This is a genomic window from Bradyrhizobium sp. SRS-191, assembly GCF_024586915.1.
Taxonomy (GTDB): domain Bacteria; phylum Pseudomonadota; class Alphaproteobacteria; order Rhizobiales; family Xanthobacteraceae; genus Bradyrhizobium.
In genome coordinates this window covers 172867-229265 of the sequence record NZ_JANBVS010000009.1, presented here as the reverse complement: position 1 = coordinate 229265, position 56399 = coordinate 172867, and the positions used below count along the sequence as shown (strand labels likewise).

Sequence of the window (56399 nt, the reverse complement as noted above, 5' to 3'; positions counted from 1 at the left end):
GCCGCAGGTATGTTGATCCCGTCTCCCGAGCAGGGGCGCGCCCATGTGTTCGACCGGCTTGCCATCCGTTGCCGCGCCCGCCGCCTTGACGGCGACGATGCGTGAGGCGGGCGTGCTCGCGTCCGGCGTGGTCTCCGACGTCGCCGTGATCAGCGATCGGCCGATGCTCGTGTCGCGCATCATCCGCCTTGCTGTGTCCTATAGGGGCGCCGCCGCGGATGCGCCGGAGACGCTGATCCTGAAAACGCCGATGCCGGCCTTCGCCAAGACGTTGTGGCGGGGCGGGCGCCACGAGGTCGACTTCTATCGCGGGCTGGCGCGGCTGATGCCGGCGGGCCTGGTGCCCGGATCTTACGGCGGCGCATGGGACGAGGCCGCGCTCACCTGGCATTTGCTGCTCGAGGATCTCACCGACACGCACCAGACGGCGACGCCATGGCCGATGCCGCCGGCTCTCCTGCATGCCGAAGGCATCGTGCGGGCGCTGGCGCGGCTGCATGCAGCGTGGTGGGACGATCCGCGCCTTGGCGTATCGATCGGCAGCTTCACGACGGCGGACGAGAGGGCTGAGCGCGCCAGGACCTTTGCCGGCCACTACCAACGCTTCGCCGATGACATGGGAGACCGCCTGAGCGCCGACCGGCGCGCCGTCTACGAGCGCCTGATGGCGGCAACGCCACGGCTCGCCGAGCGCCATGTGTCGCGGCGAAACCTCAGCATCCTGCACGGCGACGCGCATGTCTGGAATTTCCTGGTGCCCAAGGCCTCAGGCCGCGACGACGTGCGCGCGTTTGACTTCGACCAGTGGCGGGTCGGCGTGCCCGCCAACGATCTCGCCTATATGCTCGCGCTGCAGCTCTATCCCGAACGGCGGGCCCGGATCGAGCGCCCGCTGCTCGACATCTATCATCGGACATTGGCCGCAGAAGGCGTGACCGGCTACGATCGGACAGCGCTGGATCACGACTATCGGCTCGCCGTGCTCTGGCACGTCGCCAAGCCGGTCTGGCAATGGGCGATCCAGATTCCGCCGGTGATCTGGTGGAACAATCTGGAGCGCATCTTCCTCGCCTTCGATGATCTCGGTTGCCGCGAGTTGCTGGACTGACCGCGCGCCGCACCCGAAGCCGGTGAACTGGCTCGGCGGTTATCGCAACATCATCACGCGCGAGTGCTTCTCATCTGCCGTTGCGCGGATGAGCCGTCTTAACGATCACCAGAGATTGTTCGCGCCGCTCAGAACGCCGGATCGGGTCGGCGCGACAAACCCACATGGGCATCGCGTTCGGCGTGGTCATGGAAGGGTGCGGCATCTCTCGATCGAGGGGTGACTTGCTAAAGCACATAAGTTGTGCTTTGATGTTCTCCATGGCCGGAAACGTTCACGATCAGGCTGTTCGCTACCGCCTCCTGCTCTCCCCGGAGGCGCGGGATGCGATCGAGGCGACCTTTGCCGACTATGCCCGGATGATGGACATGCTCGACGAGATCGCCGCCGCCAATGGCATCGGCGCCAACCTCGTCGCGCTGCACGGCCATGCCTATGAACCCATTCGCAAGGCCACCCGGCTGCCGTCACGGCTGGTCACGCTCGGCCTGCGCGATCGCGCCGCCTATCGCGCCGCATCGAATCCGCGGCTGCCGCTCGACGACCGATTGGTGAATGTCAGGGACGCGGCCACGCTGTCGCTCGGCACCGTGCTCGGCCGCTTCACGATTCCCTTCGAGGTGACCGGCTATGCCGCCGGCTGGCCCCACGCGACACAAGCGCAGCTTGTCCGCACCACCGACGGTGACTTCGAAATCGCTTTCGGCGTCACCGCCTCACAAGCCCATCTCAGCCCACGAAAGGACACCGTCATGCTCGCCGAACACGCGCCGGCCCCCGACACGCTCCTGTCACGCGCCGGGCGCCTCATCGCCGGGATCGCCTATGGCGCGATCGAGAAGGCCGAGGACAAGAACCGGGTTGCGCTGGTCAGGCAGGCGATCCGCGAAATCGAGCAGGCGGAACGCGAGCAGCGCGACAGCCTGGCCGGCGCGCGCGCCGAGGAGTATCGGCTCAACGCGCGCCGTGCCGAGATCGAGCGCGAGACCGGCGTCCTGGCCGAGCAGATACGCCTCGCCATTACCGAGAATCGCGACGATCTGGCCCGTGCCGGCATCGCCCGGCAGATGGATCTCGAGGCGCAGTTCGAGGTGCTGTCGAAGGCGATCGACGAGAATGCCGAGCGGGTCGATGCGGTGCTGACGAGCCTGCGAGCGATCCTCTCCAGCCTGCAGGACGCGCAGGCGCGCCTCGCCGAGCTCGAACGCAGCGAGGCCTTGGCCGCTCAGCCCAAGACCGCTCAGCCCAAGACCGCGTCGCGCAAAGCACATGATGCCGGCCTTGCAAAGGCCACGCGCGCATCGCGCGCGATTGCCCGCGCCACCGGCGTGCCGGAGGGTATTCCCCCGTCACCCGACATCGACGAATTGTCGAAGCTGAAGCGCGACAAGGACATTGCCGAGCGGCTGGCGCGCTTGAAGTCGCAGAATTGAGCGGGCAGGGGCGCGTCGTCCCATGACCATCATCGACCATTTCATGCAACCCGAGGTGCGACCGTTCGCGGTTGCCGCCATGATGATCGTGCTGGTCGGCGGCGTCGAGATCGGCTCGATGCTGCTCGGCCTGTCGATCAGCGAGCTGCTCGGACAGACCGTCGATCTCGGGCACGACGGCAGCGGCACGGGGATCAGTCACGTGCTGTCCTGGATCAATGTCGGCGGCGTACCGCTGATGATCTGCATCCTGCTCGGGCTCGGCATCTTCTCGATCACTGGCTTTCTCATCCATGATGTCGCGCGGCTGCTTGCGTTGCCGCTGCCGGCCTCGGCCGCAGGCGTGCTCGCCGCTGTCGCCACGGTGCCGCTGCTGCGCAGCTCGACGCGCTATGCGGCGCGGCTCATCCCGCAGGACGAGAGCTATGCCGTCGGCCTGTCCGATCTGGTCGGTCGTACCGGCGAGGTCGCGGTCGGCCCGCTCGACGGCGGGCTGCCCGGCCGCGTCCGCGTCAAGGACGTGCACGGCAATTGGCATGCGGTGACGGCCTCGGCGGCGCCTGACTCGCCGCCGCTGCCGGTGGGCGCATCGGTTCTTCTCGTCGACCGCAAGGATGGCCGCTTCATCGCGATCGCAGCCGTCGACGAGCTCCTCACATCACAACCGGACTCGTCGTCCAGAAAGTGATCTCTGCCATGTTCGATCTGATTGTTCCCGCCTCGATCGGCGTCACGCTGCTGGTCGTCCTCGGCACGGTATTCGCCGTGCTCTATCACCGCTCCACCCGCGACGAGGCCTTCGTGCGCACCGGCCTCGGCGGCAAGAAGGTCGTGCTCGACGGCGGCGCCGTCGTGTTGCCGATCTTCCATTCGGTTGCGCGCGTGAACCTGAAGACGCTGCGGCTGCGGGTCGAGCGCTCCAAGAAGGACTCGCTGATCACCAAGGACCGCATGCGCGTCGACATCGACGCCGAGTTCTATGTCCGTGTGAAGCCGGATGTCGATTCGATCGCGCTCGCCGCGCAAACGCTCGGCGCCGTCACCAACAATGCCGAACTGCTGCGCGACCAGGTCGAGGCCAAGTTCGTCGACGGCCTGCGCTCGGTCTCGGCGACGATGGAGCTCATGGAGCTGCAGGAGAAGCGCTCCGATTTCGTCAAGCATGTCCAGGCCGCGGTCGAAGCCGATGTGCAGTCGAATGGTCTGGAACTCGAATCGGTGTCGCTGACGAAGCTCGATCAGACCGACATCTCCTTCTTCAACGCCGAGAATTTCTTCGATGCCGAAGGCCTCACCTTGCTGAAGACCGTGACCGAAACGCGGCGCCGCGACCGCAACGCGATCGTGCGCGACAATGAGGTGGCGATTGCCCAGAAGGACCTCGAGGCACGCCAGCTCACCTTGCAGATCGAGCGCACCAAGAAGGAGGCCGAGCTCAGCCAGGAGCGCGACATCGCCAACAAGACCGCGAGCACCCGCGCCGAGGTGGCGAGCGCGACGCAAACGGCGTGGCAGACCGAGGAGAATGCGCGCATCGAGGCGCAGCAGAGGATCGCCCAGCGCGAGGCGGAAGCGTTGAAGGTGCGCGAGACCGCAGCGATCGAATCCAACCTCGCCATCAACCGGCGCAAGACCGACGCCGATCGCGAGATTCAGATCGCGACGCAGGACAACGACATCCAGATCGCGAGCAAGAGCAAGGAAACCTCGGAGGCGCGCGCGGTGGCCAAGCAGGCCGAGGCGCTCGCCGTCTCCGCGGAGGAAAAGGTGACGACGGCACGCGCGATCGAGATCGCCGACCGCGAACGGCAGACCGCAGTCATGGCCGCGCGGAAGGAGGCCGAGCAGCGCTCGACCGGGATCACGGTCGCAGCCGAGGCCGAGAAGCGCGCCGCGGTCGATCGCGGCGAGGCGGCCAAGACGCTCGCCGAAGCGGAGGCCGAGGCCAACAAGATCAAGGCCGTCGGCGTGCGCGAGATCGGCGAGGCGGAAGCCGCGGTCATCCTGTTGAAGAACGAGGCGCAGAACAAGCTCGGCAGCAACGTGATCGATTTCGAGCTCGCCAAGCAGCGCATCGCGACGATGCCGGCCGCGCTCGGCGAGATGGTCAAGCCGATCGCCAACCTCAAGGACGTCCGCATCCTGCACACCGGCGGCGCCTTCGGCGGCAACGGCAATGGTGCGGGAGGTGGCGGCAATGTCGGCTTCGGCGAAGGCCTCGCCGGCGAACTGCTGCGCGTGCATGCGCTCAAGCCCTTGATCGACGAGATCCTGGTGCAGTCCGGCTTCAAACCGGGCGACGATCCGGTGCAGGCGTTGGCGGGTGTGGTCATGCCGAAGGCGGAGGGAAAGAACGCGAATGGCGCGGCGACCGTTGAACCGCTGACGGTGTCGGCCCCGTCGCCGTAAGTCGATCGGGATCAACGATCAGCCTGCCTCAAGAGAGATCACGCGGTCTGGGTCCCGGCGTTCGCCGGGACGACGGCGGAGATTGGAGTGGGCGGCGAGGACCAAGCTGGCTCGATAAGCAAACTGTTGGCGACACCCAAAGCTGTCGTCCTGGACAAGCCCGCCAACGCGCAGCGTTGGCGGGCGCAGATCCGGGACCCATACCGCGTGATCTCACTTGGGGCAGGCTGGACGTTGATCCGGTCGCGCGACGAACAACGATCGTGATGATGAGAGAGTTGACGTCCGCCGGGAAACTTTGGTCGGTGCGGACAGGGGCGCCATGCGCTGGACAAATCCCCCGGGGGCTGGGGGCGGCGCTGGAGGAGCCACCGCCCCCGCCCGGCACATCACGAGTGGGGCGCTCATGACGTGCAGTCCCTGCGCGCAACTCATACGCAGAGAACCGAGTGGGGTCTTGATAAGATAGCGAGAAACGCGCCGGATTGAAGTTACAAATCCATCACGTCGCGGTCACCTTTTTGCTACTCCCGCCACACTGCGTCCGAACATCGCACGTCCCGTCCGCCGGAAAGTCTACTCCATCACGGCATGATCGGCCGGCGCGGATTGCGCGCGCAGCGCGGTGCGGGTCGAGCCGATCATGACAGCGAGCGGGATCGAGACCAGGATGAACGTCATCACCAGCTGGTAATCGTGCGAGAACGCCAGGATCTGCGCCTGCACCATCACCATCGCATCGGCCATTGCACGACCGGCATCGGTCGAGAGGTTCAGCAGCCCGGCCACGTTGGGCATCTGCAAAGCGTGATTGAACGGGTTGATGTGCTCGACCAGGATCGCGTGGTTCCGCCGCGTTCCCTCGGTCAGTTGCGCGATCGCAATCGAAATGCCGATCGAGCTCGCGACATTTCGCACCAAAGTCAGCATCGAGGTTCCGTCGGTGCGCAGCTCGCCGGGCAGGGTGAGGAACGCCACCGTCGACAGCGGCACGAAGACGAGGCCGAAGCCGAAGCCCTGCATGATGCTGATGGTGATGATCTCGGGCACGCCGGTCTGGTCGGTCCACGCCGTCATCTGGAACAGCGACAGCGCGGTCAGGGACAGGCCGACGATGATCAGCGTCCGCGCCTCGATGTAGCGGAGCATGCGCCCGACCAGCATCATCGCCGCGAAAGTGCCGCAGCCGCGGGTGGCGAGCAGCACGCCGGCGGTGATGATGGGATAGCCGATGACGTTCTGCAGATACGGCGAGGACAGCGCCATGGTGGAGAACAGCACCAGGCCCATCACCGTCATGAACACGCAGCCGCCGACGAAGTTGCGGTCCTTGAACAGCGCGAACTGGATGAACGGCCGCTTCGTCGTCAGCGAATGCGCCAGGAAGTAGTAGAAGCCGACGGCGGCGACGATGAACTCGATGATGATCTCGTTGCTCTCCAGCCAGCCCTGGTCCTCGCCGCGGTCGAGCGCGATCTGCAGCGAGCCGATGCCGATGGCGAGCGCCATGAAGCCGAACCAGTCGAAGGTCAGCTCGGCATTGGGCTTGGTCTCCTCCATGAACGCCATCAGCCCGAGCACGGTGACCGCGCCGAACGGCAGGTTGACGAAGAACACCCAGTGCCAGGAATAGGTCTCGGTCAGCCAGGCGCCGAGCGACGGCCCCATGATCGGGCCGAGCATCACGCCCATGCCCCAGATCGCCATCGCCTTGGCGCGCTCGTGCAGCGCGTAGGAGTCGAGCATCACGGCCTGCGACAGCGGCACCAGCGAGGCGCCGAACACGCCCTGCAACAGCCGGAACAGCACCATCTGCGTGATGTCCTGTGCCAGCCCGCACATCACCGAGGCGATGGTGAAGCCGGCCGAGCAGATGATGAAGGTGCGCTTGCGGCCGAAGCGGTTGGCGATCCACCCCACCGGCGCAGTCATGATCGCCGCCGCCACGATGTAGGACGTCAGCACCCAGTTGATCTGGTCGGTCGAGGCCGACAGCGTGCCCTGCATGTAGGGCAGCGCGACGTTGGCGATGGTGGTGTCGAGCGCCTGCATGATCGTCGCCGTCATGGCGCAGATCGTCACCATGTTCCGGCGAAAGCCCGGAACCGCCGATGAGGCTGCAGGCGCGCTCATGCTACTCGTCCTTGTTGGCCGCGTGCGCCGATCCGAACAGCCCAGCGAGCGTCCGCTCGTGGCCGGTGTCGATCGACACATTGACGCTCATCCCGGCCTTGAGCCTGGCGACGAATTTGTCGTTCTTGTCGAAAGTGATCCGCACCGGCACGCGCTGCACCACCTTGACGAAATTGCCGGTGGCGTTCTGCGGTGGCAGGATCGCGAATTGCGCGCCGGTGCCCGGCGACAGCGAGCCGACCGTGCCCTTGAAGCGGTGGTTCGGAAACGCGTCGACGTCGAGCTCGACCGGCTGGCCGACCGCGACATAGGTGAAGTCGCTCTCCTTCGGATTGGCGTCGACCCAGGGATTGCTGATGTCGATCACCGAGAACACCGGCGTGCCCGCGGCGACGAAGCGGCCGAGCTGGATCTGGTCCACTTGCGTAGCGATGCCCGGCATCGGCGCGCGCAACGTGGTGTGGTCGAGATCGCGCTGGGCATCATCGAGCTTGGCCTTGGCCTGGACGTAGGGCGGGAATTCCTCCAGCGGCAGGTCGGGATTGCCGAGCAGCTGGGTCCGGGCATTGGAGAGCTGCTGCTTGATGAACTGCGCCTGCGCGCCAGCCGTCACCAGCGCGTTGGCGGCGTTGTCGAGATCGAGCTGCGAGCCGAAATTGTTCTTGGCGAGTGTCTGCTTGCGCTCGACATCCTTCTGCTTCAGGTCGATGCCCTGATTGGCGAGGTCGAGCATCTGGCCGTAGATCTTGATGTTGGCGGTCAGGTTCTCGTAAGCAGTGCGCGCCTGCGCCAGCGCCGCCTTGGCCTGCTCGACCGCGAGGCGATAGGGCACCGGATCAATCTCGAACAGCTCGTCGCCCTTCTGGACCTGCTGGGCTTCCTTCACGACCACCTTGATGATCTTGCCGGAGATATCGGGCGTGATGAGCACCTTCTGCGCGCCGACATAGGCGTCGTCGGTGGTCACGTAGCGGCCGCCGTTGAGATACAGCACGAGACCGCCGATCGCGGCGAGCAGCGGCAGCACGACCAGCAGGAGCGTGCGGCGATAGCGGCGCAGGACTCCGGGGCGCGCCGGCTTCGAAGCCGCGGTCGCCGGCGCCGCCGCATCCGGGCTGGCCTTCTGTTCGGGGGCGAGTTTCAGGGCGGGCTCAGCCATAGCGCTGCTCCTTTCGCTGCTCGTCGCACAGCGACTGCAGGGCGTTTCTCACATTTTCTTTGATGGCTTCGAGATGGGTCATCAGCCGCTCGGCATCGCCGGCGCTGATGCCCTGAAGGGCGGTGTCGGTCAGCTCGGCCTTGAGCACACCGAGCTTGGCGAGCAGCGGCCGCGCGGCCTTTTTCAGATACAGCCGGTTGACGCGACGATCGGTGTCGTCGCCGCGGCGCTCGATCAGGCCGGCTTCCGCCAGCTTGTCGATCAGCCGCGTCAGGGTGATCGGCTGCATCTCCAGCTGTTCGGCGAGCTCGGACTGCTTCATGCCCTCGTTGCGCTCGACCTTGGCCAGCACGGCCCATTGCGCCCGGGTCATGCCGAAACGCGCGGCCTCCTTGTCGGCATAGGCGCGCACGAGGCGCTGCAGCTCGCCGAGCGTAAACAGGAAGTTCGCGTCCGCGGAGGTGCGGCTCATGGGGATCTCGATTCGGGGGACGGAGGGAACCTAAGCTTTGGCTGTAATGAGCCTGGAATATAATAAGCAAGCTTATGAATATTTCATGGTGTTTCCAAGCGGCCTTGTTCCGCAAAAATGCATGGCTTGGCGGCAGTCTTTGGCGAGAGCGGCGCGAGATGCTAGATTGCAGCCAATGACCCTCGCAAAACCCACTTTTCCGGCGCCCGACCACGATCATGGCCGCTGCGCGGCCGATGCCCTGGATCATGCCGAGCGCGTCTGCGCCCAGCGCGGCCAGAAGTTCACGCCGCAGCGCCGCCAGGTGCTGGAAGCGCTGCTGTCCAGCCACCGCCCGCTCGGCGCCTATGAGATCATCGAGGAGCTCGCCAAGGCGGGAACGCGGCCCGCTCCGATCACGGTGTATCGCGCGCTCGAGTTCCTGATGGCCAACGGCCTGGTCCACCGCATCGAAAGCCGCAACGCCTTCCTTGCCTGCGCGCATGACCACGAGCAGACCGCGCTGGTCGCGTTCCTGATCTGCGAAAGCTGCGGCGCCGTCGGCGAGGTTCCGGCTGCCCCGATCGCTGAGAGCCTCAAAAGCGCCGCCGCCGCGTCAGGGTTCCTGCCGAAGATGTCGGTGGTCGAGATCACCGGTCTCTGCGCGCATTGTCAGAAGGCGGCGTGAGATCAGTCACTGCGCCGCAAGGTGTACACGTGCGACCGATCATCGTATTCGAGCTGTCGCCCGGGCGACGGTGCGCTCCCTCTCCCCGTTCTTCACGGGGAGAGGGTTGGGGTGAGGGGCCGCCGCACGCACCGACTGTGCGGAGAGCCCCCTCACCCGGATTGCATCTGGCGATGCAATCCGGCCTCTCCACGCGCGCGGGGAGAGGCTGGGGACCGCCGCTCCCGGCCCAGCGTTCGCCTGATTGTCGCGAGCAAAGACACGCCGACCGCACTCATCGCGGTCCAAAACAAACAACCGCTCCGGGAGCCAACGTCCTCGTGTCCGCAACGTCCCCCTCGTCCGCCGCGACCCGGCCGCTCGGCCCGGGCGCCATCGCCGTCACGCTCGTGCTCTGCCTGTCCTGGGCCTTCAACCAGATCGCGATCAAGCTTTCCCTGCCGGAAGTGCCGCCGATGCTGCAGGCGACCTTCCGCTCGGCCGGCGCGCTGCCGGTGCTGCTGATCTTCGCGCAGCTGCGCGGTGTGAAGATGTTCGAGCGCGACGGCACGCTATGGCTCGGCCTGATCGCGGGCGCGCTGTTCGGCTTCGAGTTCGTGCTGATCTACCAGGGCCTGCTGCTGACCTCGGCGTCGCGCGCCGTCGTGTTCCTGTACACCGCGCCGTTCTTCGTCGCGCTCGGCTCGTTCCGCTTCCTCGGTGAGCGGCTCGGCCCGGCGCAATGGGGCGGCCTCGCGATGAGCTTCGCCGGCGTGGCGCTGGCGATCGGCATCCCCCAGGCCAATGTCGACGGCCGGGTCCTGCTCGGCGACCTCCTGGTGGTCGGCGGCGGCCTGCTGTGGGGCGTCACGACGGTGTTCATCAAGGGAACGCGGCTGCGCTTCATCGCGCCGGAGCGGGCATTGGGATACCAGGTTGCGGTCTCTGTCCCGATCATGGCCGCGGCGGCGCTGATCGCCGGCGAGCGGCTGACCCAGGTTCCCAGTCCGTTCGTCCTCGGCCTCCTCGCCTATCAGGCGATCTGGGTGGTCGGGACCACCTTCACGATCTGGTTCGCGCTGATCAAGGTCTATTCGGCCAGCAAATTATCGGCATTTACCTTCATCACCCCTTTATTCGGGGTCGTGGCGAGCTATTTCATCCTGCATGACGCCCTGACGCTGGCCTTTGGCCTCGCCGCCGTGCTTGTGATCATTGGGCTTTTTCTCGTAAACCGCCCGAACCGCGCGGTCGCCCCCGCGACTGATCCATTGCTGACTGTCACCAAAACCTGATATCCGAGCGCCCATGAACAAGCCCGAGACAGTGACCCAGAACGATGTCGCCGGACCCGCTCCCCGGCATCAGACCACCAAAGTCATGGTCGGCAACGTCGCCGTGGGCGGCGGGGCGCCGATCGTGGTCCAGTCCATGACCAACACCGACACCGCCGATGTTGACTCGACGGTGGCCCAGGTCGCAGCGCTGGCGCGCGCCGGGTCGGAGATGGTCCGCATCACCGTGGATCGCGACGAGGCCGCGGCGGCCGTCCCGCACATCCGCGAGCAGCTCGACAAGCGCGGCATCACCACGCCCTTGATCGGCGACTTCCACTATATCGGCCACAAGTTGCTGACCGACTACCCGGCCTGCGCCGAGGCGCTGGCGAAGTACCGCATCAATCCCGGCAATGTCGGCTTCAAGGACAAGCGCGACACCCAGTTCTCGACCATCATCGAGCTCGCCAACAAATACGGCAAGCCGGTGCGCATCGGCGCCAATTGGGGCTCGCTCGACCAGGAGCTGCTGTCCAAGCTGATGGACGAGAACGCCGAGTCCGCGAACCCGCGCGACGCCCGCGCGGTGATGCGCGAGGCCATGGTGCAGTCGGCGCTGCATTCGGCCGAGCGTGCGCAAGAGCTCGGCATGCCGAAGGACCGCATCATCCTGTCGGCCAAGGTCTCGGCCGTGCAGGACCTGATCGCAGTGTATCAGGACCTCGCCGCGCGTTCGGACTACGCGATCCATCTCGGCCTCACCGAGGCCGGCATGGGCTCGAAGGGCATCGTCGCCTCCTCGGCTGCGCTGGGCATCCTGCTGCAGCAGGGCATCGGCGACACCATCCGCATCTCGCTGACCCCGGAGCCCGGCGGCGACCGCACCCTCGAAGTCCAGGTCGCGCAGGAGCTCTTGCAGACCATGGGCTTCCGCACCTTCGTGCCGCTGGTCGCGGCCTGCCCGGGCTGCGGCCGCACCACCTCGACCACGTTCCAGGAGCTGGCGCGCTCGATCCAGGATTTCATCCGCGACGAGATGCCGAGCTGGAAGTCGAAATATCCGGGCGTCGAGGGCCTCAACGTCGCCGTCATGGGCTGCATCGTCAACGGCCCCGGCGAATCCAAGCACGCCAATATCGGCATCTCCCTGCCCGGCACCGGCGAGGCCCCGGCCGCGCCCGTCTTCGTCGACGGCAAGAAGTTCCGCACCCTGCGCGGGCCCACCATCGCCGCCGACTTCAAGGCGCTCGTCATCGACTACATCGACCAGCGCTACGGCAGCGGTGCGAAAGCGCCGGAGAGCGTGACCGCGGCGGAGTAGGGCGGGCGCGTTTGCCTGTCAGGCATCAGCGTCCGTATGGAGCCACCACCACAGCGGCGGTGCGCTCCCTCTCCCCGTTCTTCACGGGGAGAGGGTTGGGGTGAGGGGCAGCCGCGCGGGCGGTGCCGCTTCCCTGCAACGAGCTTGCGAATCCATCAGCGCAATACTTCCACATCGGCCAGCAGCGGTCGTGCCCGTCCGATAGACCCTTGCACCTGGCCCTATTCGTGCCATGCCCCTCACCCGGATTGCTGCGCAATCCGACCTCTCAGCGCGAGCGAAGCTCGTCGCGGCCCCGCAAAGAACGGGGAGAGGCAAGAGGGCCGCAACACCCGGTGCGACAACTCACACCTGTTGCTGGGCGAGGCTGTCTCATCCTCACAACTCACAGCTGCTTGTCCCTCTCGCCTCATTCTGAAACTTTCCCGCAGGCCGCGCCGCCCCACTGCTGCCCGCATGATCAGCACCTTGAGGCCTGCTGAAGAGGATGCCTCGATGACTCTCGACGTCAGGGAAATGGAGCTTGCCGAGACGGCTGTCGTCATCGACTACTTCTATTCGTCGAGCATCGAGCAGCTCGACCTGATGGGCATCGATCCGACGCGGATGCCGACGAAGCCGGTGTGGGCCGGCCTGTTCAAGACCCTCTACGAGACGCCGCTCCCCAATCGGGCCGCTCTGCTGCTGATCTGGCGCCTGGACGGCCGGCCGATCGGCTTCTCCAGCTGCGACCGCATCGTGTTCGGCAACCGCGCCCACATGCATCTGCATATCACCGAGCCCGAGCTGCGCAGCCGCGGCCTCGGCACCGAATGCGTCCGCCGCAGCATCGATCTGTATTTCGACCGTCTCCAGCTCAAGCAGCTGTTCTGCGAACCGAACGCCTACAACACCGCGCCCAACCGCACGCTGCAGAAAGCGGGCTTCCGCTATCTGAAGACCTACAAGACGGTGCCCGGCCCGATGAACTACCACCAGGCCGTGACGCGCTGGATGATCGAGCGGTGAGTGAGGCTGCCGGCCCTGTGGCGGTGAGCATCAGCGCTGAGCTGGCTGGTGGGAGCGCGTGAGACAAGGGCGAGTTTGCTGTCGAGGTGTTGCCGCACCAACAGTGTCGTCCCGGCCTTGAGCCGGGACCCATAACCACCGGCTTCAGTTGTCGGGCAGGCTGGAGCTGCTTTCTTAGCTATCACGCCTCCCTGTGTTTATGGGTCCCGGCTCAAGGCCGGGACGACAGGATGTGGTCGGCGATCGGGTCATCATCGGCCGTTCTTCGCGCCACATCGCCAGCAGCTGCGAAGCTCAGTTTTGCCCGTCGCGTTATCATGTCGCAGCCATCAGGCCTTGTGCCGTCGGGCAAATCAGATCGATCTTTCCGCCCGTCCCGCCTCACTCACGAGGGGCGCTTCGCGATCGTCACGAACGTGGAGGCGGGGATGCGGTGGACGCGACGTGGCGCAGCAGGCCCTAGAGGGCTCGCGGACGAACGTCATGGCGCGGACGGTCAAGTCGCATGGTCCTGGCCTCCCGATGCTGAGGCCAAGCTGGCGGGGATGATCCGCCGGTGACGGGGGCAAGACAGCCGGTCCCCGGGGAGAGTGCGAAGCAGCCGTTAAAACCATCGCGCAGGGAGGGCCGGGTCTTGTCCGGCTGAACCTGTGGTACCTGCCGCCTGCATTTTTTTCCGCAGGCGGGCCACGGGCCTCAGTCGGGGCCCGGCCTTCCCTGCGCCCTCTGATGAGAGAGGGCGGCGAGCCACCATAACTCGGGCGCAGCGCGCCGCGAGATCGTGAGATCATGACTGATGTCAGCGATTTTAGCGTGCGCGTCAGGCAACCTCGGTGTCATCACCCGCGCAGGCGGGTGATCCAGTACGCCGCGGCAGTTGTGATAAGCCGCGCCGCCTCTGGAATACTGGATCGCCCGCCTGCGCGGGCGATGACAGCGGAGATGGTGGCTGAGAAGAGTCCGTGCCCCATTTGCCGCCATTGCGAAGCAATCCAAAGTCTTTGCGCAGCCCCTGGATTGCTTCGCTGCGCTCGCAATGACGCGTGGAGAGAACCGTGTTCGGTCACTCACGCCCTACAACGGCAGCTGCCCATATTCCCGGTTGGCGAGGCTCGCCTCTTCCAGATCCAGGTCGCGCTCGATGCGGCGGCGGGTTTCGTCGGTGATCTGGCCGTCGCGGAGCATGGCATGAATGGTCTTGCGCTCGACGCCGATCAGCTCGCGCGTCAGCTCGATGCCGAGCGCCGAGGCATCGTAGTCATCGGGATTGAGAGTCTCCGGCAACTGATTGACGCGCACCTCGTGCCGGGCCCGCAGCAGGCGCACCACCTCGTCGGACAGCTCGCGGTCGTTCGTCATCGTCTCCAGCGACTTCAGCGCGCGGTCGAGCACCTCGCGGCGCGCCGCGATCTCCTGCTCGTGCTCGCGGACGTGCTCGGCGCGTCCGGTGCGGCCGACGCCGAGCCGGCGCACCACCAGCGGCAAGGTCAGGCCGAGGCCGATCAGCGTGAAGAAGATCACGCCGAAGGCGATGAACAGGATCTCGTCGCGATAGGGAAACGCGTCGCCGGTCGAGAGTGTCAGTGGCAGCGCCAGCGCGGTGGCGAGCGAGACCGTGCCGCGCACGCCGGTGAAGCCGATGATGAAGGTCTGCTGCCATGGCGGCAGCGGATCGCGGGCGCGCAGCGAGCGGCTCAGAACGCGCGGCAGGATGGTTGCGGGAAAGGTCCAGGCGAAGCGCGCGATCACGACGATCGCGACCACCAGCGCGGTCGCGATCATGATGTCGTCGAGCGGAAACACCTTCGACTTCTCGTAGATCAGCCGCATCTGGAAGCCGGTCAGCAGGAACAGCATGCCCTCGATCAGGTAGACGACGAGGTCCCAGAAGAACACGCCCTGCAGACGCGTCGCCGAGGAGATCCACAGCGGACCGTTCCAGCTCATGTAGAGTCCGCAGGCCACGGTGGCGATCACGCCGGAGCCGCCGACATGCTCGGGGATCCAGAACGCCAGATAGGGCGTCAGCAGCGACAGCGTGATCTCGACCTGCGGGTCGCGCGAATAGTGGCGGGCGCGCAGCATCAGCCAGCCGACGCCGATGCCGAAGGCGATCTCGCCGATGACGATCGCCGCGAATTCGCCGGCCGCGATGGGAAACGAAAACGTCCCGGTCATGATCGCCGCCACCGCGAAGCGGTACAGGATCAGCGCGGTCGCATCGTTGGCCAGGCCCTCGCCTTCCAGGATCACCATGACCCGGCGCGGCAGATGCAGCCGCCGCGCGATCGCAAGCGGGGCCACCACGTCGGGCGGCGCCACGATCGCGCCGAGCAGGAAGCCGAGGCTCCACGGCAGGCCGAGAAGAAAGTGCGTCGCGACCGCAACCATGGAGGCGGTGAACAGCACGCAGCCGACCGCCAGAAACACGATTGGCCGCAGATTGCGCTTGAACTCGCGCCAGCTCATCGCGACGCTGGAGGAATAGATCAGCGGCGGCAGCACCACCAGCAGCACCAGCTCCGGCGGCAGCGTGAAGGCGGGCATGCTCGGCACGAAGGCCAGCGCGATGCCCGCGAGCATCAAGAGGATCGCCGGCGCCAGATTGGCCCGGCGTGCAATGAGCGCGGTTCCCGCCAGCACCGCCAGCAGGATCAGGAATATCTGGAAATGAGCTTCCATCGCAGACAGCCGGGCGTCGTTGCGCCGGGCTCAATCCCGGAGGTCGTAGCGATAGGACTTCGAGACGATCTGCCAACCGTCAGCGAGCTTCATCGCGACGAGATAGTCGGTGAAGTAGCGCGGCGGCAGCTGGCAGCGCACCTTGATGAAGGCGGTGTTGTCGTCCGAACGGTCGATGGTGACGATGAAATCCTCGCGCGGCTTGCCCTCGGCCTTCGCGGAGGGACGCTTGCGCACCCAGGCCAGCCAATCCGGCACGGTCAGCACCTTCAGCTCGCCCTTCTCGACCCAGCGCAGATCGGCGGTCGGGTGGAACACCGCGCCGAGCTTGTCGGCGTCGCCCTCATAGAGCGCATCGAAATAGCCCTGGACGACGGATTCGACGGTGGAACGGTCTGCGCTCATGGCCAACTCCCTGGAACCCGCGGACAAACAAGCATCGCATTTTCGATGCAAATGCGGGCTTGGCAAGCCATGAACTGCGGCCGATGCTCCGTCGACAGAAATAAACTGACCGCAGCGGGATCTTGCGGGAATAACGCCTGCGTGATCCCGGTCACAAGGCGAATGGGCGGCCGTCTGATAGGCAGAGCCGGCAGGTCTCCCAACGGCGATGGGGAATAACGATGTCGTGGTCAATTCGATTGGGCGGTTACATCCTGGCGGCAGCGCTGCTGCTGGCCGGCCACCCCGCGCTCGCCGAGAAGCGGGTGGCGCTCGTCATCGGCAATTCCGCCTATCAGAATGTGCCGCAGCTGACCAACCCCGCCAATGACGGCGCGGTGATGACCCAGACCTTCAAGAATGCCGGCTTCGACGTCGTCGATTACCGGCGGGATCTCACCGCGCGGGAGACGCGACGGGCCCTGCGCGATTTCGCCGACGCCGCCCGCGATGCGGACATCGCCGTGGTCTATTATGCCGGCCACGGCATGGAGGTCGAAGGCTCCAACTATCTGATCCCGATCGATGCCCGGCTGGAGCGCGACACCGACGTCTATGACGAGACGCTGTCGCTCGACCGCATCCTGGTCGCCGTCGAGCCCGCCAAGAAGCTGCGGCTCGTCATCCTCGATGCCTGCCGCGACAATCCCTTTACCCGCAACATGCAGCGCACGGTGGCGACGCGCAGCCTCGGACGCGGCCTCGCCAAGGTCGAGCCGACCAGCCCGAACACGCTGATCGCCTATTCCGCGAAGGCCGGCTCCACCGCCCAGGACGGCGACGGCAACAACTCGCCGTTCACCTTGGCGCTGTCGCGGCACATCGCGACCCCCGGCCTCGACGTTCGCAAGGCGTTCGGCTTCGTCCGCGACGAGGTGCTGAAATCGACCAGCAATCGCCAGGAGCCGTTCGTGTACGGCTCGCTCGGCGGCGAGGACGTGCCGCTGGTGCCCGGCGTGCCGCGCGTCGTCACGCAGATGCCGGTCACTCCGCCGCCCGCCAATCCGCAGGCCGATATCCGCCGCGACTATGAGCTCGCGATGCAGGTCGGCAACAAGGGCGCGCTGAACGCCTTCCTGGCGCAATATCCGGACGGCTTCTATGCGAGCCTCGCCAAGCTGCAGCTCGAGAAGTTGACGGCCGAGGAGAACCGCGCCGCCGCGGCTGAGAAGGCCCGCGCGACGGAGGCCGAGCGGGCGCGGCTCGCGGCCGAAGGCGCGCGCAAGGATACGCTCGCCAAGGCGGAGGCCGAGGCCAAGGCGGCCGAGCAGGCGCGTCAGGCCGCCGAAAAAGCCAATCAGCTCGCGCAGCAGCAGGCCGCCGACGCCGAACGTAAGCGCCAGGAGCAGCAGCTCGCGGCGGCCGACAATCCGCGCGCGGCGACGTCTCCGGCGGCAGCTCCGCAGCAGGGGCCGCAGGTCGCGTCGCTGACGCCGGCCTCGCAGCCGGCTGACCTGACCAAATCGGTGCAGCTCGAGCTGCGCCGCGTCGGCTGCCTCACCGAGGACGCCGATGGCGATTGGGGCTCGGCCTCGCGCCGGTCGCTGTCGCAGTTCAACCGCTATGCCGGCACCAAGCTGGACACCCAGGCCGCTTCGGCCGATGCGCTGCAGACGATCAAGCTCAAGCAGGCCCGCGTCTGCCCGCTGGTCTGTCAGCACGGCTATAAATCCGACGGCGACCGCTGCACGCGCATCGTCTGCGCCGAGGGCTCGTTCGTGAACGACGACAATGAATGCGAGAAGCGGCGCGAGAAGAAGCCGGTCGCCAAGCGTGACGCCAGCGACGACGAGGACGTGCCGTCGCGTCGCCGCGGCGCTCGTGCGGCGCCCGAGCCGGGCATGCCGATGCCGGCTCCGAATGTCGGCGTTGGCGTCGGGATCGGTGTCGGCGGCGGTGGTCTCGGCGTCGGCATCGGAATGGCGCCGAGCATTGCTCCGCCGAGGCCCCAGGCGCAGGCGCGTCCGAAGCCGTCGTCTGGCCAGATCTATTGCGACGCCTATCTGTGCCGTCCCGTCAGGCAGGGCTGCCGGCTGGAATATCGCGGCGGCGGCGGTCCGGGCGTCAACGCCACCGCCGAGGTGTGCAATTGATCAGGACGAGATCGCGCTGGCGGCGATGTTGACCATCAGCGCGACGAGGGCGGTGTTGTAGACGAACGAGATGATGCCGTGGACGGTGGCGGTGCGGCGGATGACCTTGTCGGTGATGCCGACGTCGGAGACCTGCGCGGTCATGCCGATGATGAAGGAGAAGTAGACGAAGTCCCAGTAGTCGGCGTGCTCGTCCTTGTCGCCGCTCGGGAATTGCAGTCCGCCCGGCTTGGCGCCGCGATAGTAGTCATGGGCGTAATGCAGGGCGAAAGTCGCGTGCACCGCGACCCAGGAGAGCGAGACGGTCAGCAGCGCCAGCGTCAGCGCCGGGGCGTCGCGCTTGGAGGCGCCGAGCTCGAACACGATGGCCGCGATGCTGGCGAAGGCGCCGAGCGCGGTGACCAGCAGGATCACGAAGCGGCCGTCGTCCTGCATGACAGCCTTACGGCGGATGTGCTCATGCTCGCTGCGCAACATCATCACCGCGACCAGCGCGAGATAGATCGTGGTGAAGATGTCCCAGCTGATCAGGAGCCGCGTGATCAGCCGCAGCGCGGATGGAAGCAGAAAAAACGCGATCGCAGCGATGCCGAGCGACATGAAGGTGCGGGGGCGCGCATAGATGATGCGCAATCCACGCGGCAGGCGCGCGAAGCGCGCCAGCGCGGGATCGTCTGGATGAAGTCCGCTCAACCGCGCGGTCTCGGCTCAGCTCTTGCGTTCGGCGACGAAGTGCGCGGCCGCACGCAGCACGTCGCCCTTGGCGCCGAAGATCGACAGCGCGGCGTCGCCACGCGCGAGCAGGTCGCGCACGCGCTGCTTGGCGCCCTCGATGCCGAGCTGGGTGACGAAAGTCGTCTTGCCGAGCTCGGCGTCGGCGCCGGCCGGCTTGCCGAGCGTGGCGGCATCGCCCTCGACGTCGAGCAGGTCGTCGGCGATCTGGAAGGCCTCGCCGAGCGCGCGGCCGTAATCGTCGAGCGCCTGGTACTCGGCCGGCGAGGCCTGGCCGAGCAGGGCGCCGGCGATGCAGCCGAAGCGGAGCAGGGCGCCGGTCTTCATCTGCTGCACGCGGGCGACGTCGACCGGATCGCGATCACCGAACCGGCCCTCGCCGGCGAGATCGAGGATCTGGCCGCCGGCCATGCCGCCGACACCGGCGCAGCGGGCGAGCGCCCGGGTCAGCGCCAGGCGCACGCCGGCATCGGGGTGGATCTCGTCGCGGGTGATGATGTCGAAGGCGATCGTCAGCAGCGCGTCGCCGGCGAGGATCGCGGTGGCGTCGTCATAGGCCTTGTGCAGCGTCGGACGGCCGCGGCGGAGATCCGAATTGTCCATCGCCGGGAGATCGTCGTGGATCAGGGAGTAGCAGTGGATGCATTCGAGCGCGGCGCCGGCCATCAGCGCGCCGCGGCGGGGCACGCCGAACACGGCGGCGCTCTCGACCACCAGGAACGGGCGCAACCGCTTGCCGCCGCCGAGGCTGGAATAGCGCATCGAGTCGATCAGCCGCTTGGGCCGGGCGATCTCGTCGGCCATCGGCGCGTCCGACAGCAGCTCGCCGAGCAACGCTTCGGTCTCCTCCGCGGTCTTGTCCAGGCGTTGGGTGAAGTCGGTGGCCGTCGCAGTCATTTAAGAAGAGCTCCAGGGGCGAAATTCGCCGGACAATCGTTGATGGCGGCGACTTCGTCAATTGCGGGGACGGCAGCGGCTTTCGGCCGGTTAATGGCTTAAAAGATCGGGAAACCTCATGGAGATGTCGGATCATCCGGCCCTCACGGCCGCCCCCAGCGCGGTCCAACGCGAGCGACGCCTGCCATTGCGTACCGTCAGAACCATCCTCCTGGTCGTCGTGCTGGTGCTGCTCGTGCCCTATGCGCTGACGCCGTTCTATGCCGGAGGTCACCCGGTCTCGACCCTGATGCTGTGGCGGACGGTCACCGGCCAGCCGATGGAGCGGCGCTGGATCGACTTGGCGGCGATGTCGCCGTATCTGCCGCGTTCGGTGGTGGCGGCGGAGGACGCCAAATTCTGCAGCCATCACGGCATCGACTGGGGAGCCCTGCGCGAGGTCATGGATGACGCCGAGGACGGCGACGTCAGCCGTGGCGGCTCGACCATTACCCAGCAGGTGGCCAAGAACCTGTTCCTCTGGCAGGGCCGCAGCTACGTTCGCAAAGCCCTGGAGCTGCCGCTGGCGCTGTGGATCGACCTCGTCCTGCCCAAGCGGCGCATTCTGGAGATCTATCTCAACATCGCGGAACTTGGCCCGTCCGGCCAGTTCGGGGTGGAAGCGGGGGCGAATTATGCCTTCAACCGCTCGGCGGCGGGATTGGGACCGCGCGAGGCGGCGCTGATGGCCTCGATCCTGCCGAATCCGGTCCGGCGCAGCGCACGGACGCCGGGGCCCGGGGTGCGGCGGCTGTCGGCCACCTATATGGTCCGGGCGCAGGCCTCGGCGCTTCAGACCTGCTGGGGCGACCGGCGGTGAGGTCGGGCGAGGGTGAAATTTGGCCAAAAATGCCTCGGAGAGCCCTAGCCATGCCGCAACCCTTCCTCTATAAGCGCGGCCTTGATCGGCATCCGGGCTCGCCAGCTTCATGGCTGCAGCCGTCCCTTTCGCGGACGATGCCTTCCGAATACCCCTAGAGGATACCGATATGGCCGTCCCCAGAAGAAAAACTTCGCCGTCGCGCCGCGGCATGCGCCGCTCGGCTGACGCGATCAAGAAGCCGACCTATGTCGAGGACAAGGACTCCGGCGAGCTGCGTCGTCCGCATCACCTGGACCTGAAGACCGGCATGTACAAGGGCCGCCAGGTCCTGAAGAAGAAAGACGCCTGATTGCCCGCGGGCCGCTTTCCAAGCTGCCCGAATTCGGCCATCGATGGGGTTGAAAGCGGTCCCGCGCGACGTGATTCGCCGGGACCGCTTCCGCTTGTGTGCTGCGTGATCCCGTCTCGCCGTCATAGTCTTCCAATTGATTCCGTGGCGGGTCCGCCGCCCGCGCCATAAGGCTCCAACCGATGTCCATGGTCGGTTTCCCGCTGCTGCTGATCCCGCTGGCGATCTACAACATGATCGTCTTCCTGATGCCGGGGGTCGAGTTCGGCGAGATCCTGCTGCGCCTGCAGCTTCCGTCCGGCGAGCTCTGGACGATCTCGCTGGGCGACATGCTGCTGGCGCTGGGCGTGCTGCTGCTGCTGCTCGAGGTCATCAAGGCAGCCAAGCCGAACGGCAAATATCTGACCGACCACCTGCTGTCGCTGCTGGTGTTCGGCGGCGCCGCGGCCGAATTCGCGATGTGGAAGAAGTTCGGCAACTCCACCTTCCTGCTGCTCACCCTGCTGGCGATGGTCGATTTCTTCGGCGGCATCGCGTTGCGCACCAAGCGCGCCCCCCGTCCGGTGGTCGCCGCACCTGTTCCGGTGACGCCGCCGGCGGCGGCCGAGCAGCCTGTCGCTCATTCCGAGCCCGAGCCGGTCGAAGAGCCGATCAAGCCTGAAGAGCCTGTGGCGTCGGACATTCATCACGCTGAAGCGCCTCCCGCTCCGGCGCCCGTCGTGGAGCCTGCCACCGACGCGGTGCCGGCTGCTGCTTCGGTCGCCGAGTCCGTGCTGCTCGATCGCTCGGTTCCAAGGCCGGCGCCTGTGCAGCCGACCGGCTGGGTCGCGGAGGTCAAGGAGACCGAGGCCGCTACTCCGAGTGCGCCAGAGCCGCACACAGCCGAGACCCCTAAGCCCGAGACTCCAAAGTCCGAGACTCCTAAATCCGAGACTCCCAAATCCTGAGGCGCCGACGGGCGCCGCTCAGATGACTTCCCGGGTTCGATCGCCCGCCCGCATCACCGGCTGAAGCCGTGCCGAATAGGCGCTGTGGACGTCCGCGGCTGCCGCGCGCCGGAGCGTGCGGGTCTGCGGCAAGTGCTCGGCGGTTGCGATCAGCTGGGTGACGAAGCCGGCATCGGGACGCGCGGCCCGGATCACCGTCGCGCGGCGATCGGAGCTCCGCGTGCCCGGCAGCAGCGCCAGGGACCGCGACGCCTCGTGCACTCCCTCCGCAGCCTCGTCCTGATCAATCGTTAACATGGTCCCACCACACCCGGCGCGCTTGTCACATTATGGGACGCCGGAGCCTTTCACCACCCGACCTCGCAAAGCCAATGCCGCGCCCAGCGCGCCGGGTCCGTCCGAGGCGAAAGATGGTTGATGCTGTCCGGACACGCGGATGTCGCGGCGGCATGCTCTCCGTTAACCAGAGATGCGTAGTCTGATTCGCGAACTGCGCCGCCGCCGCTCGCAACGGTAGGCGGCGGCTGTCCTGCTATCGACGCCGGGCTGCGCCGGCTTGTTCCAGAACGAGGCGATCTTGAAATCCGATTTGCCACAGACCTCGATGATCCTGGCCTCCCTCGGCCAAGCCGCCTTCGTCTGGGATCTGGCGAGCGACGTGATCGTCTGGAGCGATCATGTCGGCGCGGTGTTTGCCGACGTGCCGCTGCCGCAGCTCTGCAATGGCGCCGAATTCGGCAAGCTGATCGAGCCGGACCGCAACATCCGTTCCGAGGTCATGCGCCAGGCCGCGCCGCTCTACGGCGCCGGCGGTACGCCCTATCGGATCGAATATGGGGTCCGGACCCATGCCGGGGCGCAGCTGATCTGGGTCGAGGAGACCGGCTGCTGGTTCGCCGGCCCGGACGGGCGGCCGTCGCGCGCTCAGGGCATCGTGCGCATCAACAACGAGCGGCACGCCCGCGAGGAGCAGCTGCTCAAACTGTCGCGTCACGACCCGCTCACCGGTGAGCTGAACCGTACGCATCTCTTGGCGACGCTGGCCGAAGTGATCGAGGAATCGCAGCGCTTCCGCTTCTCCTGCGCCTTCATGCTGGTCGGTATCGACCATCTCGCGCGCATCAACGATGCATTCGGCTTCGACGTCGCCGACGGTGTGGTGCTCGAAATTGCCCAGCGCATCCGCGCGCGCCTGCGCGGCGGCGATGCCCTGGGACGCTTCTCGGGCAACAAGTTCGGGATCATCCTGAAGAACTGCACCATGGACGACATGACCGTGGCCGCCGAGCGATTTCTCGCGGCGGTTCGCGACGATGTGGTGCCGACCAAGTCAGGTCCGGTCGCGGTCACCGCGACGATCGGAGCAGTCAGCGTGCCGCGCCATGCCCGCTCGGTCGAGGAGGCGGTCAATCGCGCCCATGAGACGCTCGATTTAGCCAAGCGGCGCCGCATCGGCTCGTTCTCGACCTGGCGGCCGAATGTCGAGCGCGATGCGCAACGCAAGGTCAATATCCGCGTCACCGACGAGATCGTCACCGCGCTGAACGAGCGGCGCATCGTCACGGCGTTCGAGCCGGTGGTGAATGCGAATACGCTCGCGCCCGCCTTCTATGAGTGCCTGGTGCGGATGCGGCAGGATGACGGCCGCGCTCTGCTGGCGCCGGATGTCGTGCCAGTCGCCGAGCGGCTCGGCCTGATCCGCCTGGTCGATCACCGCATCCTGGAGCTCGTCGTCGCCGAGCTCGCGAGCACGCCGCACGTGACCTTGAGCCTCAACATCTCGCCGGAGACCACCATGGATCCGGACTGGTGGGCCTCGATCGAGTCGATGATGCGCGCCCATCCCGGCGTCGCCGAGCGGCTGATCGTCGAAATCACCGAGACGGTCGAGATCCAGGACATCGACGATCTCCGCGGCTTCGTGACACGGCTGAAGGATCTCGGCAGCCGGATCGCCATCGACGATTTCGGCGCGGGACACACCTCGTTCCGCAACCTGCGCAAGCTCGGCGTCGACATCGTCAAGATCGACGGCGCTTTCGTGCAGAATCTGGCGCGTTCGGCCGACGACCGCGCCTTCGTGCAGACGCTGGTCGAGCTGGCGCGACGGCTGCAGATCAAGACGGTGGCGGAATGGGTGCAGGACGAGGCGTCGGTTGCGCTGCTGCGCGACTGGGGCTGCGACTACATCCAGGGGCGGGTGATCGGCCTTGCTTCGACCGACAGGCCGTGGATCGCGCACGGCAGGGCGGAATTGCCGGCGGCGAGCTGATCAGCCGCCGGCCTCCAATCGCGGATCAAGCGGCAAGCCTCAGCCTTGCTGCTCGTCCTTCTTCGGCTCCGACATGCGGTCGAGCCGGTCCTGCATTTCCTTCATCTGGCGGCGCAGCTCGTCGATGTTGTCGTCGGCGGCGGCGGCAGCGGGCTCAGCGGCCTTCTCCTCGGCGCGGACCGCACCAGGCGCGAACGGCTTGAACATCGAGAAGGTCTGCTGGAACAGCTCCATGTTGCGACGCACCTGCTCCTCGAGCGGAGCGAACGGCGTCCCGCTGAAGGTGTCGGCGATCTGCTTGCGAAACTTCTCCTGCTCCTTGGTCAGCGTATCGATCGACTGCTCCAGGTATTTAGGAACCACCATCTGCATGCTGTCGCCGTAGAAGCGGATCAGCTGTCGCAGGAATGTCGTCGGCAACAGGTTCTGGCCGGCCTTGTTCTCCTGCTCGAAGATGATCTGCGCGAGCACGGAGCGGGTGATGTCGTCACCAGTCTTGGCGTCGTAGACCAGAAAGTCTTCGCCGTTCTTAACCATGGAGGCCAGGTCTTCCAGGGTCACGTATGTACTCGTCCCGGTATTGTAGAGCCGCCGGTTCGCGTATTTCTTGATCGTGGTGGGTTGGTCAGATTTCGCCATGAGCTCACACATGCAAACCGAGAACAGGGAACCCTGCGGCGCTGCCGCGGGGGCGAAGAGCTACGCAATGCAATAACGTAATCACTTTCGAGCGAGTTCGGCTACGGTTTTGTGCGGAACGGTTAATCCCGCAGCAGAAATCTTGCCCATGAAACGGCCAAGCGCACCAATTTGCGTGCGCCGCAACAGGAATTGCGGGTGCCGCCGATTGACATGTCGCAACGACGTTAACAGGATGATCGGCGAAGGTTGCGCCCGCCCAGCCGGGGCTTGCGGACGGCCGGCACAACCATGAACTGAGATATTCGCTTTCGTCTCAAATCGCCCACGCTCTCAAGCCTCGCCTTCACACCCAAGATCAAGAACCTCAGGAGATGCCCATGTCGGACGATGTCGTCATCGTCAGCGCCGCCCGCACCGCGGTTGGAAGTTTCAACGGTGCGTTCGCCAGTGTCCCGGCCCATGAGCTGGGCGCAGTCGCCATCAAGGCCGCGCTGGAGCGTGCCGGCGTCGAGCCGGGCCGCGTTTCCGAGGTCATCATGGGGCAGATCCTGACCGCGGCGCAGGGCCAGAACCCGGCGCGCCAGGCCTCGATCGCCGCAGGCATTCCTGTCGACAGTCCGGCCTGGGGCATCAACCAGCTGTGCGGCTCCGGCCTGCGCTCGGTGGCGCTCGGCTATCAGGCGCTGAAGAACGGCGATTCCGACATCGTCGTCGCCGGCGGCCAGGAGTCGATGAGCATGGCGGCGCATGCGCAGTATCTGCGCGCCGGCGTGAAGATGGGCTCGCTCGATCTGGTCGACACCATGATCAAGGACGGTCTGTGGGATGCCTTCAACGGCTATCACATGGGCAACACCGCCGAGAACGTTGCGAAGCAATATCAGATCACGCGTGCACAGCAGGACGAGTTCGCGGTTGCATCGCAGAACAAGGCCGAGGCCGCGCAGAAGGCCGGCAAGTTCAAGGACGAGATCGCGGCTGTGACGATCAAGGGCCGCAAGGGCGACACCGTCGTCGACACCGACGAGTATCCGCGTCACGGCGCCACGCTCGAGGCGATGGCCAAGCTCCGCGCGGCTTTCGAGAAGGACGGCACCGTCACCGCGGGCAACGCGTCGGGCATCAATGACGGCGCAGCGGCCGTCGTGCTGATGACCGCCAAGCAGGCGGCCAAGGAAGGCAAGACGCCGCTGGCGCGGATCGTCTCCTGGGGGCAGGCCGGCGTCGACCCGAAGATCATGGGCACCGGCCCGATCCCGGCGTCGCGCACCGCCCTGAAGAAGGCCGGCTGGAACATCGCCGACCTCGACCTCATCGAAGCCAACGAGGCGTTCGCGGCGCAGGCCTGCGCCGTCAACAAGGACCTCGGCTGGGATCCGGCCAAGGTCAACGTCAACGGCGGCGCCATCGCGATCGGTCATCCGATCGGTGCCTCCGGCGCCCGCGTGCTGGTCACGCTGCTGCATGAGATGCAGAAGCGCGACGCCAAGAAGGGCCTGGCCACGCTGTGCATCGGCGGCGGCATGGGCATCGCACTGTGCGTTGCACGCGACTAAAAACGCGGCACTGATTGCGAACCGTTCAGTCTCGCAATCTCCTGCAGCTCAACTAAAGATCAACGCCCGGCGATCTCGCCGGGCGTTTTGTTCTTGATGTCCGTCAAACACGCCGCATAATCGACCACTAAAAAAACGGAGTTGAACGACCATGGATGTCTGGGCGGCAAGCTGATTGCCGCAAGGGCGGACATGATCCAAAAACAACAGGTCGGTACGTCGACATCCAGAGGTTGTCGTCGTACGAACAGTCATCGAGGGAAGGATTCGACATGGCACGTGTGGCGTTGGTGACGGGGGGGACGCGCGGTATCGGTGCGGCGATCAGCAAGGCGCTGAAGGCGGCAGGATACAAGGTCGCGGCGAATTACGGCGGCAACGATGCCGCGGCGGAGAAGTTCAAAAGTGAGACCGAGATCCCCGTCTACAAATGGGACGTGAGCTCGTTCGAGGCCTGCTCCGAGGGGATCAAGAAGGTCGAAGCCGAGCTCGGGCCGATCGACGTGCTGATCAACAATGCCGGCATCACGCGCGATACGGCCTTCCACAAGATGACGCTGGAGCAGTGGAGCGCCGTCATCAACACCAATCTCGGCTCGCTGTTCAACATGACCCGCCCGATCATCGAGGGCATGCGCGCGCGCAAATTCGGCCGCATCATCAACATCTCGTCGATCAACGGCCAAAAGGGACAATTCGGCCAGGTCAACTACTCCGCCGCGAAAGCGGGCGACATCGGCTTCACCAAGGCGCTGGCGCTGGAGACCGCGAAGGCCGGCATCACCGTCAACGTGATCTGCCCCGGCTACATCAACACCGAGATGGTGCAGGCCGTGCCGAAGGAGGTGCTGGAGAAGTCGATCCTGCCGCTGATTCCGGTCGGCCGACTCGGCGAGCCCGAGGAGATCGCGCGCACCGTCGTGTTCCTCGCCGCCGACGAAGCCGGCGCCATCACCGGCTCGACCCTGTCGGTCAATGGCGGCCAGTACATGGCGTGATACGCTGGCGTGATATTGGCGCGCCGCCACACATTGCGCTCCGACCTGCGATGTTGGCTTGGACCTGAACCGTTCTGCTGCCTGGATGCGGTCGCGCATCCAGGCTTTTATCTTTGTCGAATGATGCTCGTTGTTCTACTCGCAGAGGCGTGACGCGGTGAGGCTTCCATTTCCGTGGTTGGCAGTCGTTGCGGCAGTTTCACTCATCGGCGAATCGGCCGTCGCCCAGGTTGTCGTAACGCCACACCCGGGCGAGGGGGCTTTTCGCGGCCTCCATCGCCACAAAGGCCTCGATGGAGGCGCTGAGACAGTCACCGTCACTGATGGTAAGACCTATCGCCGGATCACCGAACGGGACTATCGCGATGGCGGCTATGCGCCGGATTTCGAGCAGTTGCCCACCATGTTCGTCCAGCGCTTGCCCGTTCGCGTGCGCTCCCGACATGACGATCTAGACTAGCCGAGGCGCATCTCGATTTTGACGATTGTGGCGCAAACCGATGGCGACGAAGCGATCGGGATTCGCTATTGAGCGCGGATGACGTGCTTTCGCCCGCCCACGACCGGCTGATGTCCCAGCGTACCGCGACCCTCATTGGCCTGACTGCGATTCTGATGTGGTCGCTGCTCGCCCTGCTGACGGTGGCCACCGGTGCCATCCCCGCATTTCAGCTCGCCGCGATGACCTTTGCGGTGGGCGGCATCGTCGGCATGCTGACTGTCCTGCAGCGGGGCAATGTGTCGCAGGTGCTGCGGCAGCCGGCGATGGCGTGGGTCGTCGGCGTCGGCGGCCTGTTCGGCTATCACGCGCTGTATTTCCTGGCACTGCGCTTTGCTCCGCCTGCGGAAGCCGGCCTGCTGAACTATCTCTGGCCGCTGTTGATCGTGCTGTTCTCGGCCTTCCTGCCCGGCGAGCGGCTCGCGCTTCATCACGTGATCGGCGCCGCGCTCGGGCTCGTCGGCACGGCGCTGTTGTTGATCGGCAATGGCGCGAGCTTCGCAGCCAGCCAGCTCCCGGGGCTCTTCGCGGCGTTCGTCGCGGCCTTCGTGTGGGCGATCTACTCGGTGCTGTCGCGCCGTCTGAAGGCGGTGCCCACCGATGCCGTCGCGGGATTCTGTCTCGCCACATCCGCGCTCGCTGCGTTGGTCCATCTGGCCGTCGAGCATACGGTCTGGCCAGACGATGCGACACAGTGGCTGGCCGTTGCCGGGCTCGGCATCGGCCCGGTCGGTGCGGCCTTCTACGCGTGGGACATCGGGATGAAGCGCGGCGACATTCGCGTGCTCGGGGCGGCATCCTATGCGACGCCGCTACTGTCGACCGCGTTCCTGATCGTCGCCGGCTATGCCCGGCCGAGCGCCGCCATCGCGGTCGCGGCTTTGCTGATCGCGGGCGGCGGCCTCGTCGCGGCGAAGGACATGTTCCTGTTGCGCCGGCGCTGACGGCGCGCTCGGAACGGCATGGCGAACGCGCGTTATCCTTGATGTGCGCTTAACCCGGGAGCCGGTGCGGCCGCTTGCTGGTAGCTTGCAACCGCCGATTGGAGCTTGGCGCCGTCTGCACCTAACCCAGCCTTTACCGGTGATGCGCGAGACTTTGCCCGCAATGGTGCTGACAACGGGGCGGCGAATGCCGGACGTGAGACATTATATGGCCCGCGCGGGGCAGTTGTTTCGCGTTCCCGCCGACAATCCCGAGCTGACGCGCGCGCAATTCCAGGCCTTCTCCAAGCAGGTGCCGCTGCTCTATTTCATCCTGATCACCAACAGTCTCGCGCTTGCATATACGTTCCTGCCGTTGGCGCCGACATGGCTGACGGTGTCGGTGCCGGCTCTGCTGTCGACGATCACCGGCGTTCGCATGCTGTGGTGGTTGCGACAGGGCGAGGTGCTGAGCAGCGACGCCGAGGTGCTGCGCAATCTGCGCGTCACCAACCGGATCGCCGGGCCGATCGGCGCGCTGTTCGTGGTCTGGTCGTTCGCGCTGTTTCCCTATGGCGATCCGTTCGCCAAGGGCCAGGTCGCATTCTACATGGCCGTGACGGTGATCGGCATCATCTTCTGCCTGATGCATCTGCGTTCGGCCGCGCTGATCGTGACGCTGGTCGTGATCGTCCCCTACGTGATCTTCTTCATGTCGACCGGCGTCCCCGCGCTGCGCGCGATCGCGGTTAATCAGCTGCTCGTCTCGGGCGCGATGGTGACGGTGCTGTTCATCTATTACCGCGACTTCGCTGCGCTGGTCGCAAGCCGCAAGTCATTGCTGGCCGAGCAGGCTGCGACGCAGGCGCTGTCGGATGAGAACTTCCGGCTGGCCAATCTGGATTCGCTGACCGATCTTCCCAACCGGCGCCGCTTCTTCTCCGAGCTCACGTCCGCCTTTGCCGAGGCCGAGCGCGACGGCACGCGGCTTGCTGTCGGCATCATCGATCTCGACGGCTTCAAGCCGATTAATGACACCTATGGGCATACGGTCGGCGACCGCGTGCTGATGGAAGCGGCACGCCGCGTTCGCGATGTCTGCGAGACCCGCGGAGCCCAGGTCCATCTGGCGCGCCTCGGCGGCGACGAGTTCGGCCTCATCGTCGTCGGCAATCCGACCGATGCGGATCTGCTGACGCTCGGGCGCGAGATCACCGATCTCATCAAGCTGCCCTATCAGTTCGACACCACGCATACCGGTCTGTCCTGCTCGACCGGCTTTGCGATGTATCCGCGCTCGGCGATGGCGGCGGATGCGCTCTATGAATGCGCTGACTACGCGCTGTACCATGCCAAGCGCCGCGCGCGCGGCCAGGCGATCATCTTCTCGACCGAGCTCGAGGCCGAGATACGCAGCCGCAGCGTGATCGAGCATCTGCTGCGCACGGCGGATTTCGAGTCCGAAATGGAGCTCGTGTTCCAGCCGATCATGGATGCTGCGAACGCGCGCACCACCGGCTTCGAGGTGCTGGCGCGCTGGCACAGTCCGAAGCTGGGCGTCGTGACGCCCTCCAGCTTCATTCCGGCCGCCGAGCGGATCGGCGTCATCCGCAGCCTCACCCGCGTTCTCCTGGTGAAGGCCTTGGCCGCGGCACGGATGTGGCCCGACGACATCCAGATGTCGTTCAACCTCTCGGCGCACGATATCTGTTCGCCGGAAGGCATCTTGCCGCTGATCGCCATCATTCAGGCCAGCGGCGTTCCGCCGCGCCGCATCGAGTTCGAGATCACCGAGACCGCCGTCACCTTCGATTTCGCCCGCGCCGAGGAGTCGATCGCGGCGTTGAAGGCGATCGGCTGCGGCATCTCGCTGGACGATTTCGGCACCGGCTATTCGTCGCTCAGCCACGTCCACCGGCTGCCGCTCGACAAGCTCAAGGTCGACCGCAGCTTCGTGCGCGACGTCAACGCCAATCCGGTCAGCCACAAGATCATCAAGTCGCTGACCGGCCTGTGCGCCGACATGGAGATTTCCTGCGTCGTCGAAGGCGTCGAAACGCAGGAGCAGCTCGACAGCCTGCGCTGCCTGGGGGCCGACTACATCCAGGGCTATTACTTCGCCGAGCCGATGCCGGCTGACGCAGTCTTCGGCTTTCTCGCCCGAGAGCGTCAGCGCTTCGCCGAGCCCGCCGGCGCCAAGCTGGCCGGTGCGAGCGCTTGAACGAGATTATGATCTGATCTCTTGTTCGAGCATGATCTTTCGGAAAACCGGTTTCCACTTTTCCGGATCATGCTCTAAACGGGCGGCTCCCAACCGGGAGGCGCGAGCTCGAATCCCGCAAAGTCGAATCCCGGCGCCACCGTGCAGCCGACGAGAGTCCAGTCGCCGGTGCTCTCGGCCGTTTGCCATGCGTGAGTGGGGACCACCGCCTGCGGCTGCTGGCCGGCCATGAGGTCGATGCCGAGCGTCGTCGTCTGCGGCGCTTCGCCGCTGCCAGCGATGCGCAGCAACAGCGGCGCTCCGGCATAGTAGTGCCAGGTCTCGACCGCATCGACCCGGTGCCAATGCGAGCGCTCGCCGCGCGCGAGCAGGAAATAGATCAAGGTCGATGCCGCACGCCCGGACGCATCGACGACCGTGTCGCGAAACGTCTCGCGAAAATGTCCGCCCTCCGGGTGCGGCTGGAGATCGAGGCGCGCGATGATGTCGGCTGCGGAGAGCGCGGTCATGGGCGTGATGCGTCCTACGACTTGTTCTTGCGCTCGCGCAGCTCGCCGAACACGTCCTCTGCGCTCGCGCCCTTCATGCGCAGCCGGATCCCGACTGCGGGATCGTCGGCGCGAAGGAACACGTTGGCCAGCTTCTCCTCGCCGAGCAGCACCGGGATGGTCGGCTGATTGGCAGCGCGCAGCCGCGTCACCTCGGCCGCGCGGGCCTTCAGCGCCTCATTGTCCGGATCGACCGTCAGCGCGAACTTGACGTTCGAGGCGGTGTATTCGTGGCCGCAATACAGCCTGAAATCGTCCGGCAGCGTGCGGAGCTTCAAGAGCGAATCCCACATCATCGGATAGGTGCCCTCGAACACGCGGCCGCAGCCGATCGAGAACAGCGTGTCGGCGGCGAACACTGCCTTGTCGGCATCGAACACATAGGACACGTGATCGAGCGTATGGCCGGGCGTCTCCAGCACGCGCGCGAGCAGCTCGCCGATCTTGACGACGTCGCCATGGGCGACGCGCAGGTCGACATGGCCGATCGCCGTGGTCTTGTCGTGCGGCGCCACGACGCGGCAGCCATAGCGCTGCTTCAGCTCGGCGACCGCGCCGACATGGTCGTGATGATGATGTGTGACCAGGATGTCGGTGAGGGTCCAGCCGGCGGCCTCGAGCTGGCGCACGATCGGACCGGCTTCCGGCGCGTCGATGGAGGCGGTGGCGCCGGTCGCGGGATCGTGGATCAGGTAGCCGAAATTATCGGACAGACAGGTGAAGACGCGGATGTCAGCGGCCATGATGTCTCCGTCGGCGATATTGCCGGGCAGAGATATGGCGTTAACGCTGCAGGCGCAACGCAATATTGGGCGCGCGACCGCCCGCGTCCGCATGATACATTGACGTCATGGACGTGATCGACCTGAGGAATTTCTATTCGGGACGCCTGGGGATCGTCGCGCGGCTCTTGATCAACCGCGGCATCCGGGCGCGCTGGCCGAGCGCGGCCGGGCAGCGCGTGCTCGGCATCGGCTATCCCACACCCTATCTCGGACTGTTCCGTGAGGATTCCGAGCGCTGCATCGCCTTCATGCCGGCTGCGCAGGGTGTGCTGAAATGGCCGACCGCACGGCCGACATTGGCGTCGCTGGTGGACGAGTTCTCACTGCCGCTGCCGGACTCCGCGGTCGACCGGATCCTGATCGTGCATGCGCTGGAAATGTCCGACGATCCGGCCGGGCTGCTGCGCGAGGTCTGGCGCGTGCTGGCGCCCGCGGGCCGCATGATCATCGTCATTCCCAACCGCCGCGGCGTCTGGACGCGGACCGACAACACGCCGTTCGGCCACGGCCGGCCCTATTCGCGCTCGCAGATCACGCAGTTGCTGCGGCAGACCTGGTTCACGCCGAGCGCCTGGGGCGAGGCGTTGTTCATGCCGCCGGTCGGCGGCTGGTTCCTGAAATCGGCAATGGCCTGGGAGCGCGTCGGCGCGGCGCTGTCGCTGCCGTTCGCAGGCGTCCATATCGTTGAAGCGACCAAGCAGGTTTATCGCGTGATCCCGGCACGTCGCGAGCGCATCAGGCTGATCCCGCGGCTGGAGCCCGTGCTGACGCCGGCGCCGTCCGCGCAGGGCTCGAACCGCGGTAGCGAGGACCGACGCGATTAGTCGTGCGGTGATGAGTCTTACGCCAAATAGCCTTGCGCCGATGCAAGGCAAAGCCGGCATAAAAAAAGCGGGCGGGCTCATGGCCCGCCCGTGTGGTCAAAGCGCAATCGCGAGCGTCATTCGCCGGGATTGATATCTTCGCTCGGCGCAGGCGCAGCAACGGCGGCTTCCGCACGGGGACCGTGCGGCCGACGCCGGCGACGGGGGTAACGCTCGGCGCCACCTTCGAACGCGGCGGGCGCATTGGCGATCTGCGGCTGCGGGCCGGTGATGAAGGATGGCAGGCGATCGACCCCGCTGTCTGCGACGACGGGCTGAGGTTGCGGCTGATACTGCGCGGGCTGCGGACGTTCGCGCTGCTCCCGCGGCTCCCGCTCGCGATGCTCCTGCGGCTCGCGCTGTTCACGCGGTTCGCGATGCTCGCGGGGCTCTCTCGGCTCACGATGCTCGCGGGGCTGACGGTGCTCGCGGGCTTCGCGGTGCTCGCGCGGCTGCTGCTGATCGCGCTGATAGGGCTGCTGGTTGTCGCCACGCTCGCGCTGGCCGCCGTCACGGTCGCGCATGAACGGCTGGGCTTGGGGTTGAGGTTGAGGCTGAACGAAGCCCGGCTCCTGACCGAAATGCGAGAAGCTCTCGCCGTCATCATCGAGATCGTCGACGGTCAGATCGTCGGCTGCGCGCGGCTGCGGCTGGTTCTGACGGAACTGCTCCTGGGCAGCGGCAATCAGGCGGAAATAGTGCTCGGCGTGCTGGTAGTAGTTCTCGGCGGCAACGGGGTCGCCCGAGGAGCGGGCGTCGCGCGCAAGCTGGACGTATTTTTCGGCCACATGGGAGGCAGTGCCGCGGATCTTGATGTCCGGCCCGTTGGACTCGAACACCCTGGTCAGAGGATTCTGGCCGCGCCGGTTATTATTGTTGTTGTTACCGTTGTTGCGGTTGCGCATCCGCTTGTTGTTTTGACCGTTTCTCATGTCCTGCCTTTATTCCAACCCTGCGTTAGGAGCACTGATTGTCAGAGCATTGATTGTCATCAGAATACCGATGCCGTATTGAAATACCGTCCCGCGGTCCGGGCGCGTGGCGCGCAGTCCGGTCCGGGCGATGCCGATCCCGACATGCCAGATCCGACCCATGCCGATGTGATCGACAGCCGATTCGCTCGACAAAAGCGCGTTCAACACGCGTTCCCCACCCACCGGCTCGTTCGGCCGGCGAACCACGTCATTCAGCCAGCCAGGGCGAGGTTCGCCACGACCGACCCAGTTTGCTTCGCGTAAGACCTCAAGTGCAAAGTCAGGCTTTCGTTCGCTTTGCAGTCGTAGGCTGCGCAGCCATCCGGCTCTCGCGCTCAACAGATCTGCGTTCTGGAACCAATCGCCCGGCGCGGCTCTCTGTCATCTGTCCGCGGCGGTGTTCCATGAATACCGCTCAGCGGGGCCTGCGCCGATGCTATGGAGGGAACGTAGTCGCTCCCAAGGGATATTCCAAGAGCTTTTTCTGGATCGAACGGCCTTTACCGGAGCTTTTTTAGGCCCATGACCGCCCGTGGAACACCCGCCAAATCGGCCCGCGTGGCTGCCGAATCGTACGTCAGACCGGCCTCCATCATCAGGTTGGCGACGTCGCCGCTCTGGTCGTGACCGACCTCCACGATGACCGCGCCGCCGGGGTGCAGCAGCCGTGTGGCCTGCGGAATCAGCGCGCGATAGGCGTCGAGTCCGTCACCGCCGCCATCGAGCGCACGCAAGGGATCGTGGCTGCGCACCTCGACCGCGAGATCGGCGATGTCGGTCGAGCGGATGTAAGGCGGGTTCGACACGATCAGATCGAACGGCGGCGCCAGCGCGGCCGCATAGGAGCAGGCGACGAAGCCGGTGCGGTCGTCCAGCCCCAACGCGCGCGCATTCTCCCGCGCCGTCATGAGCGCGGAGACGTTGATGTCGGTGCCGACGCCGAAAGCCTGCGGCAACTCGGACAGCAGCGCCAGCAGGATGGCGCCGGAGCCGGTGCCGAGATCGGCGATCCGCAAGGGCCGCGTCAGCCCGCCGCCGGCCACGAGATGCTCCAGTGCCAGCTCGACCACTGTCTCGGTGTCCGGCCGCGGCACCAGCGTGTCGGCTGACAATCGTAGCTCCAGGCCCCAGAACTCCTTGGTGCCGAGGATGCGGGCCACGGGCTCGCCGGCCAGACGGCGCTGGAGCAGCGCGCCCAGGCGTTGCGCGTCGTCATCGGAGAGGGCGCGCTTGCCGTGGGTCACGAGGCCGGTCAGATCGAGCTGCAACGCATGCCCCACCAGCAACCGCGCATCCAGTTCGGGCGAGTCCAAGCCCGCCTCGCCCAACCGCGCCACGAGCGCGCGGCGAGCTGCATCGATGGTCACGCCGGCGACGATGTCGGTCATCGCGCAAGTTCTTTCCACGCGTCATCCCCGCGAACGCGGGGATCCATACGCCGTGCAAGCGCGGGACGGGCGATCGGAGTTGCCGTCGGTGCCAACCACTGAAGCCTGTGGTTCTGAGTCCCTGCGTTCGCAGGGACGACACCGAGAGTGTCGCGGCAGGGTCGCGCGTCGGTCGGCAGCGCGCGCACGCGCCTCACGCCGCCGCGCCCTGGGCGGCGAGCTGCGCGGCCTGGTGCTCCGTCGTCAGCGCGTCGATCAGTTCGCCCAGTGCTTCGCCCGCGATCACCTGCGGCAGCTTGTAGAGGGTCAGGTTGATGCGGTGGTCGGTGACGCGCCCCTGCGGGAAATTGTAGGTGCGGATGCGTTCGGAGCGGTCGCCGGAGCCGACCTTCTCCTTGCGCTCGGCGGAGCGCGCGGCGTCGACCTTCTGCCGCTCGGCGTCGTAGATGCGCGAGCGCAAAATGTTCATCGCCGAGGCGCGGTTCTTATGCTGCGATCGGCTGTCCTGCATCATCACCACGATGCCGGTCGGAATGTGGGTGATGCGGATCGCCGATTCCGTCTTGTTGACGTGCTGGCCGCCGGCGCCTTGCGCGCGCATGGTCTCGATGCGCAGATCGTCCTGCTTGATGTCGACGTCGACGTCCTCGACCTCCGGCAGCACGGCGACGGTGGCGGCAGAGGTGTGGATGCGTCCCTGCGTCTCGGTGTCGGGAACGCGCTGCACACGGTGCACGCCGGATTCAAATTTCAACTTGGCGAAGGCGCCGCGGCCCTGCACCTCGGCGATGATTTCCTTGTAGCCGCCCACGGTGCCCTCGGAGGCCGAGATCACCTCGACCTTCCAGCCCTGCAGGCTCGCGAAGCGCTCATACATGCGGAACAGATCGCCGGCGAACAAAGAGGCCTCGTCGCCGCCGGTGCCGGCGCGGATTTCGAGCACGACGTTGCGGTCGTCCATCGCGTCCTTCGGCAACAGCGCGACGCGAATCTTCTGCTCCAGCTCGCCGCGGCGCGCGACCAGCTCGTCGCGCTCGGCCTCGGCCATCGCGCGCATCTCGGCATCGGTCTCGGGATCGGCAATCAGCGCTTCGGTGTCGGCGAGCTCTTTGACCCCTGAACGATAAGCCTTCACCGCGTCGATCAGCGGATTGAGCTCGGCGAGCTCACGCGTGATCTGCACGTAGCGGTCGGAATTGACCTGGCCGAGCAGCTCCGCCTCGAGCGAGGCGTGATGCGCCAATAGAACGTCCAGTTTGGCTTCGGGAAGCGACGACATGATGCAATCTGATGTAGGAATAAACGATACTGACGGAAGACGCGCGGCGGGACAGGCCCGCTACAGCGCGAGGCCTTCGCTCTCGGCGAACTCGGTCAGCTTCTGCCGCATCGAGAAGCTGCCGGCCGGCGCCGCCAGCCACTCGGCCATCTTGGCTTCCGCCTTGGCGGCGTCGAGCTCGAGGATCATCGCCTTCACCGGGCCGTGCGCGGTGGCGGACAGCGACAGCGAGCGGTAGCCGAGCGCGATCAGCGCCAGCGCGCCGATCGGCTTGGAGGCCATCTCGCCGCACAGCGACACCGACCGCTTGGCGGCCTTGGCCTTGCACACGATCTCCCGCAGCGCGCGCAGGATCGGCGTCGACAGCGTGTCGAAGCGCTCGGACACCTTGGCATTGCCGCGGTCGACCGCGAACAGGAACTGGAACAGGTCGTTCGAGCCGACCGAGATGAAATCGACCTTCGAGAGCAGCTCGTCGAGCTGATACAGCAGCGCCGGCACTTCGAGCATGGTGCCGATGTCGACGCGCTCCGGCAGCGTGTGGCCGTGCTGGCGCAGATAAGTCAGCTCGCGTTCGACGATCGCTTTCGCAGTGTCGAACTCGGCGACCTCCGAGATCATCGGGAACATGATGCGCAGCGAGCGCCCGCCGCCGGCGCGCAGCAGCGCCCGGATCTGGCCGCGCAGCAGGCCCGGTCGGTCGAGCCCGAGGCGGATCGCGCGCCAGCCGAGCGCGGGATTCTCCTCGATCACCGTCTCCATGTAGGGCAGCGCCTTGTCGCCGCCGATGTCGAGTGTCCGGAACGTGACAGGCCTGTTGCCGGCGGCGTCGAGCACCGTGCGATACAGCGCGAGCTGATCGCTGGAGCGAGGCAGGCTGGCCGACACCATGAACTGCAGCTCGGTGCGGAACAGGCCGATGCCGGCGCTACCGGTGTCCTCGATATGCGGCAGGTCGATGACGAGGCCCGCATTGATCATCAGCTCGACCGGCTGGCCGTCCTTGGTCTTGCAGGGCTTGTTGCGCAGCTCGCTGTACTGCGCCTGGCGGCGGGCGCGGAAGCGCACCCGCTCGGCATAGGCGGATTCGATCTCGGCTGACGGCCGCACATAGATCGAGCCGGACGTGCCGTCGACGATGATCGCGTCGCCGGGATCGGCGATGCCCGGCGCGTTCGGCACCTCGCCGACGGCGGGGATGCCGAGCGCGCGCGCCACGATCGCGACATGCGAGTTGGCGGTGCCTTCCTCCAGCACCAGCCCGCGCAGCCGCTTGCGGTCGTAGTCGAGTAGCGCCGCCGGGCCCATCGCGCGGGCGATCAGGATGGCATTGTCGGGCAGGTGGTCGCGGCTCGGCGCGTGATCCTGGCCGACCAGCTGGCGCAGCAGCCGGTAGCCGAGATCCTCGAGATCGTGCAGGCGCTCGCGCAGATAGGGATCGGTCGAGCGCAGCATGCGGGCGCGGGTGTCGGACTGCACGCGCTCGACGGCGGCTTCGGCCGTGAGGCCGGTGGCGACGGCCTCGTGCAGCTTGTGCGACCAGCCCTGATCGTTGGCGAACATGCGGTAGGCTTCGAGCACCTCGCGATGCTCACCGCCATCGGCAACGTCGCCGCGCTCCAGCATGCGGTCGAGATCGGCGCGCAGCTTGACCAAGGCGGCATCGAGCCGCTTGATCTCCTTCGGCAGGTCCTCGGCGATGTAGTTGTTGACGACGACGCGCGGCTCGTGGAGCACGACATGGCCGAGCGCGATGCCGTCCGACAGCACCGCGCCGTTCTTGTGGATGGAGTGCCGTACCGCCGGCTCCGCGCCGGGCTGGGCGAGCGCTGCAAGCTCGCCCGAGGCGATCATCTCGGCGAGCACCATCGCGGTGGTCTGCAGCGCCTCGACCTCTTCCTCGACATAGGTGCGCTTGGCGCGGTTCTGCACCACCAGCACGCCGAGCGTGTTGCCGGCGCGCAGGATCGGCACGCCGAGGAAGGAATGGTAGATTTCTTCGCCGGTCTCAGGGCGATACGAGAAGGCCGGGTGGCTGTGCGCGTCGCTCAGATTGAGCGGGGTGGCCTCGCTGGCGACGAGGCCGACCAGGCCCTCATGCGCGCTCATCACCGTGATGTGGACGGCGTCGCGGTTCAGACCTTCGGTGGCGTAGAGCTCGAGGGTGTTGTCGACGCGCAGCACATAGACCGAGCAGACCTCCGCGACCATGTTGGCCGCGATCAGCACCACGATCTTGTCGAGCCGCTCCTGTGCCGAGACCTGCTCCGCCATGGTCTCGCGAAGCCGTCTGAGCAGGACGCGGGGGCCTCCCGACGTGCTTCGCATGTGGCACAATCCCCCTTCCTGGGGCCAGACCGGCACGCGGCCGAACTGGCGCTAAACTCGCGAAATCGAACAGCTTTCTTGATTCGCTACCTTCGCACGTCGAGGATGCCAGGTCGAATCAGGACAACCATCACTGGAGCACTTTTCGCGGCAGCCATCCTGCGAGGCGTATAGCGAATTAGGGCTTGTTTTGCCAAGCAAAACGCCTGCCACCGGCGACGGCGTCAACGGCTTTCGCGCACGTCTGCGCGATGTCCCGCTGTTACAGAACGGGACATCGGCGCAGCAGGGGAGATTTTTCTAGGCTTGGTCCAGTCCGTAGAGCGTATGCAGCGTCCGGACGGCCAGTTCGGTATAGGCGGCGTCGATCAGCACCGAGAACTTGATCTCGGAGGTCGTGATCGCGCGGATATTGATGTTGCGGGCGGCCAGCGCCGCAAACCCCTTGGCGGCAACGCCGGCATGGCTGCGCATGCCCGAGCCGATCACCGAGACCTTGGACACGTCGGTGGCGGTGTCCAGGCGCTGGTAGCCGATCTTGTCCTTGGCCGCCGTGATGGTCTCGCGCGCCCGGTTATAGTCGGTCGCCGGCACCGTGAAGGTCAGGTCGGTGGTCTTGCCGTCCTCGGAGACATTCTGGACGATCATGTCGACGTTGATGTTGGCATCCGCCAGCGGCCCGAAGATCGAGGCGGCGATCCCCGGCTTGTCCTCGATCTGGCGCACCGAGATCTGGGCCTCGTCCTTGGAGAAGGCGATGCCGGTCACGACGTGGTTTTCCATGATTTGTTCCTCGCTGCAGATCAGCGTCCCCGGCGGCTGGTTGGCGTGCGGGTCGATATCCTCGGGCTTGTCGAATGAGGAGCGGACGAAGATCGGCATGTTGTGGACCATGCCCAGTTCCACCGAGCGGACCTGCAGCACCTTGGCGCCCTGGGACGCCAGCTCCAGCATGTCCTCGAAGGCGATCTTGTCGAGCCGCTTGGCCTTCGGCACCACGCGGGGATCGGTGGTGTAGACGCCGTCGACATCGGTATAGATGTCACAGCGGTCGGCCTTGATCGCGGCGGCGATCGCCACCGCGGAGGTATCCGAGCCGCCGCGGCCGAGCGTGGTGATTCGCCCGGTCTCGGTATTGATGCCCTGGAAGCCGGCGATGACCGCGACCTCCTTGCGCTCCCGGAACCGCTTGATCAGCTCGGAGCCGTCGATGTCGACGATTCGCGCCGACGCATGGGCGTCGCTGGTCTTGATCGGGATCTGCCAGCCCTGCCAGGAGCGGGCCTGGATGCCCATGCTCTGCAGCACGATCGCCAGCAGGCCGGACGTGACCTGCTCACCCGAGGCCACGACCGCATCATATTCGCGCGCGTCGTGCATCGCAGAGGCCTCGGTGCACCAGGCCACCAGCTCGTTGGTCTTGCCGGACATCGCCGAGACCACGACGGCGACTTCATGACCGGCATCGACCTCGCGCTTGACGTGGCGCGCGACGTTGCGGATGCGGTCGATGTTGGCGACGGAAGTGCCGCCGAATTTCAGCACGAGGCGACCCATGACGACGCGCTCATTCCCATCAGGAGGATAAGTTGACCGGCCCGCGCGGAAACCGGAGGCGCGCCAGCCGAAACGCGCGTATACATAGCGCCGCGGCCGGGGGCAAGACGGTTCCTTGTGGTGACGGAGTGGGGTAGAGGACTGGTATGGCGCGTTACATCGACGAAATCCTCCAACCCGGCGAGAAGGTGCTGTATTCGACCAATGCGCACTGGATGTTCTACCTTCCGGCGATCGGGGCCTGGATCGTCGTGTTTGGATTGCTCGTCCTTTCCCGCATGACCGTGAACGACAACCTCGTGATGCTGTGCCTGGCGACTGCTGCCGTGATCGCGGTGGTGTCGCTGTATTGGACGGTCCGGGCTTGGTTCCACCGCCTCACGACCGAGACCGACGTCACCAACCGCCGCGTCGTGCACAAAACCGGTTTCATCCGCCGCCGGACCTTCGAAATGGCGCTCGACAAGGTCGAGAGTGTCGACGTCAATCAGACCATCATGGGACGCATTCTCAATTATGGTGACGTCACCATCCTGGGCGTGGGCGAAGGCAAGGAAACCATTTCGACCATCGCGGAGCCGCTGGCGTTCCGCAACGCCATCACGGCGCGTTAGCGCCTCCGTCGCGTCCAGCTTCGATCATTGAGTAATCACCGATGACAATGCCCCAGGATTCCCGCAGCAGCCCTGTTTCTCCCGGCTCGACCGTCGATCCCTCGGAGATCGCAAAATTCTCGAAGCTGTCCGAAACCTGGTGGGACCCCAAGGGCAAGATGGCGCCCTTGCACAAGATCAATCCGCTGCGCCTGACCTACATCCGCGATGCCGCGTGCCGGAAGTTCGAACGCAACGCCAAGAGCCTGAACTGCCTGTCGGGGCTGCGCATGCTCGACATCGGCTGCGGCGCCGGCCTGTTGTGCGAGCCGTTCACGCGGCTGGGCGCGCAGGTCGTCGGCGTCGACCCCTCCGCCAGCAACATCGCCGCCGCGAAGCTGCATGCGGAGAAGGGGCATCTCTCGATCGACTATCGCTGCACGACCATCGAAGAGATGGACCCGCGCGAGCGCTTCGACATCGTCCTGGCCATGGAAGTCGTCGAGCACGTCACGGATGTCGGCGCCTTCCTCGGCCGCTGCGCCGCGGTGCTGAAGCCGGGCGGCATGATGGTGGTCTCGACCCTGAACCGCAACTGGAAGAGCTTTGCGCTCGCCATCGTCGGCGCCGAATACGTCCTGCGCTGGCTGCCGCGCGGCACGCACGAATGGAGCAAGTTCGTCACCCCCGACGAGCTGACGAAGTATCTGCTCGACAACCGCCTCGTCATCACCGAGCAGAGCGGCGTCGTCTACAGCCCCTTCGCCGACCGCTGGAGCCTGTCCACCGACATGGACGTGAACTACATGATGGTTGCCGAGCAGATGGTGTAGGGCCGCATGGTGTAAGGCCGCGCCCATCCTTTGCTTCCCTGGTTCAGCCCGTCTGCCGCTCCATCACCGGTCTCGTCCCTGCGAACGCAGGGACCCATAACCTCGGGAGGAGTTTGAGGCACGACCGTTGCAACGCGCAGCGTGCCCCAAGACAGATCACGCGGTATGGGTCCCGGGTCAGCGCCCGCTGCCGCTTCGCGTCACCGGGCTTGCCCGGGACGACAGCGGTGTTTCTCTCGGCGACTTCGTCCGTGGTGTAGCCAGCCTCGCCGCTGGGGCCACCGCGGTTCGCGCCGTACTCCTGCAAGCATCAGTTCAGCCCCGATGCCGCTCCAAAACCGGTGTCGTCCCTGCGAACGCAGGGACCCATAACCCCGGGAGTCGTTTGAGGCACGACCGTTGCAACGCGCGGCGTGGCCCAAGAGAGATCACGCGGTATGGGTCCCGGGTCAGCGGCCGCTGCCGCTTCGCGTCACCGGGCTTGCCCGGGACGACAGCGGCGTTTCTCTCGGCGACTTCGTCCTCGGCGTCGTTGCTTGAGCTTCGGCGCCGCAGGTCAGCCCGTCTGCCGCCCCACACTCGGTGTCGTCCCTGCGAACGCAGGGACCCATACCCCCAGGGAGTGGTTTGGGGCACCCTAGGAGATCAGGTCACTGAGGTCGCGCCATTCGAGATTGTCGCGCTCGATCAGCTCGATCTTCCAGTCGCGCTTCCAGCGTTTGAGCTGCTTCTCGCGGGTGATGGCTTCTTCGGCAACGGTGTAGGTTTCGACGTAGACGAGGCGAAACACGCCGTACTTTCTGACGAAATCAGAGCCTTCGCCGTTGCGGTGCTGCTCGAGGCGCGCTCGGATCGAGTTGGTCACACCGATATACAATGTACCGTGACGGCCACTCGCGAGAATATAGACGTAATACATTGCCGCACCATCGCGTGGATGGATCGCCTAACCCAATTGAAGCCGGTGGTTATGGGTCCCTGCGTTCGCAGGGACGACATCGTGCTTGTGGCTTGAGCTTACCACAAAACGCACAATGTTCTGACTCTTCTGCCGAGAGCTGCAATCCTGACATGCAGCCGAACGGCGACTTGCGCTGTTGACCCCGCGCGCCGCCCTCGCCACGGTGCTCAGCCTCACCCTCGCACAGTTGCCCCCAATGCTCTCCATCACCTCGCTCTGGATCCCCTTCACCCTCGTCGCCGCCGCCGGCCAAGTCGCGCGGAATGCGATGCAGCGGTCGTTGACGGCCAAGCTCGGCACGTGGGGCGCGACCAATATCCGCTTCCTGTTCGGGTTTCCGTTCTCGCTGGTGTTCCTGACGGTGGTGCTGCTGGCCACGGGGGATCATCTGCCATGGCCACCGGCTTCGTTCTGGCCCTGGCTGCTGCTCGGCGCGCTCAGCCAGATCATCGCCACCGGCTTGATGCTGCTGGCGATGACCGATCGCTCCTTCGTCGTCACCACGGCCTATCTGAAGACCGAGGCGATCCAGACCGCGATCTTCGGCTTCATTTTTCTCGGCGATCCGCTCTCGCTGCCGAAGCTGATCGCGATCCTGATCGCCACCATCGGCGTCGTCATCACCGCGCTCCGGCCCGGCGGCGAGAAGAGCTTCGCGGAGTTGAAGCCGACCGTGACGGGCCTCGTCGCCGCCGCCGCGTTCGCGCTGTCGGCCGTGGGCTTCCGCGGCGCCATCATCACCGTCGAGGGCGTCTCCTTCGTCACGGCGGCGTCCTACACGCTGGTCTGGGGCCTGTTCGTGCAGACGGCGATCCTCACCATTTATCTGCTGGCGCGCGCGCCGGACATTCTCAGGGACATCCTGTCGCTGTGGCGGCCGTCGATGATGGCCGGCTTCGTCGGCGCCTTCGCCTCGCAGTTCTGGTTCCTGGCGTTTGCGCTGACCGCAGCCGCCAATGTCCGTACGCTGGCGCTGATCGAGGTGCTGTTCGCGCAGGGCGTGTCGTACTACTCGTTCAAGCAGCCGATCGCGCTGCGCGAGATCTGCGGCATCGCGCTGATCGTCGCCGGTGTGGCGCTGCTGATTGCGGTATAGTCAGCCCTTGATCGCGATCAGCACGGCGCCGCAGGCGATCAGCGCGATGCCGATCCAGCCCTGCAGGCTGGGCCGCTCGCCGAGGAACACCACGCCGAACAGCGCGACGAGGACGACGCTGAGCTTGTCGATCGGTGCGACCAGTGTCGCCGGCCCAAGCTTCAGGGCGCGGAAATAGCACAGCCAGGACGCGCCGGTGCCGAGCGCCGAGAGCGTCAGGAAGATCCAGCTCTTCGTCGAGATCGGGCCAGGGCTTGTGAGCTGACCGGTCGCGAACAGGATCAGCGCCAGGGTCACCAGCACGATTGCGGTGCGGATCAAGGTGGCCAGGTCGGAGTTCAGGCCTTCGACGCCGACCTTGGCGAAGATCGCGGTGAGTGCGGCGAACAGCGCCGACAACAACGCCCACAGCTGCCAGGAGGAAGAGAGGGGGGACATCGTCATCTCCCGGAGGAAGGTCGCAGTTCAGGTCGATCTATTTCCACCGTCATTGCGAGCGCAGCGAAGCAATCCAGGGCTGTGGGCGGGACTCTGGATTGCTTCGCTGCGCTCGCAATGACGGAGAGTTTGGCGAGATCGCGCGCGCATCACTGGCAGGCTGTCGCCGATGACGCCCTCAGCCTCTCAATTCCGATCGTCCGGCAGCACCGGGATCGGGGCGACCTCGATGCCTTCCTCGATCAGCTCGCGGGCTTCGTCGAGCGAGGCCTCGCCATAGATCGGCCGGTGCTCGGTCTCGCCGTAATGCATCTTGCGCGCCTCGGTCGGGAAGCGCTCGCCGACATCGTCGGCGTTCTTGACGATGTGGTCGCGCAGCTCCTTGAGCTTGGCGCGCAGCTCACGCTCCTGCGCCATCATCAGCGACGTCGATCCCGGCGGGATCACGTCCTGCGCGGGTGCAGGCACCGGGGCAGGCGCGGCGGGCACGGGCGCCACCTCGCGGCCCTTCTTGCTGACGATGCGCGGCGCCATGATCGCTTTCTCGATTCCGGTCGAGCCGCAGGTCGGGCACTCCACCAGCTTGCGCTTCACCTGCGAGTCGTAAGCCGAGGAGCTCTGAAACCAGCTTTCGAACGTATGATCACGCTCGCAGCGCAGCGCGTAGCGGATCATGCCGAGCCTCTTACGAGGTGCAGATAGTCCGGACCGCCCTTGGGATCGGCGATGCCGAAGCGGCGGCCGTGCTGCAGCGAGGGAATGGTCTGGCGCACGCTCTCGACCCTGGAGGGATCGATCTTCGCGACGATGACGCCGGGCTCCACGCCGCCCTCGGCGAGGATCTCGCCCCAGGGATCGATGATCAGCGAATGGCCGAAGGTCTCGCGCTTGTTCTCGTGCAGGCCGCATTGCGCGGCGGCGAATACGAAGCAGCCGGTCTCGATGGCGCGGGCGCGCAGCAGCGTGTGCCAATGCGCCTCGCCGGTCTTGCGGGTGAAGGCGGAGGGGACGCTGATGAACGAGGCGCCGCTTTCGGCGAGCGCGCGATACAGTGCCGGGAAACGGACGTCGTAGCAGATCGTCAGTCCGAGGCGGCCCCACGGCAGATCGGAGATCACCGCGGTCTCGCCCGGCTGGTAGTTGGCCGATTCGCGATAGCTCTCACCGCCGGGCAGATCGATGTCGAACATGTGGATCTTGTCGTAGCTCGCCAGCACGTTGCCGTCGGGCCCGATCAGGAACGACCGGTTCACCGCCTTCTCGGCCGAGAAGCGCAGCGCCAGCGATCCGATGTGCAGATGGATGTTCAGCTCCTTGGCGAGCGCCCGATAAGCCTTGAGCGAGGGATCGTCCTCCTCGCTCTTGAGCTGCGCGAACAGCGCTGTCCGGTTGAGCTGCATCATGTTGCTCACTTCCGGCGTCTGGACGTATTGCGCGCCTTGCGCGACCGCTTCCCGGATCAGCCTGGTGCCCTGCTCGAGGCTCGGCTCGGGCAGGAGCGCGGTGCGCATCTGCACCATGGCGGCGGTAAAGCTGCGGTCGTTGCTCATGATGTCGCCTTGTCTCCGGCCAGCATGGCGTCGAGCCTGCCCTCGCGATCGAGTGCATAGAGATCGTCGCAGCCGCCGACATGGGTGGTGCCGATGAAGATCTGCGGGAAGGTCGAGCCCGGGCCGACGCGGTCATACATCTGCTGCCGGACGTTCGGATCCTTGCCCGCATCGTGCTCGGTGAAAGCAGCGTTCTTGCGGGTCAGGAGCGATTTGGCGGCCGTGCAGTAGCCGCACCCCGGACGGGTATAGATTTCGATCGCAGCGGTCATGTCGCGCTCAGCTGTTACGGAAGTGTCAGATTATATGGGAGCGCGAGGGGCATCGACAACCCGGGCGAAGACTAGCACGCTGACCTCCGCCGCCTTGGCGCGCAGCAGCGCGCGGGCGCAGGCATCCACGGTCGCCCCCGTGGTCAGGACGTCGTCGACGATGACGATGCGGCGTCCCTGCACGTCGTGCAGGCGGTCTGAAGATACCTGGAATGCGCCCTGCACATTGCTGGCACGCTGGGGGCGCGACAAGCCGACCTGCTGCTCGGTGGCGCGGACCCGGCGCAGCGTATCGCCGCTCATTCGGACGCGGCTACAGCGGGCGACCACCCGGGCAAGGGCGCCGGACTGGTTATAGCGGCGGGAAAAGCCCCGCCGCCAATGCAGGGGCACGGGGACCACGAGGTCGGCTTCGGCCAGCAGCTCACGGCCGGCGCGGGCCATCCAGCGTCCCATGATCGGCGCCAGATCGGTGCGGTCCTGATATTTCAGCTGATGCACCAGGGTGCGTGCGACCTCGTCATAGCGCACCGCCGCGCGGGCGCGGGCATAGGCCGGCGGCGCCGCGATCGCCTCCATCGACAACAGCTCCGGACCGGGATCGTAGACGAAGGGGATGCCGAGCTTCGGGCAATAGGGCCGCTCGATGAACGACAGCTTGCCCCAGCAGGCGGCACAGACGCCCTCGCCGTCGACCGGCTCGCGGCAGGAGATGCACAGGGTCGGCAAGGCGATGTCGAGCGCCAGCTTGGCGACATGGGCGAGCCCGCCCTGCAGCGCGCCGGCGGCTGCGCGGATTCGTCCAGCGCTGATTGGAGCAAAGGTCACACCCATCTGTTGAGGCTAGCGCCGCAACCATCCTGGCTCAAGCGGTGCATTGCCCGTCCCGAAGGATCGGCGTAACCAGCCCGCCATGACCTCGCCCGCCACCGCTCCCGTCCTGTTCGATCGACGCCTGCTTGCGCTCAGGCAGCAGCGGGCTGCGAACGCGCCCGAGACTTTCCTGCTCGAGCGTGTGGCCGAGGATCTCGGCGATCGTCTTGCCGCGGTGAACCGCGCCTTCACGGATGCAGCCGACGTCTGGACCCCCGGTGCAGGGCTGAAGCCCTATCTTGCCGGGCGGATCTCTCGGCTCGCGCATCTCGCCGCGCCCGACACCGCTGACGAGCGTTTGCCGCTGGCGCCGCAGTCGCTCGATCTGGCGCTGTCGGCGCTGGCGTTCCAGTTCGTCAACGATCTCCCCGGCCTGCTGGTGCAGATCCGCCGTGCCCTGCGGCCGGACGGTCTGTTGCTCGCGGCGATGATTGGCGGCGATACGCTGACCGAGCTCCGGCAGAGTTTCGCGGCGGCCGAAGCCGAATGCGAGGGCGGCGTCTCGCCGCGCGTCGCTCCGTTCGCCGATCTGCGCGACATCGGCGGCCTGCTGCAGCGGGCCGGCTTCGCGCTTCCGGTGACGGATGTCGACCGCGTCGTGGTCCGCTATGCCAGCGCCTTCGGCCTGATGCAGGACCTCCGCCGCATGGGCGCGGCCAACAGCCTGGTCGAGCGCCGCCGCACGCCGCTGCGCCGCGCCACCCTGCTGCGCATGGCGGAGATCTACGCCGAGCGTTTCGCCGACCCCGACGGCCGCATCCGCGCCACCTTCGACATCATCTGGATCTCCGGCTGGGCGCCGCATGACAGCCAGCAGAAGCCGCTGAAGCCGGGCTCGGCGACGGCGAGTTTGGAGGCGGCGGTGAAGCGGAGTCAGGGGACCGGTGACCGCGAATAACCACGGTCGTCATCGCCGGGCTTGACCCGGCGATCCATTCTCTTCGCAAGGTGATGGATGCGCGGGTCAAGCCCGCGCATGACGACTGAATCTGTGGCACCACTCGGGCTACATCAACAAATCAATCAGATGCGGCAACAGCGGGATGTCGGCCGGCGGCATCGGATAGTCGCGCAGCTTGTTCGGCCGCACCCAGGCCAATTGCTGTCCTTCCCGCGCAGTGACCATGCCTTCCCAGCGCCGGCAGATGTACAGTGGCATCAGCAGATGAAACGTCTCATAGGCGTGGCTCGCAAAGGTCAGTGGCGCAAGGCAGGCCTCGCGCACGGTGATGCCGAGCTCCTCGTCGAGCTCGCGGATCAGGCTCGCCTCCGGGCGCTCCCCGGGCTCGAGCTTGCCGCCGGGAAATTCCCACAGGCCGGCGAGCGTCTTGCCGGGCGGCCGCTGCGCCAGCAGCACGCGGTTGTCGGTGTCGACGAGGGCGCAGGCGACGACGAGGGTGAGTTTCAAGTCAGGCATGATCCGGTCGGTCTTCGGCGCGCGCCGCGCTCATTCAATTCGAAGAGCCGGCCGCGCCTGTTGAGGGATTGTTAACCTAGGCCGTTTCGAGCGTCGTTTCCACGATTGAAATAAGCCGACCTTAACGGGCCGACGCGTATTTTCACGGGTGTCCGCCGTGACTCCCTCATGGTTCGTTAGGCATCTTTCATGCGAATTCTCTCCAGCCTCCTCGCCAGCCTGCTCGCTCGTTTGCGTCGCGATGTCAGCGGCAATGTCGCGGTGACGTTCGCCATCGTCTGCGTTCCCGTGATCACCGCCGTCGGCTGCGGCGTCGACTACAGCCGCAACAACCAGATGCGCGCCAAGCTGCAGGCCGCGGTGGATGCGGCCTCGGTCGGCGCGGTGTCGCGGACATCGCCGGCCTTCATCGCGGCAGGATCGATGAGCGGCGACGGCGCGATCGCCGTCGGCAACGACGATGCGCGCAAGATCTTCAACGGCAACATGTCCGGCACGACCGGCTACACGCTGAACAGCCTCACGCCCGATGTGAAGAAGGCCGGCTCGGTGGTGACGGCCACGGTGTCGTTCACGGCCACCGTGCCCACGATGTTCATGAGCATCGTCGGCTTCAAGACCATGACTCTGCAGGGCTCGTCGACGGCGAAGGCCTCGATGCCGAAATACATCGATTTCTACCTGCTGCTCGACAACTCGCCCTCCATGGGCGTCGCGGCGACCCCCGACGACGTGACCAAGATGGTCAACAACACTTCGGACAAGTGCGCGTTCGCATGCCACGACTACAACGATTCGAACAACTACTATAATCTTGCGAAGAAGCTCGGCGTCACCACGCGTATCGATGTGCTGCGCAGCGCCACCCAGCAGTTGATGGACAAGGCCGCGGCCACGCAGACCTATCCCAACCAGTTCCGCATGGCGCTCTACGATTTCGGCGCGGCGTCGAAGACGATCGGCCTGCGCGCTCTGTTCGCATTGTCGGCCAATCTGTCGAGCGCCAAGAGCGCCGCCGGAAATATCGACCTGATGGGCGTCTACGGCAACAACGACGCCTATACGGCCGACAAGGACACGCCGTTCTCGACCGTCTTCCCGGCGATCAACAACGAGATTTCGACGCCCGGCGACGGCACCACGGGCTCGCCGCTGAAATATCTGTTCTTCGTCTCCGACGGCGTCGCCGACGAAAGCAATGCCGCCTGCCTGAAGGCCAAGGCGAGCGGCAACCGTTGCCAGTCGCCGCTCAATCCGGCGCTGTGCACCGCGCTGAAGAACCGCGGCATCAAGATCGCGGTGCTCTACACCACCTATCTGCAGCTGCCGACCAACAGCTGGTACATGAGCTGGATCGATCCCTTCAACAAGGGACCGTTCGGACCGTCGCCGAACAGCGAGATCGCGCAGAACATGCAGGCCTGTGCCTCCGACGGCTTCTATTTCGAGGTGTCACCGACCCAGGGCATCGCCGACGCGTTGAGGAAGCTGTTCGAGCGGGCGGTGGCCGACGCACGCATCGCGAGTTGATCGGGATGGCGGCACAATCTGAACTATAGGTTGATTGTGCTGACGACCTGAGGTGATATCCGCAGGCGGATTTCATCAAGCGGAGATGATCGTGATCAAGGCTGCTGCACTTGCGTGTCTTCTGACTGTGGCGTTCTCGGCGGGAGCTTCAGCCGCCAATTGCCGGGTGCCAACGATCCGCACCTTGGAGAACCAGACCGTTCAAGGTCACATGTTCGCCAGCACCGGCAAGTCCTGCAGCATCATTCTCATCGGCTCCCGCGGACCGATGTCCGGCGCCCGCGTGCTGTCGTCGCCGAGCCACGGCACCGTCGCGGTCGAGGGACACAAGATCGTCTACCGGTCGACCCCCGGCTTCGTCGGTGAGGACCATTTCGCCTACGAGCGCCAGGGTGCCAATGCGCTCAACAGGCCGGTGACCAAGGGTGTCGAGGTCACCGTCCATGTCAGCAGCGAGAAGATCTGAAGGCTGGGCTCAGGAGCGGTAGTCGCCGTTGATCGCGACATACTCCTTGGTCAGGTCGCAGGTCAGCACGCGGTCGCGGCCCTTGCCGAGGCCGAGCGCGACCTTGATCTGGATGGTCTGAGCCTTCATGGCCTCGGAGACCTCCTTCTCGTCATAGGACGGATCGCGGGCGCCCTTCGACGCCACGCGGATGCCGTTGAAGGAGATCGACAGCTTGTCGCGATCGGCCGGCTCGCCGGCCTTGCCGACGGCCATCACGACGCGGCCCCAATTGGCGTCCTCGCCGGCGATCGCAGTCTTCACCAGCGGCGAGTTGGCGATCGACATCGCGATCTTGCGCGCCGACGGCTTGCTCTTGGCGCCCTCGACGATGATCTCGACCAGCTTGCGGGCGCCTTCGCCGTCGCGCGCCACCTGCTCGGCGAGGTCGGCCAGCACGGCGTTGAACGCCTTTACGAAGGCCTTGGCATTGGGATCGCTGATCCGGCTGATCTTGGTCGCGCCCTTGGCCGCGGCGGCGCCGGTGGCGAAGGCGAGCAGCGTGTCGGAGGTCGAGGTGTCGCCGTCGATCGTCACCGCGTTAAACGTGTCCTCGACGCCGGCCTTGAGCAGCGCCTGCAGGGCAGGGGCCGTGATCGGCGCGTCGGTGAAGATGAAGGACAGCATCGTCGCCATGTCGGGCGCGATCATGCCGGCGCCCTTGGCCATGCCGTTGATCGTCACCTTGGCCTTGCCGAGCTTGACGGTCGCCGTCGCGACCTTCGGGAAGGTGTCGGTGGTCATGATGGCGCGCGCGGCGCCCATCCAGTCGCCGGCCTCGGCGGTGCCGGCGAGGCCCTCGAGCACGCCGTCGAATTTGGTGGCGTCGAGCGGCTCGCCGATGACGCCGGTCGAGGCCAGGAAGATCTCGTCCTGTTTGCAGCCCAACGCCTTGGCGGCGATCGACGCCGTCAGCGCCGTCGACTGCTTGCCGGTCTTGCCGGTGAAGGCATTGGCGTTGCCGGAGTTGACCACCAGCGCGCGCGCCTTGCCGCCCTTCAGCTTGGCGCGGCACCATTCGACCGGGGCTGACGGGCATTTCGACTTGGTGAACACGCCGGCGACGGTGGTGCCGGGATCGAGCAGCGCCAGCAGCACGTCGGTGCGGTTCTTGTAGCGGATGCCGGCCGCGGCGGTCGCAAGCCTGACGCCGGCGAGCGCCGGCATGTCAGGGACTTCGGTCGGGGCGAGCGGGGAGACGGCTGAGGACATCGAGGTGCTTCCGGCGGAAGATTGCGGGAAGCGCTCTGTATCATCCTCATGGACGTAGTGGGAGGGGAGGCGCCCCCACACTCAGTCGTCATCCCCGCGAAAGCGGGGATCCATAACCACAGGATTTGATGGTGACCCTCGGGACTGGCCGCGTGCCCGTTTCGGGCATCACGCGGTATGGGTCCCGGCTCAAGGCCGGGACGATACCTTTTGTGACGCAGCGGTGACGGCTCTCTGACGAATACCTTAGGAGTCGACGAGGTGCGTACTAAGCGGAGCGAAGTCGCTTACTTCTTCGCCGGCTCGGCCGGCTTCGCGTCCGCCGGCTTGGCGGCGTCGCCGGCAGGCTTGTCGAGACGCTCGATCTTCGCCGCCTCGCGCAGCTTGCTGACGTAGTCGGCCTGGGCCTTGCGGGTCACGTAGGTCTCGATCTGGCTCTTGACCTGGTCGAATTCCGGCGGCTTGCGGTTGCGCTTCTCTTCGACCTTGATGATGTGCCAGCCGAACTGGGTCTTCACCGGGTCGGAGATCTTGCCGGGCTCCATCGAGAACGCGACGTTGGCGAATTCCGGCACCATCTGCTCCTTGGTGAAGAAGCCGAGGTCGCCGCCATCCGAGGCGCCCGGATCCTTCGACTTCTTCTTGGCGAGCTCGGCGAAATCGGCGCCCTTGGCGAGCTCGGCCTTGACGGCCTTGGCCTCGTCCTCGGTCTCGACCAGGATGTGGCGCGCATGCACCTCCTGCTCGCCGCCGATCTGCTTGGAGGCCTCCTCATAGACCTTCTTCATCGCGTCCGGCGTGGTCGCGGCCTTGCCCTCGCTGGCGAGCAGGCTGTCCATCAACAGGCGGTTGCGGGTGAAGGTGAGGCGCTTCTTGAAGTCCTCGCTGTCGGCGACCTTCTTGTCCTCGGCCGCCTTGGAGACGAGCTTCATGTCGATCAGGAACGACAGCACGTTGTCGTCCTTCGTCGCCGGGTCCATCTGCGCGAGGCTCGGCCCGAGCTCCTCCTCGGCGAGCGCGACGTCGCTCTTGCGGATCTCGGCGCCGTTCACCTTGGCCAGCACCGGGTTGGCATCGTCGGCGGCGCGCGCGGGGGCGACCAGCAGGGACAATGCGAGATTGCCGGCGAGAGCGGTGGCAAGGCCGAAGCGCAGGCCGGTTTTCGTAACCGGGAACGACGTGGTCATGGAAAATCCTTGTTCTGAAGAGGGGCTCGAGGGGCGTTACCTCTGGGCGGCGGGGACACTCGCCCAATCGCGGTGCCTTGGCAACGCGAAAAGTCTGTCAATTTCGTGAAATCGGCGACAGGTTAAGGGCGGATGTCCCGCTGTCGGGCGCCGTTGACAACGTTCCCCCCCAGCCATATCTCTGCCCGATCGCTTCAAGGGCGATAGCGCTTATTTTGCTGCGTTTTTGGCCATTGAACCCTGGTTTGCTCGTCCCCCACTCATCTGACGGCCGCCCGATGGCGCCGACGTTCGAGACTGGCGCGGGTGCTGCGGTGCATCACGCCGGGAACAGCAAACCCAAACCATGAGTTACGGCTGCAACGCAGACCCATAGAGGCAGGATTTCAGCAATGATCGGCGCGCTCGCCCGTAAGCTTTTCGGCTCCGCCAATGACCGCCGCGTCAAGGGCTACCAGTCGCGTGTCAACGCGATCAACGCGCTGGAGCCGGAGCTCGCCAAGCTGACCGACGAGCAGCTCAAGGCGCGCACCGCGGAGTTCAAGGCCCAGCTCGCCGACGGCAAGACGCTCGACGACCTGCTGGTGCCGGCCTTCGCCACCGTCCGCGAAGCGTCAAAGCGCACCCTCGGCCAGCGTCATTTCGATGTCCAGCTGATCGGCGGCATGGTGCTGCACGAGGGCGACATCGCCGAGATGAAGACCGGCGAAGGCAAGACGCTGGTCGCGACGCTCGCGGTCTACCTCAACGCGCTCGCCGGCAAGGGCGTCCACGTCGTGACGGTGAATGATTACCTCGCCCGCCGCGACGCCGGCTGGATGAGCCAGATCTACGGCTTCCTCGGCCTAACCACCGGCGTGATCGTCCACGGCCTCGACGATGCCGAGCGCAAGGCGGCCTACGCCTGCGACATCACCTACGGCACCAACAACGAATACGGCTTCGACTATCTCCGCGACAACATGAAGTACCGGCTGGAGGAGATGGTCCAGCGCGGGCACTTCTTCGCCATCGTCGACGAGGTCGACTCGATCCTGATCGACGAGGCCCGCACGCCGCTGATCATCTCCGGCCCGCTCGACGACCGCTCCGAGTTCTACAACACCATCGACACCTTCGTGCCGAAGCTCGACAAGTCCGACTACGAGGTCGACGAGAAGCAGCGCACGGTCACCTTGACCGAAGCCGGCATGGAGAAGATCGAGACCCTGCTGCGCGATGCCGGCCAGCTCAAGGGCGAGTCGCTGTACGACGTCGAGAACGTCTCCGTCGTGCATCACATCAACCAGGCGTTGCGCGCCCACACGCTGTTCACCCGCGACAAGGACTACATCGTCCGTGACGGCGAGGTCGTGATCATCGACGAGTTCACCGGCCGCATGATGCCGGGCCGGCGCTATTCGGAAGGCCTGCACCAGGCGCTCGAGGCCAAGGAGCACCAGCCGGTGCAGCCCGAGAACCAGACGCTGGCCTCGATCACCTTCCAGAACTACTTCCGCATGTATTCCAAGCTCGCCGGCATGACCGGCACGGCCGCCACCGAGGCGGACGAGCTGTTCGACATCTACAAGCTCGAAGTGCTGGAGATCCCGACCAACCTTCCGGTCGCGCGTCTCGACGAGGACGACGAGGTCTACCGCACCCAGCAGGAGAAATACGCCGCCATCCTCGCCGAGATCGAGCGCGCCAATTCGCGCCTGCAGCCGGTGCTCGTCGGCACCGCGTCGATCGAGAAGTCCGAGGTGCTGGCCGCCTATCTGAAGCAGCACGGCTACAAGCAGATCGATTTCGGCAGCGAGCGCGCGCTCGACAAGCTCTATGCCGCGGCCCGTGCCGGCAAGCCGGCTAAACTGTTCGCGGTGCTGAACGCGCGCTTTCACGAGCAGGAGGCCTACATCGTGGCCGAGGCCGGCGTCCCCGGCGCGATCACGATCGCCACCAACATGGCCGGCCGCGGCACCGACATCAAGCTGGGCGGCTCCTTGGAGATGCGCATCCAGCAGGAGGCGGCTGGCATTACTGATGAGGCCGAGAAGGCCGCCAAGATCGAGCAGATCAAGGCCGACATCGCCCGCTTCCGCGAGATCGTGCTGAAGGCCGAGGAAACGGTCGAGATCGAGCCGGCCAAGGGCTCGAAGCCCGCCAAGACCGTGACCAAGCCGGGCGGCCTCTACATCATCGGCTCCGAGCGTCACGAATCCCGCCGCATCGACAACCAGCTGCGCGGCCGCTCCGGCCGTCAGGGCGATCCCGGCCGTTCGAAGTTCTTCCTGTCGCTGGAAGACGACCTGATGCGCATCTTCGGCTCGGACCGGCTCGACAGCATGCTGACCCGCCTCGGCCTGAAGGAAGGCGAGGCCATCATCCATCCCTGGATCAACAAGGCGCTGGAGAAGGCACAGCAGAAGGTCGAGGCGCGCAACTTCGACATCCGCAAGAACCTCCTGAAGTTCGACAACGTCCAGAACGACCAGCGCAAGGTGATCTTCGACCAGCGCGTCGAGCTGATGCAGGACGAGAGCGTGGTCGAGACCATCACCGACATGCGCCACGCCTTCATCGACGACCTCGTCGCCAAGCACGTGCCCGAGCATGCCTATGCCGAGCAGTGGGACGTCGCCGGGCTGAACGAGGAGCTCAAGCGTGTGCTCGATCTCGACCTGCCGGTCGAGGACTGGGCCAAGGAAGAGGGCATCGCCGACGAGGAGCTGCTCAAGCGCATCGAGACTCAGGCCGACGAGCGCATGGCCGCCAAGGTCGGGCAATGGGGCCCCGACGTGATGCGCTACGTCGAGAAGACAATCCTGCTGCAGACGCTCGATCACCTCTGGCGCGAGCACCTGGTGATGCTCGACCATCTGCGCCAGGTCATCGGCCTGCGCGGCTACGGCCAGCGCGATCCGCTGCAGGAGTACAAGTCGGAAGCCTTCACGCTGTTCGAGGCGATGATCGCGCATCTGCGCGAGGCCGTCACCGCCCAGCTGATGCGCGTCGAGATCGTGCCGCCGGAAGAACAGCAGCCGGTGCTGCCGCCGATGCAGGCGCATCACGCCGATCCCACCACCGGCGAGGACGAGATGGCCTTCGCCAACGTCTCCCTGGTGCCGTCCTCCGGCGCCGCCCCGGT

The 56399-nt window shown here is 65.9% G+C and carries 52 protein-coding genes (1 of these 52 running past the window's edge); 25 read left to right on the top strand and 27 right to left on the bottom strand.

Going from position 1 to position 56399, the window contains the following annotated elements; translation table 11 throughout:
- The first annotated feature begins 43 nt into the window (after positions 1–43).
- The 4 genes from NLR35_RS18480 to NLR35_RS18465 all read left to right on the top strand — a co-directional run bounded on the left by NLR35_RS18480 (position 44) and on the right by NLR35_RS18465 (position 4950).
- Positions 44–1108: an ecdysteroid 22-kinase family protein gene (locus tag NLR35_RS18480; RefSeq protein ID WP_257167944.1), complete on the top strand. Its 1065-nt coding sequence runs from the start codon at positions 44–46 to the stop codon at positions 1106–1108.
- Positions 1109–1359: 251 nt separating this feature from the next.
- A complete protein-coding gene (locus NLR35_RS18475) occupies positions 1360–2541 on the top strand; it encodes a PspA/IM30 family protein (RefSeq protein ID WP_257167943.1) in 1182 nt (393 codons plus the stop codon).
- Positions 2542–2563: 22 nt separating this feature from the next.
- Complete coding sequence (locus NLR35_RS18470) at positions 2564–3229, top strand: YqiJ family protein (protein WP_257167942.1); 666 nt, start codon at positions 2564–2566, stop codon at positions 3227–3229.
- Between the two features lie 8 nt (positions 3230–3237).
- Positions 3238–4950 (top strand): flotillin family protein, encoded by a 1713-nt coding sequence (locus NLR35_RS18465; protein WP_257167941.1) that lies wholly within the window; start codon positions 3238–3240, stop codon positions 4948–4950.
- A 576-nt stretch (positions 4951–5526) separates the two neighbouring features.
- On the opposite strand, the gene NLR35_RS18460 is transcribed toward NLR35_RS18465, so the two are convergent.
- The 3 genes from NLR35_RS18460 to NLR35_RS18450 are packed head-to-tail and all read right to left on the bottom strand — an operon-like array spanning position 5527 to position 8714.
- The gene (locus NLR35_RS18460; RefSeq protein WP_257167940.1) at positions 5527–7083 is read right to left on the bottom strand and encodes a DHA2 family efflux MFS transporter permease subunit; all 1557 of its coding nucleotides are present in this window, start codon (positions 7081–7083) and stop codon (positions 5527–5529) included.
- A gap of 1 nt (position 7084) precedes the next feature.
- Positions 7085–8242 carry an HlyD family secretion protein gene (locus NLR35_RS18455; RefSeq protein WP_257167939.1) on the bottom strand — a complete coding sequence of 386 codons (1158 nt, stop codon included), beginning with the start codon at positions 8240–8242 and terminating at the stop codon, positions 7085–7087.
- On the bottom strand, positions 8235–8714 hold the full coding sequence (locus NLR35_RS18450; RefSeq protein ID WP_006611815.1) for a MarR family winged helix-turn-helix transcriptional regulator: 480 nt from the start codon (positions 8712–8714) through the stop codon (positions 8235–8237). Before NLR35_RS18450 ends, NLR35_RS18455 begins: the two co-directional genes overlap by 8 nt.
- A gap of 175 nt (positions 8715–8889) precedes the next feature.
- Here NLR35_RS18450 and NLR35_RS18445 point away from each other — a divergent pair, with 175 nt between their 5' ends.
- The 4 genes from NLR35_RS18445 (at position 8890) to NLR35_RS18430 (ending at position 12966) form a co-directional block, all read left to right on the top strand.
- On the top strand, positions 8890–9381 hold the full coding sequence (locus tag NLR35_RS18445; protein ID WP_257167938.1) for a Fur family transcriptional regulator: 492 nt from the start codon (positions 8890–8892) through the stop codon (positions 9379–9381).
- A gap of 320 nt (positions 9382–9701) precedes the next feature.
- Positions 9702–10655: a DMT family transporter gene (locus NLR35_RS18440; RefSeq protein WP_257167937.1), complete on the top strand. Its 954-nt coding sequence runs from the start codon at positions 9702–9704 to the stop codon at positions 10653–10655.
- Between the two features lie 13 nt (positions 10656–10668).
- Positions 10669–11958, top strand: coding sequence for a flavodoxin-dependent (E)-4-hydroxy-3-methylbut-2-enyl-diphosphate synthase (ispG, locus tag NLR35_RS18435; protein WP_257167936.1), 1290 nt, complete (start codon positions 10669–10671; stop codon positions 11956–11958).
- 495 nt (positions 11959–12453) lie between these two features.
- The gene (locus tag NLR35_RS18430; RefSeq protein WP_257167935.1) at positions 12454–12966 is read left to right on the top strand and encodes a GNAT family N-acetyltransferase; all 513 of its coding nucleotides are present in this window, start codon (positions 12454–12456) and stop codon (positions 12964–12966) included.
- 1074 nt (positions 12967–14040) lie between these two features.
- Here NLR35_RS18430 and NLR35_RS18425 read toward each other — a convergent pair.
- Complete coding sequence (locus tag NLR35_RS18425) at positions 14041–15648, bottom strand: Na+/H+ antiporter (protein WP_257167934.1); 1608 nt, start codon at positions 15646–15648, stop codon at positions 14041–14043.
- Between the two features lie 30 nt (positions 15649–15678).
- A complete protein-coding gene (locus tag NLR35_RS18420; protein ID WP_257167933.1) occupies positions 15679–16053 on the bottom strand; it encodes a nuclear transport factor 2 family protein in 375 nt (124 codons plus the stop codon).
- Between the two features lie 221 nt (positions 16054–16274).
- On the opposite strand from NLR35_RS18420, the gene NLR35_RS18415 reads away from it, so the two are divergent.
- Positions 16275–18185 (top strand): caspase family protein, encoded by a 1911-nt coding sequence (locus tag NLR35_RS18415; protein ID WP_257167932.1) that lies wholly within the window; start codon positions 16275–16277, stop codon positions 18183–18185.
- Here NLR35_RS18415 and NLR35_RS18410 read toward each other — a convergent pair whose 3' ends face one another.
- Together NLR35_RS18410 and NLR35_RS18405 are read right to left on the bottom strand one after the other, a co-directional pair.
- Entirely contained in the window at positions 18186–18878 is a 693-nt protein-coding gene (locus NLR35_RS18410; protein WP_257167931.1) for a DUF1345 domain-containing protein, read from the bottom strand. It lies immediately after the preceding gene.
- A 15-nt stretch (positions 18879–18893) separates the two neighbouring features.
- Positions 18894–19814 (bottom strand): polyprenyl synthetase family protein, encoded by a 921-nt coding sequence (locus NLR35_RS18405; protein ID WP_257167930.1) that lies wholly within the window; start codon positions 19812–19814, stop codon positions 18894–18896.
- A gap of 187 nt (positions 19815–20001) precedes the next feature.
- Between NLR35_RS18405 and NLR35_RS18400 the strand changes: the two genes are divergently transcribed.
- The 3 genes from NLR35_RS18400 to NLR35_RS18390 all read left to right on the top strand — a co-directional run bounded on the left by NLR35_RS18400 (position 20002) and on the right by NLR35_RS18390 (position 21972).
- The gene (locus NLR35_RS18400) at positions 20002–20673 is read left to right on the top strand and encodes a biosynthetic peptidoglycan transglycosylase (protein WP_257167929.1); all 672 of its coding nucleotides are present in this window, start codon (positions 20002–20004) and stop codon (positions 20671–20673) included.
- Between the two features lie 169 nt (positions 20674–20842).
- Positions 20843–21025 (top strand): 50S ribosomal protein L32, encoded by a 183-nt coding sequence (rpmF, locus tag NLR35_RS18395; RefSeq protein ID WP_006610266.1) that lies wholly within the window; start codon positions 20843–20845, stop codon positions 21023–21025.
- A 182-nt stretch (positions 21026–21207) separates the two neighbouring features.
- A complete protein-coding gene (locus tag NLR35_RS18390) occupies positions 21208–21972 on the top strand; it encodes a hypothetical protein (protein WP_257167928.1) in 765 nt (254 codons plus the stop codon).
- A gap of 18 nt (positions 21973–21990) precedes the next feature.
- On the opposite strand, the gene NLR35_RS18385 is transcribed toward NLR35_RS18390, so the two are convergent.
- Positions 21991–22269, bottom strand: coding sequence for a hypothetical protein (locus tag NLR35_RS18385; protein ID WP_257167927.1), 279 nt, complete (start codon positions 22267–22269; stop codon positions 21991–21993).
- A gap of 307 nt (positions 22270–22576) precedes the next feature.
- On the opposite strand from NLR35_RS18385, the gene NLR35_RS18380 reads away from it, so the two are divergent.
- Positions 22577–24244 carry a bifunctional diguanylate cyclase/phosphodiesterase gene (locus NLR35_RS18380; protein ID WP_257168026.1) on the top strand — a complete coding sequence of 556 codons (1668 nt, stop codon included), beginning with the start codon at positions 22577–22579 and terminating at the stop codon, positions 24242–24244.
- Between the two features lie 39 nt (positions 24245–24283).
- Here NLR35_RS18380 and phaR read toward each other — a convergent pair whose 3' ends face one another.
- Positions 24284–24883 (bottom strand): polyhydroxyalkanoate synthesis repressor PhaR, encoded by a 600-nt coding sequence (gene phaR / locus NLR35_RS18375; protein WP_257167926.1) that lies wholly within the window; start codon positions 24881–24883, stop codon positions 24284–24286.
- A gap of 380 nt (positions 24884–25263) precedes the next feature.
- Between phaR and NLR35_RS18370 the strand changes: the two genes are divergently transcribed.
- On the top strand, positions 25264–26442 hold the full coding sequence (locus NLR35_RS18370; RefSeq protein WP_257167925.1) for an acetyl-CoA C-acetyltransferase: 1179 nt from the start codon (positions 25264–25266) through the stop codon (positions 26440–26442).
- 272 nt (positions 26443–26714) lie between these two features.
- Positions 26715–27440 (top strand): beta-ketoacyl-ACP reductase, encoded by a 726-nt coding sequence (locus NLR35_RS18365; RefSeq protein WP_257167924.1) that lies wholly within the window; start codon positions 26715–26717, stop codon positions 27438–27440.
- Between the two features lie 199 nt (positions 27441–27639).
- On the opposite strand, the gene NLR35_RS18360 is transcribed toward NLR35_RS18365, so the two are convergent.
- Complete coding sequence (locus NLR35_RS18360) at positions 27640–27885, bottom strand: hypothetical protein (protein ID WP_257167923.1); 246 nt, start codon at positions 27883–27885, stop codon at positions 27640–27642.
- Between the two features lie 125 nt (positions 27886–28010).
- Here NLR35_RS18360 and NLR35_RS18355 point away from each other — a divergent pair, with 125 nt between their 5' ends.
- Positions 28011–28883: a DMT family transporter gene (locus NLR35_RS18355; protein WP_257167922.1), complete on the top strand. Its 873-nt coding sequence runs from the start codon at positions 28011–28013 to the stop codon at positions 28881–28883.
- 187 nt (positions 28884–29070) lie between these two features.
- Positions 29071–31083, top strand: a complete 2013-nt coding sequence (locus NLR35_RS18350; RefSeq protein ID WP_257167921.1) for a bifunctional diguanylate cyclase/phosphodiesterase — start codon at positions 29071–29073, stop codon at positions 31081–31083.
- 74 nt (positions 31084–31157) lie between these two features.
- Here the strand turns inward: NLR35_RS18350 and NLR35_RS18345 are convergent, their stop codons facing one another.
- Positions 31158–31592 carry a cupin domain-containing protein gene (locus tag NLR35_RS18345; RefSeq protein ID WP_257167920.1) on the bottom strand — a complete coding sequence of 145 codons (435 nt, stop codon included), beginning with the start codon at positions 31590–31592 and terminating at the stop codon, positions 31158–31160.
- 14 nt (positions 31593–31606) lie between these two features.
- A complete protein-coding gene (gene gloB / locus NLR35_RS18340; protein WP_257167919.1) occupies positions 31607–32374 on the bottom strand; it encodes a hydroxyacylglutathione hydrolase in 768 nt (255 codons plus the stop codon).
- A gap of 107 nt (positions 32375–32481) precedes the next feature.
- On the opposite strand from gloB, the gene NLR35_RS18335 reads away from it, so the two are divergent.
- Complete coding sequence (locus tag NLR35_RS18335) at positions 32482–33240, top strand: class I SAM-dependent methyltransferase (protein ID WP_006610255.1); 759 nt, start codon at positions 32482–32484, stop codon at positions 33238–33240.
- Between the two features lie 116 nt (positions 33241–33356).
- Here the strand turns inward: NLR35_RS18335 and NLR35_RS18330 are convergent, their stop codons facing one another.
- The 6 genes from NLR35_RS18330 to NLR35_RS18305 all read right to left on the bottom strand — a co-directional run bounded on the left by NLR35_RS18330 (position 33357) and on the right by NLR35_RS18305 (position 40805).
- A complete protein-coding gene (locus tag NLR35_RS18330) occupies positions 33357–34211 on the bottom strand; it encodes a DUF4167 domain-containing protein (protein ID WP_257167918.1) in 855 nt (284 codons plus the stop codon).
- 9 nt (positions 34212–34220) lie between these two features.
- Positions 34221–34418 (bottom strand): hypothetical protein, encoded by a 198-nt coding sequence (locus tag NLR35_RS18325; protein ID WP_257167917.1) that lies wholly within the window; start codon positions 34416–34418, stop codon positions 34221–34223.
- A 335-nt stretch (positions 34419–34753) separates the two neighbouring features.
- Complete coding sequence (prmC, locus tag NLR35_RS18320) at positions 34754–35641, bottom strand: peptide chain release factor N(5)-glutamine methyltransferase (RefSeq protein ID WP_257167916.1); 888 nt, start codon at positions 35639–35641, stop codon at positions 34754–34756.
- A gap of 193 nt (positions 35642–35834) precedes the next feature.
- Positions 35835–36920 carry a peptide chain release factor 1 gene (prfA, locus tag NLR35_RS18315; RefSeq protein ID WP_257167915.1) on the bottom strand — a complete coding sequence of 362 codons (1086 nt, stop codon included), beginning with the start codon at positions 36918–36920 and terminating at the stop codon, positions 35835–35837.
- A gap of 60 nt (positions 36921–36980) precedes the next feature.
- Positions 36981–39248 (bottom strand): phosphoenolpyruvate--protein phosphotransferase, encoded by a 2268-nt coding sequence (gene ptsP / locus NLR35_RS18310; RefSeq protein ID WP_257167914.1) that lies wholly within the window; start codon positions 39246–39248, stop codon positions 36981–36983.
- Between the two features lie 300 nt (positions 39249–39548).
- Complete coding sequence (locus NLR35_RS18305; protein WP_257167913.1) at positions 39549–40805, bottom strand: aspartate kinase; 1257 nt, start codon at positions 40803–40805, stop codon at positions 39549–39551.
- A gap of 146 nt (positions 40806–40951) precedes the next feature.
- On the opposite strand from NLR35_RS18305, the gene NLR35_RS18300 reads away from it, so the two are divergent.
- Both NLR35_RS18300 and ubiG read left to right on the top strand, forming a co-directional pair.
- Entirely contained in the window at positions 40952–41419 is a 468-nt protein-coding gene (locus NLR35_RS18300; RefSeq protein WP_006610249.1) for a PH domain-containing protein, read from the top strand.
- 47 nt (positions 41420–41466) lie between these two features.
- The gene (gene ubiG, locus NLR35_RS18295; RefSeq protein ID WP_374940830.1) at positions 41467–42231 is read left to right on the top strand and encodes a bifunctional 2-polyprenyl-6-hydroxyphenol methylase/3-demethylubiquinol 3-O-methyltransferase UbiG; all 765 of its coding nucleotides are present in this window, start codon (positions 41467–41469) and stop codon (positions 42229–42231) included.
- A 637-nt stretch (positions 42232–42868) separates the two neighbouring features.
- Here ubiG and NLR35_RS18290 read toward each other — a convergent pair.
- Positions 42869–43150 (bottom strand): GIY-YIG nuclease family protein, encoded by a 282-nt coding sequence (locus NLR35_RS18290; protein WP_257167911.1) that lies wholly within the window; start codon positions 43148–43150, stop codon positions 42869–42871.
- Between the two features lie 238 nt (positions 43151–43388).
- Here NLR35_RS18290 and NLR35_RS18285 point away from each other — a divergent pair, with 238 nt between their 5' ends.
- Complete coding sequence (locus tag NLR35_RS18285; protein ID WP_257167910.1) at positions 43389–44288, top strand: EamA family transporter; 900 nt, start codon at positions 43389–43391, stop codon at positions 44286–44288.
- Here the strand turns inward: NLR35_RS18285 and NLR35_RS18280 are convergent, their stop codons facing one another.
- The 5 genes from NLR35_RS18280 to NLR35_RS18260 all read right to left on the bottom strand — a co-directional run bounded on the left by NLR35_RS18280 (position 44289) and on the right by NLR35_RS18260 (position 47382).
- A complete protein-coding gene (locus tag NLR35_RS18280) occupies positions 44289–44726 on the bottom strand; it encodes an EamA family transporter (RefSeq protein WP_257167909.1) in 438 nt (145 codons plus the stop codon).
- Positions 44727–44912: 186 nt separating this feature from the next.
- The gene (locus tag NLR35_RS18275) at positions 44913–45401 is read right to left on the bottom strand and encodes a DUF1178 family protein (protein WP_257167908.1); all 489 of its coding nucleotides are present in this window, start codon (positions 45399–45401) and stop codon (positions 44913–44915) included.
- Positions 45398–46276, bottom strand: coding sequence for a carbon-nitrogen hydrolase family protein (locus NLR35_RS18270; protein WP_257167907.1), 879 nt, complete (start codon positions 46274–46276; stop codon positions 45398–45400). The genes NLR35_RS18275 and NLR35_RS18270 overlap by 4 nt, the downstream gene beginning before the upstream one ends.
- A complete protein-coding gene (gene grxC, locus NLR35_RS18265) occupies positions 46273–46548 on the bottom strand; it encodes a glutaredoxin 3 (protein ID WP_257167906.1) in 276 nt (91 codons plus the stop codon). The genes NLR35_RS18270 and grxC overlap by 4 nt, the downstream gene beginning before the upstream one ends.
- Before the next feature lie 30 nt (positions 46549–46578).
- The gene (locus NLR35_RS18260; RefSeq protein WP_257167905.1) at positions 46579–47382 is read right to left on the bottom strand and encodes a ComF family protein; all 804 of its coding nucleotides are present in this window, start codon (positions 47380–47382) and stop codon (positions 46579–46581) included.
- A 79-nt stretch (positions 47383–47461) separates the two neighbouring features.
- On the opposite strand from NLR35_RS18260, the gene NLR35_RS18255 reads away from it, so the two are divergent.
- A complete protein-coding gene (locus tag NLR35_RS18255) occupies positions 47462–48319 on the top strand; it encodes a methyltransferase domain-containing protein (RefSeq protein ID WP_257167904.1) in 858 nt (285 codons plus the stop codon).
- A gap of 108 nt (positions 48320–48427) precedes the next feature.
- On the opposite strand, the gene NLR35_RS18250 is transcribed toward NLR35_RS18255, so the two are convergent.
- On the bottom strand, positions 48428–48838 hold the full coding sequence (locus tag NLR35_RS18250; protein ID WP_009026393.1) for a (deoxy)nucleoside triphosphate pyrophosphohydrolase: 411 nt from the start codon (positions 48836–48838) through the stop codon (positions 48428–48430).
- Between the two features lie 189 nt (positions 48839–49027).
- Between NLR35_RS18250 and NLR35_RS18245 the strand changes: the two genes are divergently transcribed.
- Entirely contained in the window at positions 49028–50368 is a 1341-nt protein-coding gene (locus tag NLR35_RS18245) for a TadE/TadG family type IV pilus assembly protein (RefSeq protein ID WP_257167903.1), read from the top strand.
- A 91-nt stretch (positions 50369–50459) separates the two neighbouring features.
- Positions 50460–50834 carry an Ig-like domain-containing protein gene (locus NLR35_RS18240; protein WP_257167902.1) on the top strand — a complete coding sequence of 125 codons (375 nt, stop codon included), beginning with the start codon at positions 50460–50462 and terminating at the stop codon, positions 50832–50834.
- A 9-nt stretch (positions 50835–50843) separates the two neighbouring features.
- On the opposite strand, the gene argJ is transcribed toward NLR35_RS18240, so the two are convergent.
- Positions 50844–52085, bottom strand: coding sequence for a bifunctional glutamate N-acetyltransferase/amino-acid acetyltransferase ArgJ (argJ, locus tag NLR35_RS18235; RefSeq protein ID WP_257167901.1), 1242 nt, complete (start codon positions 52083–52085; stop codon positions 50844–50846).
- A 287-nt stretch (positions 52086–52372) separates the two neighbouring features.
- Entirely contained in the window at positions 52373–53272 is a 900-nt protein-coding gene (locus NLR35_RS18230) for a peptidylprolyl isomerase (RefSeq protein ID WP_257167900.1), read from the bottom strand.
- 392 nt (positions 53273–53664) lie between these two features.
- On the opposite strand from NLR35_RS18230, the gene secA reads away from it, so the two are divergent.
- Positions 53665–56399: the 5' portion of a preprotein translocase subunit SecA gene (gene secA, locus NLR35_RS18225; protein WP_257167899.1), read on the top strand. The gene runs 118 nt beyond the window's last position; only the first 2735 of its 2853 coding nucleotides appear in the window; its start codon is at positions 53665–53667; its stop codon lies beyond the right edge, outside the window.

Bases quoted from the DNA above. Each gene is read 5' to 3' on its own strand.
- NLR35_RS18415 (WP_257167932.1), top strand. From the start codon at position 16,275: ATGTCGTGGTCAATTCGATTGGGCGGTTACATCCTGGCGGCAGCGCTG.
- grxC (WP_257167906.1), bottom strand. From the start codon at position 46,548: ATGACCGCTGCGATCGAAATCTATACCCGTCCGGGGTGCGGCTACTGC.
- NLR35_RS18460 (WP_257167940.1), bottom strand. From the start codon at position 7,083: ATGAGCGCGCCTGCAGCCTCATCGGCGGTTCCGGGCTTTCGCCGGAAC.
- NLR35_RS18305 (WP_257167913.1), bottom strand. From the start codon at position 40,805: ATGGGTCGCCTCGTGCTGAAATTCGGCGGCACTTCCGTCGCCAACATC.
- prfA (WP_257167915.1), bottom strand. From the start codon at position 36,920: ATGTCGTCGCTTCCCGAAGCCAAACTGGACGTTCTATTGGCGCATCAC.
- ubiG (WP_374940830.1), top strand. From the start codon at position 41,467: ATGCCCCAGGATTCCCGCAGCAGCCCTGTTTCTCCCGGCTCGACCGTC.
- NLR35_RS18275 (WP_257167908.1), bottom strand. From the start codon at position 45,401: ATGATCCGCTACGCGCTGCGCTGCGAGCGTGATCATACGTTCGAAAGC.
- ptsP (WP_257167914.1), bottom strand. From the start codon at position 39,248: ATGCGAAGCACGTCGGGAGGCCCCCGCGTCCTGCTCAGACGGCTTCGC.
- NLR35_RS18390 (WP_257167928.1), top strand. From the start codon at position 21,208: ATGTCCATGGTCGGTTTCCCGCTGCTGCTGATCCCGCTGGCGATCTAC.
- NLR35_RS18370 (WP_257167925.1), top strand. From the start codon at position 25,264: ATGTCGGACGATGTCGTCATCGTCAGCGCCGCCCGCACCGCGGTTGGA.
- NLR35_RS18420 (WP_257167933.1), bottom strand. From the start codon at position 16,053: ATGAGCGCAGACCGTTCCACCGTCGAATCCGTCGTCCAGGGCTATTTC.
- NLR35_RS18450 (WP_006611815.1), bottom strand. From the start codon at position 8,714: ATGAGCCGCACCTCCGCGGACGCGAACTTCCTGTTTACGCTCGGCGAG.
- NLR35_RS18455 (WP_257167939.1), bottom strand. From the start codon at position 8,242: ATGGCTGAGCCCGCCCTGAAACTCGCCCCCGAACAGAAGGCCAGCCCG.
- rpmF (WP_006610266.1), top strand. From the start codon at position 20,843: ATGGCCGTCCCCAGAAGAAAAACTTCGCCGTCGCGCCGCGGCATGCGC.
- argJ (WP_257167901.1), bottom strand. From the start codon at position 52,085: ATGTCCTCAGCCGTCTCCCCGCTCGCCCCGACCGAAGTCCCTGACATG.
- NLR35_RS18280 (WP_257167909.1), bottom strand. From the start codon at position 44,726: ATGTCCCCCCTCTCTTCCTCCTGGCAGCTGTGGGCGTTGTTGTCGGCG.
- NLR35_RS18345 (WP_257167920.1), bottom strand. From the start codon at position 31,592: ATGACCGCGCTCTCCGCAGCCGACATCATCGCGCGCCTCGATCTCCAG.
- ispG (WP_257167936.1), top strand. From the start codon at position 10,669: ATGAACAAGCCCGAGACAGTGACCCAGAACGATGTCGCCGGACCCGCT.
- NLR35_RS18355 (WP_257167922.1), top strand. From the start codon at position 28,011: ATGTCCCAGCGTACCGCGACCCTCATTGGCCTGACTGCGATTCTGATG.
- prmC (WP_257167916.1), bottom strand. From the start codon at position 35,641: ATGACCGACATCGTCGCCGGCGTGACCATCGATGCAGCTCGCCGCGCG.
- NLR35_RS18350 (WP_257167921.1), top strand. From the start codon at position 29,071: ATGCCGGACGTGAGACATTATATGGCCCGCGCGGGGCAGTTGTTTCGC.
- NLR35_RS18365 (WP_257167924.1), top strand. From the start codon at position 26,715: ATGGCACGTGTGGCGTTGGTGACGGGGGGGACGCGCGGTATCGGTGCG.
- NLR35_RS18335 (WP_006610255.1), top strand. From the start codon at position 32,482: ATGGACGTGATCGACCTGAGGAATTTCTATTCGGGACGCCTGGGGATC.
- NLR35_RS18470 (WP_257167942.1), top strand. From the start codon at position 2,564: ATGACCATCATCGACCATTTCATGCAACCCGAGGTGCGACCGTTCGCG.
- NLR35_RS18385 (WP_257167927.1), bottom strand. From the start codon at position 22,269: ATGTTAACGATTGATCAGGACGAGGCTGCGGAGGGAGTGCACGAGGCG.
- NLR35_RS18290 (WP_257167911.1), bottom strand. From the start codon at position 43,150: ATGTATTACGTCTATATTCTCGCGAGTGGCCGTCACGGTACATTGTAT.
- NLR35_RS18330 (WP_257167918.1), bottom strand. From the start codon at position 34,211: ATGAGAAACGGTCAAAACAACAAGCGGATGCGCAACCGCAACAACGGT.
- NLR35_RS18245 (WP_257167903.1), top strand. From the start codon at position 49,028: ATGCGAATTCTCTCCAGCCTCCTCGCCAGCCTGCTCGCTCGTTTGCGT.
- NLR35_RS18270 (WP_257167907.1), bottom strand. From the start codon at position 46,276: ATGAGCAACGACCGCAGCTTTACCGCCGCCATGGTGCAGATGCGCACC.
- NLR35_RS18380 (WP_257168026.1), top strand. From the start codon at position 22,577: ATGATCCTGGCCTCCCTCGGCCAAGCCGCCTTCGTCTGGGATCTGGCG.
- NLR35_RS18360 (WP_257167923.1), bottom strand. From the start codon at position 27,885: ATGTCGGGAGCGCACGCGAACGGGCAAGCGCTGGACGAACATGGTGGG.
- NLR35_RS18405 (WP_257167930.1), bottom strand. From the start codon at position 19,814: ATGACTGCGACGGCCACCGACTTCACCCAACGCCTGGACAAGACCGCG.
- NLR35_RS18465 (WP_257167941.1), top strand. From the start codon at position 3,238: ATGTTCGATCTGATTGTTCCCGCCTCGATCGGCGTCACGCTGCTGGTC.
- phaR (WP_257167926.1), bottom strand. From the start codon at position 24,883: ATGGCGAAATCTGACCAACCCACCACGATCAAGAAATACGCGAACCGG.
- NLR35_RS18475 (WP_257167943.1), top strand. From the start codon at position 1,360: ATGTTCTCCATGGCCGGAAACGTTCACGATCAGGCTGTTCGCTACCGC.
- NLR35_RS18425 (WP_257167934.1), bottom strand. From the start codon at position 15,648: ATGGAAGCTCATTTCCAGATATTCCTGATCCTGCTGGCGGTGCTGGCG.
- NLR35_RS18430 (WP_257167935.1), top strand. From the start codon at position 12,454: ATGACTCTCGACGTCAGGGAAATGGAGCTTGCCGAGACGGCTGTCGTC.
- NLR35_RS18230 (WP_257167900.1), bottom strand. From the start codon at position 53,272: ATGACCACGTCGTTCCCGGTTACGAAAACCGGCCTGCGCTTCGGCCTT.
- NLR35_RS18285 (WP_257167910.1), top strand. From the start codon at position 43,389: ATGCTCTCCATCACCTCGCTCTGGATCCCCTTCACCCTCGTCGCCGCC.
- NLR35_RS18445 (WP_257167938.1), top strand. From the start codon at position 8,890: ATGACCCTCGCAAAACCCACTTTTCCGGCGCCCGACCACGATCATGGC.
- NLR35_RS18255 (WP_257167904.1), top strand. From the start codon at position 47,462: ATGACCTCGCCCGCCACCGCTCCCGTCCTGTTCGATCGACGCCTGCTT.
- NLR35_RS18250 (WP_009026393.1), bottom strand. From the start codon at position 48,838: ATGCCTGACTTGAAACTCACCCTCGTCGTCGCCTGCGCCCTCGTCGAC.
- NLR35_RS18260 (WP_257167905.1), bottom strand. From the start codon at position 47,382: ATGGGTGTGACCTTTGCTCCAATCAGCGCTGGACGAATCCGCGCAGCC.
- NLR35_RS18480 (WP_257167944.1), top strand. From the start codon at position 44: ATGTGTTCGACCGGCTTGCCATCCGTTGCCGCGCCCGCCGCCTTGACG.
- NLR35_RS18300 (WP_006610249.1), top strand. From the start codon at position 40,952: ATGGCGCGTTACATCGACGAAATCCTCCAACCCGGCGAGAAGGTGCTG.
- gloB (WP_257167919.1), bottom strand. From the start codon at position 32,374: ATGGCCGCTGACATCCGCGTCTTCACCTGTCTGTCCGATAATTTCGGC.